Source organism: Microbispora corallina (genome assembly GCF_016863035.1).
Taxonomy (GTDB): Bacteria; Actinomycetota; Actinomycetes; order Streptosporangiales; family Streptosporangiaceae; genus Microbispora; species Microbispora corallina.
This window is the reverse complement of the sequence record NZ_BOOC01000007.1, coordinates 1-55631: the sequence shown is the minus strand read 5'-3', so window position 1 is coordinate 55631 and position 55631 is coordinate 1. Positions and strand designations below refer to the sequence as shown.

Annotated in this window: 53 protein-coding genes (1 of these 53 running past the window's edge); 28 read left to right on the top strand and 25 right to left on the bottom strand. The window is 73.3% G+C overall.

Going from position 1 to position 55631, the window contains the following annotated elements:
- Positions 1–1182, bottom strand: the 5' portion of a protein-coding gene (locus Mco01_RS11235; RefSeq protein ID WP_204056829.1) for an APC family permease. The gene continues 291 nt to the left of window position 1, outside the view; the window shows 1182 of its 1473 coding nt (coding positions 1–1182); it begins with the start codon at positions 1180–1182; the stop codon falls past the left edge of the window.
- A gap of 34 nt (positions 1183–1216) precedes the next feature.
- On the bottom strand, positions 1217–1858 hold the full coding sequence (locus Mco01_RS11230) for a GOLPH3/VPS74 family protein (protein WP_204056828.1): 642 nt from the start codon (positions 1856–1858) through the stop codon (positions 1217–1219).
- A 444-nt stretch (positions 1859–2302) separates the two neighbouring features.
- On the opposite strand from Mco01_RS11230, the gene Mco01_RS11225 reads away from it, so the two are divergent.
- Positions 2303–2875: a DUF6461 domain-containing protein gene (locus Mco01_RS11225; RefSeq protein WP_204056827.1), complete on the top strand. Its 573-nt coding sequence runs from the start codon at positions 2303–2305 to the stop codon at positions 2873–2875.
- A gap of 12 nt (positions 2876–2887) precedes the next feature.
- On the opposite strand, the gene Mco01_RS11220 is transcribed toward Mco01_RS11225, so the two are convergent.
- From Mco01_RS11220 to Mco01_RS11210, 3 genes are all read right to left on the bottom strand, one after another.
- Entirely contained in the window at positions 2888–3274 is a 387-nt protein-coding gene (locus tag Mco01_RS11220) for a barstar family protein (RefSeq protein WP_204056826.1), read from the bottom strand.
- An 8-nt stretch (positions 3275–3282) separates the two neighbouring features.
- On the bottom strand, positions 3283–3696 hold the full coding sequence (locus Mco01_RS11215) for a ribonuclease domain-containing protein (RefSeq protein WP_204056825.1): 414 nt from the start codon (positions 3694–3696) through the stop codon (positions 3283–3285).
- Between the two features lie 250 nt (positions 3697–3946).
- A complete protein-coding gene (locus Mco01_RS11210; RefSeq protein ID WP_204056824.1) occupies positions 3947–4690 on the bottom strand; it encodes an SDR family oxidoreductase in 744 nt (247 codons plus the stop codon).
- A 181-nt stretch (positions 4691–4871) separates the two neighbouring features.
- Here Mco01_RS11210 and Mco01_RS11205 point away from each other — a divergent pair, with 181 nt between their 5' ends.
- Entirely contained in the window at positions 4872–5822 is a 951-nt protein-coding gene (locus Mco01_RS11205; protein WP_204056823.1) for a LysR family transcriptional regulator, read from the top strand.
- A gap of 30 nt (positions 5823–5852) precedes the next feature.
- Here Mco01_RS11205 and Mco01_RS11200 read toward each other — a convergent pair whose 3' ends face one another.
- Complete coding sequence (locus Mco01_RS11200; protein WP_204056822.1) at positions 5853–6188, bottom strand: YnfA family protein; 336 nt, start codon at positions 6186–6188, stop codon at positions 5853–5855.
- A gap of 69 nt (positions 6189–6257) precedes the next feature.
- Entirely contained in the window at positions 6258–7028 is a 771-nt protein-coding gene (locus Mco01_RS11195) for a pirin family protein (protein ID WP_239103522.1), read from the bottom strand.
- 154 nt (positions 7029–7182) lie between these two features.
- Between Mco01_RS11195 and Mco01_RS11190 the strand changes: the two genes are divergently transcribed.
- Positions 7183–7698 (top strand): MarR family winged helix-turn-helix transcriptional regulator, encoded by a 516-nt coding sequence (locus Mco01_RS11190; RefSeq protein ID WP_204056821.1) that lies wholly within the window; start codon positions 7183–7185, stop codon positions 7696–7698.
- 22 nt (positions 7699–7720) lie between these two features.
- Here Mco01_RS11190 and Mco01_RS11185 read toward each other — a convergent pair whose 3' ends face one another.
- The gene (locus Mco01_RS11185; protein ID WP_204056820.1) at positions 7721–9046 is read right to left on the bottom strand and encodes an MFS transporter; all 1326 of its coding nucleotides are present in this window, start codon (positions 9044–9046) and stop codon (positions 7721–7723) included.
- Positions 9047–9220: 174 nt separating this feature from the next.
- Here Mco01_RS11185 and Mco01_RS11180 point away from each other — a divergent pair, with 174 nt between their 5' ends.
- The 3 genes from Mco01_RS11180 to Mco01_RS11170 all read left to right on the top strand — a co-directional run bounded on the left by Mco01_RS11180 (position 9221) and on the right by Mco01_RS11170 (position 11382).
- Positions 9221–9733: a VOC family protein gene (locus Mco01_RS11180; protein ID WP_204056819.1), complete on the top strand. Its 513-nt coding sequence runs from the start codon at positions 9221–9223 to the stop codon at positions 9731–9733.
- Between the two features lie 96 nt (positions 9734–9829).
- Positions 9830–10258: a Zn-ribbon domain-containing OB-fold protein gene (locus Mco01_RS11175; protein ID WP_204056818.1), complete on the top strand. Its 429-nt coding sequence runs from the start codon at positions 9830–9832 to the stop codon at positions 10256–10258.
- Positions 10255–11382, top strand: a complete 1128-nt coding sequence (locus Mco01_RS11170; RefSeq protein ID WP_204056817.1) for a thiolase C-terminal domain-containing protein — start codon at positions 10255–10257, stop codon at positions 11380–11382. The genes Mco01_RS11175 and Mco01_RS11170 overlap by 4 nt, the downstream gene beginning before the upstream one ends.
- Before the next feature lie 57 nt (positions 11383–11439).
- Here Mco01_RS11170 and Mco01_RS11165 read toward each other — a convergent pair whose 3' ends face one another.
- Together Mco01_RS11165 and Mco01_RS11160 are read right to left on the bottom strand one after the other, a co-directional pair.
- Complete coding sequence (locus Mco01_RS11165; protein WP_204056816.1) at positions 11440–13554, bottom strand: acetate--CoA ligase family protein; 2115 nt, start codon at positions 13552–13554, stop codon at positions 11440–11442.
- A gap of 1 nt (position 13555) precedes the next feature.
- Entirely contained in the window at positions 13556–14725 is a 1170-nt protein-coding gene (locus tag Mco01_RS11160; protein WP_204056815.1) for an acyl-CoA dehydrogenase family protein, read from the bottom strand.
- Between the two features lie 139 nt (positions 14726–14864).
- Here Mco01_RS11160 and Mco01_RS11155 point away from each other — a divergent pair, with 139 nt between their 5' ends.
- Positions 14865–15512, top strand: coding sequence for a TetR/AcrR family transcriptional regulator (locus tag Mco01_RS11155; protein ID WP_204056814.1), 648 nt, complete (start codon positions 14865–14867; stop codon positions 15510–15512).
- A 155-nt stretch (positions 15513–15667) separates the two neighbouring features.
- On the opposite strand, the gene Mco01_RS11150 is transcribed toward Mco01_RS11155, so the two are convergent.
- Together Mco01_RS11150 and Mco01_RS11145 are read right to left on the bottom strand one after the other, a co-directional pair.
- Complete coding sequence (locus Mco01_RS11150; protein WP_204056813.1) at positions 15668–16507, bottom strand: MaoC/PaaZ C-terminal domain-containing protein; 840 nt, start codon at positions 16505–16507, stop codon at positions 15668–15670.
- Between the two features lies 1 nt (position 16508).
- Positions 16509–17432 (bottom strand): SDR family oxidoreductase, encoded by a 924-nt coding sequence (locus tag Mco01_RS11145; protein ID WP_204056812.1) that lies wholly within the window; start codon positions 17430–17432, stop codon positions 16509–16511.
- Between the two features lie 119 nt (positions 17433–17551).
- Between Mco01_RS11145 and Mco01_RS11140 the strand changes: the two genes are divergently transcribed.
- Entirely contained in the window at positions 17552–18991 is a 1440-nt protein-coding gene (locus tag Mco01_RS11140; protein ID WP_239103521.1) for an MFS transporter, read from the top strand.
- Positions 18992–19009: 18 nt separating this feature from the next.
- Here Mco01_RS11140 and Mco01_RS11135 read toward each other — a convergent pair whose 3' ends face one another.
- Both Mco01_RS11135 and Mco01_RS11130 read right to left on the bottom strand, forming a co-directional pair.
- Positions 19010–20677: a cellulose binding domain-containing protein gene (locus tag Mco01_RS11135; protein WP_204056810.1), complete on the bottom strand. Its 1668-nt coding sequence runs from the start codon at positions 20675–20677 to the stop codon at positions 19010–19012.
- A 189-nt stretch (positions 20678–20866) separates the two neighbouring features.
- Complete coding sequence (locus tag Mco01_RS11130; RefSeq protein WP_204056809.1) at positions 20867–21574, bottom strand: RraA family protein; 708 nt, start codon at positions 21572–21574, stop codon at positions 20867–20869.
- A 116-nt stretch (positions 21575–21690) separates the two neighbouring features.
- On the opposite strand from Mco01_RS11130, the gene Mco01_RS11125 reads away from it, so the two are divergent.
- The 5 genes from Mco01_RS11125 to Mco01_RS11105 all read left to right on the top strand — a co-directional run bounded on the left by Mco01_RS11125 (position 21691) and on the right by Mco01_RS11105 (position 25968).
- Positions 21691–22458: a thioesterase family protein gene (locus Mco01_RS11125; protein ID WP_204056808.1), complete on the top strand. Its 768-nt coding sequence runs from the start codon at positions 21691–21693 to the stop codon at positions 22456–22458.
- Between the two features lie 46 nt (positions 22459–22504).
- Positions 22505–22945 (top strand): VOC family protein, encoded by a 441-nt coding sequence (locus Mco01_RS11120; protein ID WP_204056807.1) that lies wholly within the window; start codon positions 22505–22507, stop codon positions 22943–22945.
- The gene (locus tag Mco01_RS11115; RefSeq protein WP_307825570.1) at positions 22831–23226 is read left to right on the top strand and encodes a VOC family protein; all 396 of its coding nucleotides are present in this window, start codon (positions 22831–22833) and stop codon (positions 23224–23226) included. Before Mco01_RS11120 ends, Mco01_RS11115 begins: the two co-directional genes overlap by 115 nt.
- A 227-nt stretch (positions 23227–23453) precedes the next feature.
- The gene (locus Mco01_RS11110; RefSeq protein ID WP_204056805.1) at positions 23454–24773 is read left to right on the top strand and encodes an FAD-binding oxidoreductase; all 1320 of its coding nucleotides are present in this window, start codon (positions 23454–23456) and stop codon (positions 24771–24773) included.
- A gap of 85 nt (positions 24774–24858) precedes the next feature.
- Positions 24859–25968 (top strand): FUSC family protein, encoded by a 1110-nt coding sequence (locus Mco01_RS11105; protein WP_239103520.1) that lies wholly within the window; start codon positions 24859–24861, stop codon positions 25966–25968.
- Positions 25969–25987: 19 nt separating this feature from the next.
- Here Mco01_RS11105 and Mco01_RS11100 read toward each other — a convergent pair whose 3' ends face one another.
- Entirely contained in the window at positions 25988–26848 is an 861-nt protein-coding gene (locus tag Mco01_RS11100; RefSeq protein WP_204056804.1) for an aldo/keto reductase, read from the bottom strand.
- 174 nt (positions 26849–27022) lie between these two features.
- Here Mco01_RS11100 and Mco01_RS11095 point away from each other — a divergent pair, with 174 nt between their 5' ends.
- From Mco01_RS11095 to Mco01_RS11065, 7 genes are all read left to right on the top strand, one after another.
- Positions 27023–28222: an FAD-dependent monooxygenase gene (locus tag Mco01_RS11095; RefSeq protein WP_204056803.1), complete on the top strand. Its 1200-nt coding sequence runs from the start codon at positions 27023–27025 to the stop codon at positions 28220–28222.
- Positions 28223–28286: 64 nt separating this feature from the next.
- Positions 28287–28427 carry a hypothetical protein gene (locus tag Mco01_RS11090; protein WP_204056802.1) on the top strand — a complete coding sequence of 47 codons (141 nt, stop codon included), beginning with the start codon at positions 28287–28289 and terminating at the stop codon, positions 28425–28427.
- An 82-nt stretch (positions 28428–28509) separates the two neighbouring features.
- Positions 28510–29655: a carboxylate-amine ligase gene (locus tag Mco01_RS11085; RefSeq protein ID WP_239103519.1), complete on the top strand. Its 1146-nt coding sequence runs from the start codon at positions 28510–28512 to the stop codon at positions 29653–29655.
- Positions 29643–31430 carry an N-acetylglutaminylglutamine amidotransferase gene (locus Mco01_RS11080; protein WP_204056801.1) on the top strand — a complete coding sequence of 596 codons (1788 nt, stop codon included), beginning with the start codon at positions 29643–29645 and terminating at the stop codon, positions 31428–31430. The genes Mco01_RS11085 and Mco01_RS11080 overlap by 13 nt, the downstream gene beginning before the upstream one ends.
- Positions 31430–33220, top strand: a complete 1791-nt coding sequence (locus Mco01_RS11075; protein ID WP_204056800.1) for a S9 family peptidase — start codon at positions 31430–31432, stop codon at positions 33218–33220. The genes Mco01_RS11080 and Mco01_RS11075 overlap by 1 nt, the downstream gene beginning before the upstream one ends.
- A 103-nt stretch (positions 33221–33323) precedes the next feature.
- Positions 33324–34520, top strand: a complete 1197-nt coding sequence (locus Mco01_RS11070; protein WP_239103518.1) for a cytochrome P450 — start codon at positions 33324–33326, stop codon at positions 34518–34520.
- Positions 34520–35179 (top strand): TetR/AcrR family transcriptional regulator, encoded by a 660-nt coding sequence (locus Mco01_RS11065; RefSeq protein WP_204056799.1) that lies wholly within the window; start codon positions 34520–34522, stop codon positions 35177–35179. The genes Mco01_RS11070 and Mco01_RS11065 overlap by 1 nt, the downstream gene beginning before the upstream one ends.
- Here Mco01_RS11065 and Mco01_RS11060 read toward each other — a convergent pair.
- From Mco01_RS11060 to Mco01_RS11050, 3 genes are read right to left on the bottom strand one after another with little or no spacing between them, the layout of a single operon-like run.
- Entirely contained in the window at positions 35163–35999 is an 837-nt protein-coding gene (locus Mco01_RS11060; protein ID WP_204056798.1) for a transglutaminase family protein, read from the bottom strand. The genes Mco01_RS11065 and Mco01_RS11060 overlap by 17 nt on opposite strands.
- Positions 35984–36937 (bottom strand): alpha-E domain-containing protein, encoded by a 954-nt coding sequence (locus Mco01_RS11055; RefSeq protein ID WP_239103517.1) that lies wholly within the window; start codon positions 36935–36937, stop codon positions 35984–35986. Before Mco01_RS11055 ends, Mco01_RS11060 begins: the two co-directional genes overlap by 16 nt.
- A 37-nt stretch (positions 36938–36974) precedes the next feature.
- Positions 36975–38498, bottom strand: coding sequence for a circularly permuted type 2 ATP-grasp protein (locus Mco01_RS11050; protein ID WP_204056797.1), 1524 nt, complete (start codon positions 38496–38498; stop codon positions 36975–36977).
- Between the two features lie 168 nt (positions 38499–38666).
- Between Mco01_RS11050 and Mco01_RS11045 the strand changes: the two genes are divergently transcribed.
- Positions 38667–41057 carry a beta-galactosidase gene (locus Mco01_RS11045; RefSeq protein WP_204056796.1) on the top strand — a complete coding sequence of 797 codons (2391 nt, stop codon included), beginning with the start codon at positions 38667–38669 and terminating at the stop codon, positions 41055–41057.
- 3 nt (positions 41058–41060) lie between these two features.
- On the top strand, positions 41061–41567 hold the full coding sequence (locus Mco01_RS11040) for a beta galactosidase jelly roll domain-containing protein (protein WP_204056957.1): 507 nt from the start codon (positions 41061–41063) through the stop codon (positions 41565–41567).
- Positions 41568–41576: 9 nt separating this feature from the next.
- On the opposite strand, the gene Mco01_RS11035 is transcribed toward Mco01_RS11040, so the two are convergent.
- The 3 genes from Mco01_RS11035 to Mco01_RS11025 all read right to left on the bottom strand — a co-directional run bounded on the left by Mco01_RS11035 (position 41577) and on the right by Mco01_RS11025 (position 45476).
- On the bottom strand, positions 41577–43202 hold the full coding sequence (locus Mco01_RS11035) for a serine/threonine-protein kinase (RefSeq protein ID WP_204056795.1): 1626 nt from the start codon (positions 43200–43202) through the stop codon (positions 41577–41579).
- Between the two features lie 125 nt (positions 43203–43327).
- A complete protein-coding gene (locus Mco01_RS11030) occupies positions 43328–44488 on the bottom strand; it encodes a lactate 2-monooxygenase (protein WP_204056794.1) in 1161 nt (386 codons plus the stop codon).
- A gap of 40 nt (positions 44489–44528) precedes the next feature.
- Positions 44529–45476, bottom strand: a complete 948-nt coding sequence (locus Mco01_RS11025; protein ID WP_204056793.1) for an MBL fold metallo-hydrolase — start codon at positions 45474–45476, stop codon at positions 44529–44531.
- Positions 45477–45562: 86 nt separating this feature from the next.
- Between Mco01_RS11025 and Mco01_RS11020 the strand changes: the two genes are divergently transcribed.
- Both Mco01_RS11020 and Mco01_RS11015 read left to right on the top strand, forming a co-directional pair.
- Positions 45563–46720, top strand: a complete 1158-nt coding sequence (locus Mco01_RS11020; RefSeq protein ID WP_204056792.1) for a helix-turn-helix domain-containing protein — start codon at positions 45563–45565, stop codon at positions 46718–46720.
- A 307-nt stretch (positions 46721–47027) separates the two neighbouring features.
- Complete coding sequence (locus tag Mco01_RS11015; RefSeq protein ID WP_204056791.1) at positions 47028–47480, top strand: hypothetical protein; 453 nt, start codon at positions 47028–47030, stop codon at positions 47478–47480.
- A 108-nt stretch (positions 47481–47588) separates the two neighbouring features.
- Here the strand turns inward: Mco01_RS11015 and Mco01_RS11010 are convergent, their stop codons facing one another.
- Positions 47589–48824, bottom strand: a complete 1236-nt coding sequence (locus Mco01_RS11010; protein ID WP_239103516.1) for an acyl-CoA dehydrogenase family protein — start codon at positions 48822–48824, stop codon at positions 47589–47591.
- Positions 48825–48909: 85 nt separating this feature from the next.
- The gene (locus Mco01_RS11005; protein ID WP_239103515.1) at positions 48910–49890 is read right to left on the bottom strand and encodes an alpha/beta hydrolase; all 981 of its coding nucleotides are present in this window, start codon (positions 49888–49890) and stop codon (positions 48910–48912) included.
- A 248-nt stretch (positions 49891–50138) separates the two neighbouring features.
- Here Mco01_RS11005 and Mco01_RS11000 point away from each other — a divergent pair, with 248 nt between their 5' ends.
- Positions 50139–50612, top strand: a complete 474-nt coding sequence (locus Mco01_RS11000; protein ID WP_239103514.1) for a DUF6098 family protein — start codon at positions 50139–50141, stop codon at positions 50610–50612.
- A 19-nt stretch (positions 50613–50631) separates the two neighbouring features.
- Here Mco01_RS11000 and Mco01_RS10995 read toward each other — a convergent pair whose 3' ends face one another.
- Together Mco01_RS10995 and Mco01_RS10990 are read right to left on the bottom strand one after the other, a co-directional pair.
- Positions 50632–51792 (bottom strand): helix-turn-helix domain-containing protein, encoded by a 1161-nt coding sequence (locus Mco01_RS10995; RefSeq protein ID WP_204056790.1) that lies wholly within the window; start codon positions 51790–51792, stop codon positions 50632–50634.
- Entirely contained in the window at positions 51779–52564 is a 786-nt protein-coding gene (locus Mco01_RS10990; RefSeq protein ID WP_204056789.1) for a hypothetical protein, read from the bottom strand. Before Mco01_RS10990 ends, Mco01_RS10995 begins: the two co-directional genes overlap by 14 nt.
- Positions 52565–52726: 162 nt before the next feature.
- Here Mco01_RS10990 and Mco01_RS10985 point away from each other — a divergent pair, with 162 nt between their 5' ends.
- From Mco01_RS10985 to Mco01_RS10975, 3 genes are all read left to right on the top strand, one after another.
- Entirely contained in the window at positions 52727–53953 is a 1227-nt protein-coding gene (locus Mco01_RS10985) for an MFS transporter (protein WP_239103513.1), read from the top strand.
- A 166-nt stretch (positions 53954–54119) separates the two neighbouring features.
- On the top strand, positions 54120–54998 hold the full coding sequence (locus tag Mco01_RS10980) for an STAS domain-containing protein (RefSeq protein WP_204056788.1): 879 nt from the start codon (positions 54120–54122) through the stop codon (positions 54996–54998).
- A 109-nt stretch (positions 54999–55107) separates the two neighbouring features.
- Positions 55108–55631: HAMP domain-containing protein (locus tag Mco01_RS10975; protein ID WP_239103512.1), on the top strand; the 524-nt coding region annotated here is incomplete at its 3' end.

Sequence of the window (55631 nt, the reverse complement as noted above, 5' to 3'; positions counted from 1 at the left end):
CGCGATCGAGGTCGCGGCGAGCAGGGCCAGCAGCCCGAGGCCGCCGAAGGCGCCGAAGGTGAAGAACAGCTTCGTGACGGGATCGAGGCCGAGGACCGCGTAGACGACGATCACGATCAGTCCGAGCGCCGTCTGCAGCACCGATCCGGCCACCGGGGCGGCCGTGCGGGCCGAGGTGCGCCCGAACACCGAGGGCAGCACGTTCTCCCTGCCCAGGGCGAAGATGTAGCGGGCCGTGGTGTTGTGGAAGGCGATCATGCAGGCGATGCTGCTCGTCATGAACAGGACGGAGCCGAGCGTCGCGACCGTGGAGCCCAGGTGGTCGGCCGCCTGGGCGAAGACGAACCCGGTCCCCTGGTCGGTCGCCGCCTTGACGACGCCGTCCGGACCGGTCGGCACCGTCTGCGCCCACGCCGAGATCGCGTACAGGATCGCGATGATGGCGATGCCGAGGTAGGTGGCCACCGGCACGGTCCTGTTGCGGTCCTTGGACTCCTCGGCGAAGACCACCGACGACTCGAACCCGGCGAAGCCCGCGACGACCGTGGCCAGCGCGGCCCCCACGCCGGGCACGAACAGGGAGCCGGGGCTGAAGCCGGTGAAGCTGACGCCGCTCGGGGCCGCGTTGAACAGGTCGCCGAGGTCGAACAGCAGGACGACGGCGATCTCGCTGACCAGCAGGACCGAAAGGACCTTGCCGTTGACGTCCACCCGCAGCAGGCCCAGCACGCCGGTCAGCGCCCACGCCACCAGCGCGATCACCCACCACGCGGGCGACAGGCCGAACCAGTCGCGCAGCAGCGGCTCGGCCGCCGACCCGATGATGCCGTACAGGCCCAGTTGGAGGGCGTTGTAGGCGAGCAGCGCCACCCACGCGGTCGCCACCCCCGCCGTACGGCCGAGTCCCTGGGTCGCGTAGGCGTAGAAGGCGCCCGCGTTCACCACGTGCCGCGCCATCGTCACGTAGCCGACGGCGAAGAGCGCGAAGATCGCGCCCAGCAGCAGGAACGCGAACGGCACGCCGAGGACGCCGGTCACCGCGTACGCCGTGGGGACCGAGCCCGCGACGACCATCAGCGGCGCGGCGGCGGAGATGACGAAGAACACTACCGATGGGACGCCGAGCCGATCCTCGGCCAGGGCTGCGGACACGGCGCTGGGCCGTTGCTCTGTCAGTGACATACCGGGACTCCGTGAGAGGGGGGCGGGAAGGGGGTCAACGACGGCTGATGACGACTTCGCCGATGGCGACCTCGGTCTGGACGACGAGTCTCCGAAAGGGCACGGGGAGGATGGCGGTCGCGGCGGCCTGGAACTCGCGGTCGTGCTCCCACAGCGCCTGCTGGTCGCATCCGGTGGCCACGCAGAGCCCGTACAGGACGCAGTCCCTCAGCGCGGGCGGCCTGCGCCGCTGGATGGCGAGGGTGAGACGGGCGCGCGGCCAGGCGGCCGTGTTCGAGTCCACGGGGGCCGCCGGCTGCTGCTTCAACAGGGACCGTCCCGGCGGGTGGAGCAGGTTCGCGGCGATCATCCTGCTTCTGAGGTCGGCGTAGATCGTGCGGGCGAAGAACAGCAGCCAGGTGTGGAGGGGGTGCTGCGGCTCGGCGACGATCTGGTCCAGCACGTTCTGCGTGAGCGGCTCGCCGGTGGCGTCCGAGGCGAGGACATGGAGGCGGTCCTGGCCCGAGGCGAGCTCGACCGTGACGCGTTCGGCGAGCATCAGTTCACCCAGGACGGCGCCCGCCAGCCCGATGCTCGCGAGCCGGGGATGCAACCGCGGCTGACCCGTTCCGTTGTCGTGCATGACGAAGTACAGATCGTCGGCCAGCGACGGGCTCGAAAGATCACCTTCAGCCACGAACGGCGATGATATAGGCGAATTGTTAAATCTGTCATCGAGGAAAGACGGCAGTGCCCGATTACCAATGACCAGGCACGTACGGTCGCGACGCCCCTTACGGTTACTGCACTCCGCTATTTCGGGCAACCATTTCCAGGCGAGCACAGCGGAACACCTCGCGGAACGATCCAGGGCCGCGTGTGTTGCACGCCGATGCCGCCGCGGACCTGTTCCCGCCGGTACGGCCTGCCGTTCCGGCCGGCGTCCGACCTTACGGCGATTCGCCCGTGTTCGGCACGTTCCATGAATGGTTTTCGGCAGCCGAAACAACTCCTTAATGAGCGACACGAATAGCGGACGCGGCGGATCGCCCTTCGCCGCGCATCGGCGGGGACGCGGTTTTGTCGGAGGCGTCGGGCACGATCGTCCCTGCCGGTGCCCCCCACCCGAGAGGAGACGTCGATGAGCGGCGCGACGGCCGACGACTACGCCTGGTTCGACGAGCACGACGAGGGACTGGCGGTGGCTTTCTGCGTCACCTTCGTCGGCGGCCTGACGCCCCAGCAGGCCTTCGAACGGCTGGGAATCGCGGCCGTCGCGGACGTGGACGACCTCTACTTCGACGGAGCCATCGGGGCCGCCGAGGTGCACGGAGGCACGATCCTCGTCGAGCCCAACGGGTTCGCGTGCACGCTCGACGACGTCGCGAAGAGGCTCTCGGCCGGCGCCGTGACCGCGTCGGTCTTCCTGAACGTCAACGCCGACCAGCAGTTCGTCCACGCCGTGGACGGCCGGATCGTGACCCGTTTCGAGCCCGACTACCCCATGGACCGCGCGGGCGGCGACGAGGACCGCCTCCTGCCGCACATGGTCGAGCTCGGCATGCCCACGGAGGATGACGGCGACGAGGACGACGACTGGGGGGACCCGATCCACACGGCGTTCGCGCTGGCCGAGAGGGTGACCGGGGTGCGGATGACGCCGGATGCGCTCGACGAGCCCGTGCTCGTCGGCTCCACCCGCGGTCTGCTGTAGGGCGGCCGCCGGTCAGAGGTCGGAGAGGGCGTCCGACAGCCGTTCGCGGAGCGGGGATTCGTAGTCGGGGCTGGTGCAGAGGGTCACGGTCAGCCCGGAGTCGGCCGCCGCCGCGTCCAGGACGGCCAGCAGCGTGGCGAACTGCTCCGCGGGCTCCTCGATGAGCAGGTCCTCGGCGTGCCCTACGACCAGGGCGACGCCGCCCGCCCCGGTCGTGTCGCGCAGCGCGTCGGTGAGCGCGTCCCAGTTGCGGCCGAAGTAGTCCGGGAGGGCCAGGGCCCGCGCCACCTCCTCGAAGAAGGCGGCGCGGGTCCGGCAGGCGCGCCCGTCGACGACCGCCGGAGCCGGTCCGACGGACACGGTCAGCCACTGCGGGAGCGGTCGTTCGGCGGATGCCATGGGAGTCCTCAGAGCCTGTAGAAGTCGGTGTAGTGGTTCGGCGAGAACCAGACGGCGCCGGTGCCGCGGTTCACGACGATCCGGTAGGCGTCGCGGGCGGCGCCCTTCGCCCGGGAGTACACGTCGTACTCGTAGTAGGTGGCGCCGCTCGGAAGCTCGCCCTCGCGGTTGTAGAAGCGCCCGCCCGTGTAGTTGTACCTGCCGTCGGGCCAGGAGTACCAGCCGCTGCTGGTGGGGTAGCCCTTGGAGGCCCACACCGAGCTCGCGTAGCGGGCGTCGGAGCACCGGGAGATGGTGCAGGAGCTGTAGACCGAGGCGCCGGCGGGAGCGACGCCGACCAGGACGGTCATGGACGTGATGGCGGCGATCAGGACGGCCAGTCGGGCCGGCCAGGAAGGACGACGGCGGGGCGGAGTGTGCACGAAGCCTCCTTGCGGGGGATGCCAGGCGGACACCAGTAAGGATCACCGTCAGAACGGGTCAAATAAAGCCATAGATCGCCAAAGGTACGGTGAACTCTTCCGGCTCTGCCCCACAAGATCCCGGCTGAGCGGGGTTCTCCCGGCAGTCGCCGGGCCGGGACACGGGATCGGCCCAGGACGGCGGTCCGGGATCGCGATCTGATCGCCGGGCGCGCGCAGCCCGCGGCGGGCCGGTGTCGTGGCGGCATACCTACGCGCCGATCCCGGCTCCTCCGCTGATGACGATGTTCTGTCCGGTTACGTAGCCGGCGGCGTCCGAGGCGAGGAACGCCACGACTTCGGCGATCTCTTCGCTGGTTCCGAACCTTCCCAGGGGGACCCGGGAGACGATGACGTTGACCGCCTTTTCATGCGCTTCGGGCGGGAGTCCGGCTTTGGCCCAGATTCCTGTGTCGACGGCGCCGGGGCTGACGGCGTTGACCCGGATGCGCCGGGGCGCCAGTTCGAGGGCGAGGGACGGTACAAGGGACAGGAGAGCGCCCCTGGTGGCGGCGGTGACCGACCCGCCGGCCATTCCCCTGGTCGCGCCGATCCCGACGGTGAAGATGACCGAACCTCCGTCCCTGAGCAGGGGGAGGGTCTTCTGGAGGGTGAAGAACTGGCCCTTGAAATTGACCTCGACCAGGTCGTCGAAGGCGGCTTCGTCGAAAGCCCCTACCGGTAGCGACCGGATGATCCCGGCGTTGAGAAAAAGGACGTCCAAAGCGCCGAAGCGCTCCCGGATTTTCTCGGCGACGCGATCGGTGTCGGCCAGTGACCGGGCGTCCGCCCGCACCACGGCAATCTGGTCCGGAAGTGACTTCTCGGCCGCGGCGATGGTCTCGGGGTTCTGCCCGGTCACCATCACCCGGTATCCGCGCCGATGAAGCAGTTCGGCGGTGGCCTTGCCGATTCCGCTGGTTCCGCCGGTGATCAGGGCCGCAGGTGCGGGCATGGTGCACTCCCGTTCGGTACATCGATGTGAGGACCGGCCCGGATGCCGGGCCGCTGATCCCACCCTCCGGCCGCGGAGCGCTCCGGGTCCAATGAATGTTTCGTACCGAGTAATACGAGACGCGCATCACCGCACTTCACAGCAGTCGCTCGGGTATGCAGGCAGGTACTACGCTTCGGCCATGCCCGACTCGCGACCGCCTCCGGTGGACCTCGACCTGCGGCTGGTGCAGTGCTTCACTGTCCTTGCCGAGCACCGGCACTTCGGCCGGGCCGCCGAGGCCCTCCACGTCACCCAGCCGTCCCTGAGCCGCCAGATCCGCCGCCTCGAACAGCAGGTGGGCGCCCGCCTGCTCGACCGCACCACGCGAGGCACCGGCCTCACCGAGGCCGGTGAGGTCTTCCTTCCGCTCGCCAGGACGCTGCTGCGCTCCGCCGCCCAGGCCGTGGCGCGCACCCGGGCGGCCGCCCAGCCGACCCGGATCACCGTCGGGTACACCACGAACCTCATCGTCACCCCGGCCGTGCGGGAGCTGCGCCACCGGCACCCCGACGCCGAGGTGCGCGCCCTGCATCTCGCGTGGAACGAAGCGCGCGAAGCGCTGCTCGATCACCGCGTGGACGCGGTGGTGGCCCGGCTCCCGTTCCCGACCGGCGGCCTGCACGTAACGGTCCTCTACGACGAACCCCGGGTGCTCGTGGTGCCCCTCGGCCACCGCCTCGCCGGCAAGGACTCCGTCACCGTCGACGACATCGCCGGCGAACCCCTGCCACGGGTGCCCGACCCGGAGTGGAACGCCTTCTGGCGCATCGACCCCCGTCCCGACGGAAGCCCCGCACCCGACGGCCCTCTCGTCGAGTCCGTCGAGGACAAGGCCGAGCTCATCGCCGGCGGCCAGGCCGTCGGGATCATCCCGGCCGGCGAGCACGCCGGCCGGCTGCGCCCGGACCTCACCACCATCCCCCTGGAGGGCGTCGAGCCGAGCCAGGTCGTCCTGGCCACCCGAGCCGGCGACCGCAACCGCCTCGTGGCGGCCTTCCGGAGACTCGCCGGAACCCACCTCGGAGGCGCCGCCCCGCCACACCGACGAGCGCCGGGCCACGACGAGCCGAGGAACGGCCCATCCGCCTGACGCCGGCGTCGGCCCAGAACCGGGGGTCTGTCAGTGTCCGCGGGGCGCGTACATGATGACCGCGACCCCGGCGAGGCACACGAGGGCCCCGAGCACGTCGTACCGGTCGGGGCGGTAACCGTCCATCACCATCCCCCAGGCCAGCGAGCCGGCGACGAACACCCCGCCGTACGCCGCGAGGATGCGCCCGAAGTGCGGGTCCTGCTGCAGGGTCGCGACGAACCCGTACGCGCCGAGGGTGAGCACGCCAAACCCGATCCACGCCCAGCCGCGGTGCTCGCGCACACCCTGCCACACAAGCCACGCGCCCCCGATCTCGAGTACGGCGGCCAGGACGAACAACACGACGGAACGCACGACGGTCATGCAGGCGAGGCTATTGGTCGAGGACCCAAAGCCGGATCGGGCCGTGAAAGGCTGCCGCGGGAAGTGTGCTCAGGCGGCGATGGTGGCGTGCATCTCCCAGACGAGGATCTCGGCGGGCTCGGTGGCGGTGACCCGCTGCCCGCCGGTGGCGGTGAAGCGGACGGCGTCGCCGGTGTTCAGCGGGCCGGCTCCTTCGAGGGTCACCGCGCCGCGCGGCACGAACAGGTGGAGGAACGGCGCCTCCGGCAGTTCGACGCTCTCACCGGCCTGCAGGCGGGCGGCGTGGAGCGCGGCGTACCTGTTCTTGATCCGGACGGCCGAGACGCCGTCGTGCTTGGCCATGCCGCTCGCCACGGGCACCAGGCCGCCGGCCAGGAGGTCGCCCTCGATCTCGAGCTGCTCGTAGCCCGGTGTGATCCCGGCCTCGTCCGGGACGACCCACATCTGCACGAAGTGAACGGGCTCGTCGTGCTCCCCGCCCCCCTGCAGCCGCCAGGAGTCGTTCTTCTCGGAGTGCAGGATGCCGGTGCCCGCGCTCATCCGCTGGGCGAGGCCCGGGTAGATGACGCCGGAGTGGCCGGTCGAGTCCTGGTGCACCAGAGATCCCCGCATGACCCAGGTCACGATCTCCATGTCCCGGTGGGGGTGGGTGTCGAACCCGGTGCCGGGCCGGACGATGTCGTCGTTGTTGACGAGCAGGACGCCGTGGTGGGTGTTGCGCGGGTCGTGGTGCCCGCCGAAGGAGAACGAGTGCTTGGAGTCCAGCCAGGCGATCCTGGTGGTGAAGCGGTCCTCGGCACGGCGGACGTCCACCTTCGGGGCCGGCATCGTGGCGGTCATGGCACTCCCCTTCGTCGAGATCGGTCGCCTCCGGGACGGACCCGGCGGCGCCTCTGGTAGATGACCCATCATCTACGCGCCTCCACAACATAGATGATGCGTCATGCATTCCGCCATATCCATGATGTGTCATCGAAGGACGTAGGCTCGGGACATGAGCACTCCCCGGTGGCTCGACGAGGACGAGCAGCGAGCCTGGCGGGCCTACATGCGGATGCAGGGCCGGCTGACGGCCCACCTCAACCGCCGGCTGCAGGCCGACTCCGGCCTGTCCCTCGCCGACTACGAGGTGCTCGTGCTGCTGACCGACGTGCCGGACGGGCGGCTGCGGCCGTTCGAGATCCAGCGCGGCCTCGACTGGGAGCAGAGCCGCCTGTCCCACCACCTGAGCCGGATGCAGCGCCGGGGCCTGATCGCCCGGGAGGAGTGCGCCGAGGACGGCCGGGGCGCGCTGGTCGTGCTGACCGACGAGGGCCGCCGCGCGATCGGCGCGGCGGCTCCCGGTCATGTGGAGACGGTACGGCGGGTGGTCTTCGACGGCCTCTCCGAGGAGGAGGTCACGGCGCTCGAACGGCTGTCGTCGCGGGTGCTCGACCGGATCGAGACAACCGGCACCCCGGATCCCCCGGCGGCCGGCCGGGAGTCCCGCGACCACGGGCGGGACGGCTGACGGCCGCCCGGAACGGCACCCGTCATTCGGCCTCGGCCATGGCGACGGGGGCGGCCCGGCCCACCGAGCCGGTCCGCTCGCGCCGCCAGGGCCCCTGGAAGAGGAAGACGGCGGGGGCGAACAGGACGAGGCAGACGAGGCTGACGATCAGCCACACCTGCCAGCTCGTGGCCTCGACCACCTGCGGGATGACCAGCAGCCCGATCACGGCGATGGCCTTGGTGAGAAACCCGAACAGCCCCCACGCCGTGCCCTGCAGGCGCGGGTCCACGTCCTCGGCGTCCTCGGAGTAGTTGGCCATCCAGGGCGCGTACGCCACGCCGAGCGAGCCGCCGAGCAGGGCGCCGGTGATCATGAGCGTGCCCGTGGAGACGCTCTCCTGGCCGAGGCAGTACGCGAGGTAGGCGGTGATGACCACGGCGGCGACCGTCCCGCCGAGCGCGAACGGCTTGCGCAGGCCGGTGCGGTCCGAGACGCGCCCGGCGGCGATCACGGTGATCAGGTTCAGGCTCCAGAAGACCGCCATGATCGTCGACGCCTCGGCGGTGGAGATCCCGAGGGCGCCCACGAGCATCGTCTGGCCGAACAGGGAGAGCGTGATGTAGAGCACGAGCCACAGCGAGATGCCGACCACGTGGGCCCAGATCGTGCGGCGGGCGAACAGCGCGGAGACCCGGGCGGGCCGGGTCAGGTCGACGACGCGGGCCGCCCGGCGCTCGGTGAGCTGGATCCGGGCTCGCAGCTCCGGCGACAGGTCGGCGATGTTGAGGGCGATGACGATCGAGATGACCAGCGAGAAGCAGCCCATGATGACGAACTGCGACCGCCACGACTCGTGGAAGATCGGCAGCGTCCAGCCGGCGACGGCCGCGGCGAGGAAGTTCGCCCCCACGGGACCCCACGTCCAGAAGCCGAAGGCCTGCGCGCGGCCCACCCGGGGCGAGAAGTCGCGCACGAGGGGCGCGGTGCTCGCCATCGCCACGCCGTCGACGAACGCCAGCAGGATCCGGGCGATCAGCAGGTCGCGCGGGCTGTGCACGAGCGTCATGACGAAGCAGCAGACGGCCGTGAGCATCATCAGCGGGACCAGCAGGCGGACCCTGCCCACCTGGTCGGTGAGCCTGCCCCCGACGGCCGAGGCGAGGGCGCCCGAGACGGCGGCCACCCCGGAGACCGCGCCGTACGTCGCCAGGGACATGTGGAGGTCCTTCAGGAGCAGGGGGACCACAGGGGCGATCTGCGCCTCGTAGGAGCCGATGAGGATGGCCAGCACGGCCATCGTGAGGATCTTCATGCGGCGGGCACCGGTCGGGTACTCGTCCAGTTCGCGTACGTAGGACAGGCTCATCGAACGCCTTTCTCCTCAGTCCCCCCGCCGGGCAGTCGAGTTCTAGAAGTTAGCTCTAGAATTCATTTCCACGAATGCTCCGCTCTCTCACCGTCCACGTCAAGAGGTCGTGAGCAGGTCCCACGGCCCGGCCGGTCGTTAGAATGACGTTCTAGGATTACGACGAGGAGTGCCGTGGACATCACCCAGGAGCTCGCCGGACTGGACGCCGCCTTCGACCACACGGCCGTCGCCGCGCCCCGCATCAGGGACCTGCTGCCCATCTACCTGGACCTGCTGGGAGGGGTGTACGTGAGCGGGGGCGACAACACGGCCAACGGCTACCGCACGCTGCAGCTCCGGTACGCGAACGGAAGCAAGATCGAGCTGATGGAGCCGCTCGCGGGGTCGTCCTTCTTCGACAGCTTCTTCGAGCTCACCAGGGGCAGGGGCGGCGTCCACCACCTCAACTTCCACGTGTCCGACATCCACGCGGCCGTGGACCTGCTGCGCGAACGGGGCTACCGGCTGTTCGGCCTCAACCTGGCCGAGCCGCGGTGGCGCGAGGTGTTCCTCCACCCGAAGGAGGCGCACGGCGTGCTGATCCAGCTGGCCCAGCCGGGCCCGCGCAACCCCGAGCCGCTGCCGTCGCTGGCGGACCTGCTGGCCGGGCACGGCCGGCGCGGCACCGGCGTCCCCAGCCCCTGACCCCGGGCAACCGTTCGAGGGCGGTCGCGTCTCGCCAAACTCTAGATTCGAGTTCTAGAATCTAGCTCTAAAAGCTGCCGCGCCGGAGGAGAACGCATGGCCGCCCCGTCGAAGCCCATACCGAAACCCACCCCGGACACCCAGCCGTTCTGGGACGGCACGGCCGCGGGCGAGCTCCGCGTCCAGCGCTGCCGCGCGTGCTCGCGGCACTACTTCTATCCCCGGCCTGGGTGCCCCCACTGCGGGTCGGGCGACGTCGAATGGGTGACGGCGAGCGGCCGGGCGACGCTGTACTCATACGTGATCAGTCACCGTCCCGCGCCCGGGTTCGAGGACGACGGGCCGTACGCCATCGCCGTCGTGGAGCTGGAGGAGGGCGTGCGGATGATGACCAACATCGTCGGCACCGAGATCACGCCGGAGAACCTGCCGCTCGACATGGGCCTGCGGGTGGTCTTCGAACGCCGCGGGGACGTGCACGTCCCGCTGTTCCAGCCCGAGGAGCCCGAGGAGGCCGCCCGATGACCGTCGTGATCGCCGGAGCGGCCGAGACGGACGAGGTCGGCAGACTGCCCCACCTCTCCACGACCCAGCTCCACCTGGAGGCCGCCCGCAACGCGCTCGCCGACGCCGGGATGACCAAGGACGACATCGACGGCGTCGCGACCGTGGGGGTCCCCGGGCCCGTCCAGATCGCCCACGCCCTCGGCATCACCCCGTCGTGGCTCGACGGCACCGGCGTCGGCGGCTCGTCGTTCCTCTTCCACGTGCGGCACGCCGCGGCGGCCGTCCGCGCCGGGCTGTGCACCACCGTCCTGATCACGCACGGCGAGTCGGGCCGGTCCCGCGTCGGCGCGGCCCGCCCCGCGCTCGGCCCCGACAGCCTCGCCGGCCAGTTCGAGCTGCCGTACGGTGTCCTGGGGCCGGCCACGATGTTCACGCTGACCGCGCTGCGCTACATGAAGGAGACCGGCCTCACCCACGAGCAGCTCGCCGAGGTCGCCGTCGCCCAGCGGCGCTGGGCCCACCGCAACCCGCGGGCGATGTACCGGGACCTCGTCACGGTCGAGGACGTCCTCGACTCCCGGATGGTCGCCTACCCCTTCCACCTGCTGGAGTGCTGCCTCGTCACCGACGGGGGCGGGGCGCTGATCGTCACCTCCGAGGAGCGCGCCCGCCGGTCGCCGGTGTACCTGCTCGGGTCCGGCGAGTCGGCCGAGTCGCCGATCATCTCCCAGATGGCCGACTTCACCACCTCGCGGGCCTTCCGGGTGTCGGGAGAGGCGGCCTTCGCCGAGGCGGGGATCTCACACGACGACGTCGACCACCTGATGATCTACGACGCCTTCGCCCACGTCCCGCTCTACGGGCTGGAGGACCTCGGCTTCGTGAAGCGCGGCGAGGCCGGCCCCTTCGTCGCCGAGGGGCACACGTCCCCCGGCGGCCGCCTGCCCATGAACACCAACGGCGGCGGGCTGTCCTACACCCACACGGGGATGTACGGGATGTTCGCCATTCAGGAGTCGGTGCGGCAGCTCCGCGGGGAGGCCGCGGCGCAGGTGCCGGGCGCCGAGGTGAGCGTCGTGCTCGGCAACGGGGGGATGTTCGCCTCGGCCGCCACCCTCGTCCTGTCCAATCACCGGCCCTGACCCACGCGGAACGCCCCGGGGTCGTACGGCCCCGGGGCGACGTGGACGTCAGGCTGGTCAGGCACGCCAGGTGATCAAGGCATCCAGCGCCTCCACGCGGGATCCGGCCACCAGCAGAGGGTTGATCTCCAAAGACTCCAGACGGTCGCCGAGGCTCTCGGCGACCGCGGCGACGCGGGCCACCACGTCGGCGACCGCGTCCAGATCGGCCGGTTCGGTGCCCCGGGCGCCCTCGAGGAGACGGCGGCCGCGCAGCTCGCCGAGGGCCCGGCGGACCTCAGCCGCGTCCACCGGCAGGACGCGCAGCGCGGTGTCGCGCAGCACCTCGACCCAGACCCCGCCCAGGCCGACGGCGAGGGTGAGGCCCCAGGCGGGGTCCCGCACGACGCCGACGAGCAGCTCGACGCCGCCGCTCCGCTGGGGCTGGACCAGCGCGCCGCCCGCGGCCGTCCCGGCGGACTCCAGGGCGCCCATGACGGCCCGGAAGGCCGCCCGGACGTCCTCGGGCCCCCGCAGGCCGAGCCGTACGCCGCCGATGTCGCTCTTGTGCCCCAGCCCCTCGGCCGCGGCCTTGAGGACCACCGGGTACCCGAACTCGCCGGCCGCGGCCACGGCGGACTCCTCGTCGTCCACGAGCCGGGACGGCACCACGGGAAGCCCGGCCGACGAGAGCAGGGCCGCGGCGCGGTGCTCGGCCCAGACGCCGCTCGCCCCCTCGACGTCCGCCTCCGTGGGCACGGGCGCCGCGGCGGGCTCCGGTCCGGCGGCGCGGGCGAGCGCCTCCCGGTGCCACCGCGACCACCGCACCGCCGCGCCGATGGCGTGCATCCCGTGCTCGATGCCGCCCGCGACGTACGGGAAGCCGGTCCTCTCCTGGACGGTCCGGCCGAACTCGGTGACGTCGGTCAGCACGTTGCTCACCACGACGACGGGCACGGGGGACTCGGCGATGCGCCTGGCGCTGGCCGTGAACAGGGCGAAGGTCGGCTCCGGGTCGGGCGGGGCGAGGCGCGGCGGCTCCGACAGCAGCATGACCGCGTCGACACCCGGGTCGGCGGTCACCGCCTCCAGCGCCCGCCCCAGCAACGTCCTGTCGATCAGGATGTACCCGGTGACGTCGAGCGGGTTCTGCACGGTCCCGAAGGACGGCACGATCGTCTCCAGCCGGGCGACCGTCTCCGGGGCGAACTGCGGCAGTTCGAGCCCCTCGTCCTCGGCCCGGTCGGCGATGATCTCCGATGCGCCGCCCGAGGGCGTGACCACCCCGATCCGCGGCCCGGGCAGCGGACCCGACGCGGCCAGCAGCCCGGCCGTGATGATGAGGTCCTCCAGCGAGCGCACCCGGACGATCCCGAGCTGGCGGAAGGCGGCGTCGATGACGGCGTCGTCGCCCACGAGCGCCCCTGTGTGGGCCTGGGCGGTCCGCGAGGCCAGCCCGCTGCGCCCGATCTTCAGCGCCACGATGGGCTTGCCCGCGAGCAGCGCCCTGCGCGCCACCCGGGAGAACTCGGCGGGGTCGCGGACCGACTCCAGGAACAGGGCGATGGCCCGGGTGGCCGGGTCGTCCACCAGGTGGTCGACGACGTCGGTGACCGTGACGAGCGACTCGTTGCCCATCGAGGTCAGCAGGCTGACGCCGACGTTGCGGGCCTGTGCGAAGCCGAGGACGGAGCTGGCCAGGGCGCCGCTCTGCAGCACCACGCCCACCGACCCGCGCAGCAGCGGCGAGGGGATGGGCAGGCCGTACGGGGTGATCCCGGCGGCGGCGTTGATGAAGCCGTTGCCGTTCGGCCCGAGCACGGTCAGGTGGTTCTCCCGGGCGAACTCGACGACCTCCCGCTCCAGCTCCGCGCCCTCCGGGCCGGCCTCGGCGAAGCCGGCCGTGAGGATGACGTACCCGGTGATGCCCAGCTTGGCCCCCTCGCGGAGCACGGACAGCACCGCGGCGGTGGGAACCATCACGTACGCCAGGTCGACCGTGCCGGGGATGTCGGACAGGCTCCGGTACGCCGGTTCGCCGTGCACCACCCCGCCGCGCGGGTTCACCAGGTGGACGGGGCCGGAGAAGCCGTGCGTGCGCAGGTTCGCCAGCGTGCTGATCGACCAGCCCGACTTGTCGGTCGCGCCCACCAGCGCGATGGAACGCGGGTTGAACAGCGTGTCGAGCGACATCTCACTCCCCGATGGTGCCGAGACGGGCGTGACCCCTGAGCAGGTTGCGGGCGATCGTGCGCCGCTGGATCTCGTCGGTGCCCTCGAAGATGCGCAGCAGCCGGAGCTCCCGGTACCAGCGCTCGATCGGGAGCTCCTTGGTGTAGCCCATCCCCCCGTGGATCTGCAGCACGCGGTCGACGACCTGGTTGGCCATGACCGCGCCGTTCAGCTTCGCGATCGACGAGGCGTGCCGGGCGTCCATGCCCTGCTGCACGCGCCAGGCGGCGTGGAGCGTCAGCCACTTGGCCGCCTCGATCTCCACCTGCGAGTCGGCGATCATCCACTGGATGGCCTGGTACTCGGCGATGGGCCGGCCCATCGACGTGCGGATCTTGGCGTAGTCGACGGCCATCTGGAGCATCCGCTCGGCCGAGCCGACGGCCCTGGCGGGGATCATGTACCGGCCCTGGCCGATCCACTGCATGGCGAGGTCGAACCCCTTGCCCAGTTCGCCGAGGATGTTCGCCTCGGGCACCCGGACGTCCTCGAACACCAGCGAGGCCGGGCCCCACTGCCCCATCGTCGGGATCGGCTCGGACTTCCAGCCCATGTCGCGGTCGACGAGGAAGCAGGTGACGCCGCCGTTCGCCCCCTTCTCGGGGTCGGTGACGGCGAACACCATGACGAAGTCGGCCTCGTTGCCGCCGGTGATGAAGGTCTTCTCGCCGTTGACGACCCACTCGGCGCCGTCCTTGACCGCCCGGGTCCGGATGTTGCGCGCGTCGGACCCGGCGCCGGGCTCGGTGATGGCGAAGCAGGACCGGCGCTCGCCCTCGATGGTGGGGATGAGGTAGCGCCGCTTCTGCTCCTCGTTCCCGCCGTAGAGGATGTTGTCGGCCGAGCCGCCGAAGCTGAACGGCACGAAGGTGCGCCCCACCTCCATGGCGATGATCGCCGACATGACGGGCCCGAGGGCCGCCCCGCCGTACTCCTCGGGGGTGTTGATCCCCCAGAAGCCCATCTTCTTCGCCTTGAGCCGCAGGTCCCGCAGGATCTCGGGGTCGAGAGCGGGGCGGCCGGCGCGCTCGTTGCGCAGCACCTCGGCTTCGAACGGCATGACCTCCCTCTCGACGAAGGAGCGGATGGTGTCGCGGATCTGCCGTTCCTCCGGGCTGAGGGAGAAATCCATACCGCACTCTTTTCTAGAATGAGCCTCTAGTATTTCGGCTTCCAGCCTGGGCGTCCGTGACGGCGCTGTCAACCCTGTTGCCGAACACAATTCTAGAATTTGAAGGATTAGGATGAGGGGCGTCGACCCGAGGAGCGAGATGGCACGCAAGGCAGGCGGGAGGGGCGGATCCTGGGAGTGGAGCCGCACCGCCGAGACCCGCAGGAGCATGCTCCAGGCGGCTCGCGAGGTCTTCTCCGAGCACGGCTTCGCCGACGCCAACGTGTCCGACGTCGTCGAGCGCGCCGGCTCCAGTGTGGGAAGCCTCTACCACCACTTCGGCGGCAAGACGGAGCTGTTCCTCGCCCTGTGGGAGGAGCACCAGGCCGCGCACGAGGAGGCCGCCGCCTCGACCGTCGCCGCCGCCAGGCAGGCGGGCGTCAAGGACCCGGTCGAGCTGTTCATCGCCGGGGCGAAGGCCTTCCTCGAAGGGTCCTGGAAGCGCCGCGACCTGGTCCGCCTGTTCATGGACGGCCACGGCCCGCCGGGGTTCGAGCTCATGCGCCGCACCCGGGGCAGGGCGTGGGTGCGGCAGAACGCCGTGCTGCTGGGGGCGGGCAGCACCCCGGCCGACCGCCTCATGGTCTCGGTGCTCACCAGCGTGATCGGCGAGGCGGGCCGCGAGGTCGCCACCAGCGAGACCGAGGAGGAGGCCCGGGAGGTCGTCGACGCGGCGGTCGAGCTCATCCGCCGCTTCGGCGCCCCCTGGCCGGCCGCCTCGTCGTCCCCGGACGGCGCCAACGCCTGAGCCCCGCCGACAGCCCTGCCAGGACGGCCGCGCCTGAGCCGACCGACCCGGCCCGGCCGCGACGCCCATGCTGGGGCCCGACCCGGACCCGCCGCGACGCTGACGCCCGATGCCTCCGGCTGCGCCGCCTCACCGTCCCGATGACCGCGCGGGCGTCACGCGGGGCGGACGGTGGCCCTGCCCCGGTCGATGACCACGGTCCCGTCGTCCTTCGCCGTCCTGAACAGGACGGACGGCCCGTCCACCCAGATCGACACCGTCAGCGACTCGCCCGGAAGCACCGGGCGGCTGAACCGGCCCGACATCGCCACGAGCCGGGCGGGGTCGGAGCCCGCCACCGCGTGCAGGAGCGCCCGTCCGGTCACGCCGTACGTGCACAGGCCGTGCAGGATGGGCCGGTCGAAGCCCGCCCGCGCGGCGAACGCGGGGTCGGAGTGGAGCGGGTTGCGGTCGCCGGACAGCCGGTAGAGCAGCGCCTGGTCGGGATGCGTGGGGTAGGTGACCTTGTGGTCGGGCGGCCCCTGCGGCTCGGCCCACTCGTCGCGCGGACCGCGGCCGCCGCCGAAGCCGCCCTCGCCGCGGATGAAGACCGCGCTGCGGGAGGTCACCATCGGCTCGCCCGTCTCGGCGTCGACGGCGCGGGCCTCACTGGTCACGAGCGCGCCCGACCCCTTGTCGTGGATGCCGGTCACCGTCGAGGTGGTCCTGACCCTGCCCTCGGGCGGGATCTCGCGGTGCGCCTCGAAGCTCTGCTCGGCGTGCACCAGCATGGCCGGGTCGAAGTCCCCCAGGCGGCGGCCGGTCGGGGCCTGGGCGACCAGCACCGCGAAGGTGGGCAGCACGCGCTGCCGGAGCCCGGCGCTGTTCTCGGTGGTGAAGGCGAGCTCGGCGGTTCCGGCTCCGACGCCCAGCGCGTACAGCAGCGTGTCCTTCGACGTCCACGACCGCTCGTACGGCGGGCTCTCCAGGCCGATCACGCCGTGGTGGAGGGGCATGTCAGTCCTCCCCGTTCGGGATCCGGCCGCTGGTGAGGGCGTTCGGCGCGGCCTTGTCCACCAGGGCGGGGACGACCTCGCCCAGCTCGGCCGGGTCCCATCGGGCGCCCTTGTCGACGCCGGGGCCGGCGTGCCAGCCCTCGGCCACGCTGATCATGCCGCCGCGCACGTTGAACACCCGTCCGGTGATGCCCCGGGACTGCGCGCTGCCCAGCCACACGACCAGCGGCGCGATGTTGTCCGGCGCCGAGGGGTCGAACCCGTCCTCCGCCGACGGGCGGCGGCCCGGGACGAGGTTCTCCGTCATCCGGGTGAGCGCGGCCGGGGCGACGGCGTTGACCGTCACGCCGTACCGGGCGAGCTCCTTGGCCGCGATGATCGTCAGCGCGGCGATGCCGGCCTTGGCGGCGCCGTAGTTGGCCTGGCCGGCGTTGCCGTAGATGCCGGACGACGACGTGGTGTTGACGACGCGCGCGTCGACCGGCTCGCCGTCCTTCGCCCGGCCCCGCCAGTACGCGGCCGCGTGCCGCAGCGGGGCGAACGTGCCGCGCAGGTGCACGCCGATCACGGCGTCCCACTCCTCCGGCGTCATGTTCACGATCATGCGGTCGCGCAGGATGCCCGCGTTGTTGACCAGGACGTGCAGGTCGCCGAAGCGCTCGATCGCGGTCCTGACCAGCCGCCCGGCGCCCTCGAAGTCGGAGACGTCCTCCCCGTCGACGACGGCCTCGCCGCCCATCGCCCTGATCTCCTCGACGACCTCTCCGGCCGCCCCGGTGGAGGAGCCCGTGCCGTCGACCTCGGCGCCGAGGTCGTTGACCACGACCCTGGCGCCCTGGCGCGCGAACTCCAGGGCATGCCCGCGCCCGATGCCCCGCGCCGCTCCGGTGACGATCACCACGCGGCCTTCCATGATCCCGCCCATGCGCGCTCCCTTGACCCGACCTCGATGTGAATACGATTCTAGTATTGAAGTCTAAAAATTGACAGGGAGGGGCCGGTCATGATCCAGCTCGCCGGGCGATGACGACCACGTCGGGAACGGTGACGACACAGATCGGCGAGCGGGAACGGCTCCGCCACGCCTGGCGGACGCTGTCGGTGGTGAGCATGGCGAGCGTGCTCACCGCGCTCGGCGGCAGCGCGCTCAACGTCGCCCTCCCCCAGGTCGTACGGCAGACGCACGCGAGCGCCGACGCGGCGAGCTGGATCCTGCTCGCCTTCCAGCTCACGACCACCGTGCTCATGGTGGTGTTCGGGCGGCTCGCCGACCTGTTCGGGCGGCGCGCCATGTACCTGGGCGGGCTGGCCACCTACACCGCGGCCAGCCTGCTCGCCGGGTTCGCACCGGACGCGTGGCTCATCGTGGGGCTCCGGGTGGTCCAGGCCGCCGGCGGCGCGATGCTCCTCACCAACAGCGCGGCGCTGGTCACCGACGCCTTCCCGAGGTCGCGGCTCGGTGAGGGCATGGGCGTCTACACCGCCTCGTTCTCCATCGCCCAGCTCGCCGGGCCCACGCTCGGCGGCCTGTTCAGCGAGCACCTCGGCTGGCGCTGGGTGTTCTGGTACAACGTGCCGATCGGCGTCGCCTGCCTGGTCTGGGGGGCGGTCGCGCTGCACCCCGGCCGCCCGGCCGTTCAGGACAAGGGGCTCGACCTGCCCGGCAACGCGCTCATCCTGGCCTGCCTCGGCGGCCTGCTGCTCGCGCTGTCGGAGGTCACCAGGCTCGGCTGGGACCACCCGCTGGTGGTCTCGGGCCTCGCCGTCTTCGCCGTGACGCTCCCGCTCTTCGCCGTACGGGAGCTGCGCGCCCGCCATCCGGTCGTGGACCTGCGCATGTTCCGCGACGCGCCGTTCGCGCTCGGCACGCTCGCGTCCTTCCTCAACTCGGTCGCCCGGGTCGGGGTGGTGTTCCTCGTGTCGCTGTTCTTCCAGGCGGTGCACGGCGAGGACCCGGTGCGGGCGGCGCTGAAGGTGCTCCCGCTGTCCGTCGCCGCCATGGGCGCGTCGGTGGCGTCCGGCTTCCTGCAGCGCCGGCTGAGCGCGCGGACCGCCGCCATGATCGGCACCTCGCTGACCACGGCGGGCCTGCTCGCCCTCCTCGCCGTGGTCTCCCCGGACGCCTCGTACGTCCCGATCTCGGCCGCCCTCGTGCTGGTGGGGGTGGGCTCGGGGCTGTTCCTCCCGTCCAACACCACGGCGATCCTGCACGGGCTGCCCTCGAACCGGCTGGGGATCGTCAACGCCATGCGGCTCATGCTCCAGAACACCGGCGTCGTGGTCGGCACGGCCCTGGTCCTGTCGATCATCACGATGCCGCTGCCGGCCGCGCTGCACGAGTACGTCTTCGCCGGCACGCTCTCGCACGTCTCGCCGGCCGGGGTCGCGCAGCTCGTGACGGGCTACCGGTGGGCACTCGGGTGCATGACCGCCATCTCCGCCCTGGCCGTGCTCACCTGCGTGACGCGGAGGCGGGCGGGCTGACCCCGCCCGCCCGCCGGGTCACCGGCGCACGCAGGGGGCGCCGTTGAGCGTGAACGCCGCAGGGGCCGGGTTGGAGCCGCTGTAGCTCGCCTGGAAGCCGACGCTCACCGTGCCGCCGTCGGCCCCGATCACGCCGTTCCAGCTCGCGTTCTTCACCGTGACCTGGGAGCCCGACTGCGTGGCGACGCCGTTCCAGGCGTTGGTGATCTTCTGGTTGCCGGCGAAGGCGAACGCCAGGGTCCAGCCGTCGACCGGGCCGCCCAGGCCGTTGGCGATCGTCAGGTCCGCGGTGAACCCGCTCCCCCAGTCGTTGGTCCGGTACGTCACCGTGCACGGCGGGGACGTCGGGCTGAGCGACGGACTCGGACTCGGGCTGGGCGACGGGCTCGGACTGCGGGTCGGCGACGGCGAAGGGGACGGCGACGGGCTGGGACTCCGCGTCGGCGAGGGCGAGGGGCTGGGGCTGCGGGTCGGCGAGGGGGACGGGCTCGGGGTGCCGCCGCTCTTGGCCGCCATCCGGGCCGAGTGGGCGCGGAACACGGCCAGCGCCGGGTCGCCGCTCTTCACGCTGTGCTGGTCACCCCCGGCGTTCCTGTCGGGGTACCACCAGAACGCCGACCCGTCGCCGTCCCTCGCCTCGAAGTCGGCGTAGAGCTGGGTCCACCAGGTGACCCGGTCGGCGTTCCCCTCGGTGTTGAACTCGCCCATGAAGAACGGCTTGCCGACCACGTCGTGGGAGTCGGAGATCCACCGGCCGATGAGCGTCTTGGTCTGGTCGAGCGTGAGGTTGGCCCAGCCGGCGTTCGGATAGGGGTGGGCCGAGGTGAAGTCGACGTACGGCGACTGGTGGATGTAGACGAACGGGTTGCCCTCGTCGCCGCCGAAGCCGTACCGGGACTCGTGGCCCTCCATGCCGGTGCCGAGCAGGTGGTTGGGGTCGATGCCCTTGACGTACGCCCCCATCTCGTCGACCCATTTGCGCAGCGTGGCGCCGCTCTTGTTCTCGTCGGCGCTGACGTCCTGGTAGCGCGGCTCGTTCATGAGCTCCCAGGCGAAGATGGCCGGCTCGTCCTTGTACTTGACGCCGCTGTAGTGGTTGGTCCGGTTGAGGGCGTAGCTGACGTAGTTCTTGTACTGGGTGAAGCAGCCCGGGCACTTCGTCTTGTCGAAGAAGACGGCGCGGCCGGGGTGCCCGCCGCTCAGCCCCTCCCACGCGAGCCGGGTGTCGATGCCGCCGTACGCCTCCCAGTAGTTCTCGAACACCGGGATGAGCCGGATGTCGTGCGCCTTGGCCGACTCGATGACGTAGTCGAACAGGGCGAACTGCTGGTCGTTGTACACGCCCTTCGCGGGCTCGAAGCCGTGCCAGCTCTCGTGGCTGAACATCCACAGCCGCAATACGCTCACCTTGTCGGCCTGCAACTCGGCCATGTGGGCGTCGATGCGCGCCTTGTCCATGTACTGCGTCTCGGTGTCCCCATAGCTGCCGCCGTAGGTGAACACGTCGTAGGTGTTGGCCCCGGCGAAGTAGTACGTCCTGCCGTTCAGGCAGAAGTGCACGCCGCAGCGTTGGACGAAGCCCGAGATCGCCGCCTGCGCGGCCGAGTGGGACAGCGCCACCGTGCCGGCCGCGAGGGCCAGGACCAGCGACACCAGCAGATGGACCGGCCGGAAGCGTCGTCTCATGGGACTTCCTCATCGCGCGGCGGCGTACGGGAGCGGTTCGCACGAAATACGCCGCGCGCCCCCTCCCGCAACCACCCCCGCCGCCGACGCGTTCTGCGCCCGCTCCGACCTGCGTGAAGGCGGTCGCGAGCGGGGACGGCCGGTGAAAGTTACACCCGCGCTTTACCGGTCAAGCCGCGCGGGAACGGGTCACTCCTCGATGGCCCCGCCCACCGCGCGCAGGTGGTCGCGGAAGGTGAGGGACGGCTCCTGCCGCCTCCGTTCGAGATAGGCGCCGAACCCGACCTGGCCGCGCAGCGTGTCGCCCTCGCGGATCCGCTCGGCTTGGCGGCGCTCGGTGTCGCGGATCGCCTCCGCCCGCGTGAGCACCTCCTCGGCGCGGTCGGCCGGCACGAAGAGCACGCCGTCGTCGTCGCCCAGCACCAGATCCCCGGCGCTCACGGCCCAGTCACCCACGACGGCGGACTCCAGGGCGTCGGGCCCCTGGGGGTCCAGACGGAGCGGTCCGGTGGGGAGCGCGCCGAGGCTGAAGACCGGCAGCCCGATCGCCAGGATGTCGGCGGTGTCGCGGTGGAGGCCCCAGATCACCACGCCCTCCAGGCCGGCGGCGCGCGCCTCCAGGACGACCAGGTCGCCGACGCACGCCTCGTCGAGGCGTCCGCCGTTGTCGACCACGAGCACGTCCCCCGGCGCCGACCCCTCGAACGCCTCCAGGAAGACGTCGACGCTGCCGGCGTGCCGCGCCGGGCACACCCGGCCCGCCACCCGGCCGCCCGTCACCACCGGCCGTACGCCCGCCGGAGCGCAGCGCACCGGGACCCCGCAGCGGATGCACCCGTCCGCCACGTGCGCCGTCGTCAGGCCCGCGAACCGCTTCCGGAGCTCCCCGTGATCCATGCCGTGCCACCTCTCCCTCGACTCCTCCGCGCGTGCGACGTCGCGCGCGTCGCCGACACCGAGGCTCGCACGAAGGGATCCGTCCGGCAGCGGGAGGGCCTCTAGAATGATGTTCTATGGCGATGTACGTCCCCCTCGGCCCGGGGTGCTACCGGGCGACCGAGCACACCCAGGGCCCCTGGGATCCCCGGCAGCAGCACATGGGACCGGTGACCGCGCTCATCGCGCACGAGCTCGACCGCGCTCCCGGCCTGCCGCCGGCGAAGCTCGCCGTGGAGATCCTCGCCCCCGTTCCGGTCGGCGACCTGGAGGTCCGTACCGAGATCATCAGGGACGGCCGGCGCGTCCGGTGTGAGGGCGCGACCGTGACCGCCGGCGGCCGGGAGGTGGTCCGGGCCACGGCCTGGCGGATCAGGGAGGACGCGACGCCGGCCACCGGCGTCTCGCCCGTGCCCGCGCCGGTCCCGCCGCCCGGGCAGGGCGACGGCTCGTGGCTGTCGCGCGGGTTCGGGTACGGCAGAGCCGTGGACTGGCGCTTCGTCAAGGGCGGCCCGGACGAGACCGGGCCCGCCCTGGTCTGGGGGCGCTGCCGCGTCCCGCTGGTGGAGGGCGAGGAGATCACGCCGCTGGAGCGGCTGGCGGTCTTCGCCGACAGCGGCAACGGCGTGAGCGGCGCGCTCGACTTCGAGACGCACCTGTTCGTCAACGTGGACCTCACGATCTCGCTGTTCCGGGCGCCCGCCGGCGAATGGTTCTGCCTGGACGCGAGCACGACGATCGGGCCCTCCGGCCGGGGGCTGACCCGCTCGACGCTGTTCGACGAGGACGGGGAGGTGGGCGCGGCGTCCCAGACCCTGTTCGTCGCCCCGCGGTCCACAGGCTGAGCCGGGCCTTCGCCGCGGCCGCGGGCGCTCGGGTAGCTTGCCGTCCATGGTGCGTTGGATCTGGGTGTTCGTCGACCGGCCGCGGGAGCGCTTCGAGGAGAGCGCGGCGTTCTGGACGGCGGTCACCGGCGCCCGGCTGTCGGCCCGCCGGGGGGACGACCGGGAGTTCGCGACGCTGCTGCCGCCGGAGGGCGACGCGTGCGTGAAGCTCCAGGGGGTCCGGGAGGGGGACGGGGCCCATCTCGACCTGGAGGTCGACGACGTCCGCGCGGCCGTGGCGGGCGCCCTCGACGCGGGCGCCGCCGTCGTCGCGGACCACGGGGAGTGGGCGGTCCTGCGCTCCCCCGGCGGCCAGGCGTTCTGCCTCGGGCCGTGGTCGGGAGCCGTTCGGCGGCCGTCCCCCGTGGAGGGGAGCCGGCTCGACCAGATCTGCCTCGACGTCCGCCCGCCGCGTACGACGACGAGGTCGCGTTCTGGACGGCGGTGACCGGATGGCCGGCCCTCACGGGCGCGTATCCCGAGTTCAGGGTGCTCAGGGGGCCCGGCATGCCGGCGCGCGTCCTGCTCCAGCGGCTCGGGGACGAACGGCCCGCCTCGGCCCACGTCGACGTCGCCTGCGCCGACCCGGAGGCCGCCCGCGTGCGGCACGAGGCCCACGGGGCGAAGCGGGTGGCCGGCGGGCCGTCCTGGATCGTCATGCGCGACCCGGCCGGCGGCCTCTACTGCCTCACCCACCGCGACCCCGTGACCGGCTCCCGGCCTTCCTAGGACTCCCGGCCGGCCGCCGAGCCAAGAGCCCACCGCGACCCCGTGACCGGCTCCCGGCCCTCCTGACGAGCCCCGGCGCCGCGGGGCCGGGTGCTCCCGACGGCCTCACCCGGCGCGATCTCCTGCAGATTTTCTCCCGGGAGCTGTCGAGAATCGGCGGGCCTCTCCGACCTTTCTGTGAACGCCGCCCCCGGCGGCGCCCGACACGGACTGGAAGGACTCGAACCATGACGCTCGACCACGCACCCGCCCTGACCGGTGAGGTCGTCCAGCCGGGCGACGACGCTTACGCAGGGCTCCGCGGGACCCTCGTCCGAGTCGGCAGCCCCGCCTATGTCGTGCGCTGCCGCGACGCCGCCGAGGTCGCTGCGGCGGTCCGGTTCGCCCGGCGGGAGGGGCTGACGCTGTCGGTGCGCAGCGGCGGCCACAGCACGGCCGGTTTCGGCACCAACGACGGCGGCCTGGTCGTCGACGTCTCCCCCATCGACGGCGTCGAGGTGATCGGCGGCCCGGACGACCTCGTGCGGATCGGCACCGGCGCCCGATGGGGCGAGGTGGCCCGGGCCCTCGCGCCGTACGGGCTCGTCCTGTCCTCCGGCGACACCGCCTCCGTGGGGGTGGGCGGGCTGCTGCTGGGCGGCGGGATCGGCTGGCTGGTCCGCAAACACGGCCTCGCGCTCGACCACCTGGTGGCCGCCGAGGTGGTCACGGCCGACGGGCGGGTCCTGCGCGCGTCGGCCGACGAGAACGCCGACCTGTTCTGGGCCGTGCGCGGAGGCGGCGGCAACTTCGGGGTGGTCACCTCGTTCGAGGTGTCCGCGCGGCGCCAGGGCGACGTCACGGTCGCCCGCGTCGCCTACCCGGCGAGCGAGGCGGCACAGGTGCTCCGGGCCTGGCGCGACGTCGTGCGTTCCGTGGGCGACGACCTCACCTCCACGGCCCACCTGTTCCCCGCGTTCGGCGACGACGCCCCGGCCACCCTCATGATCACCTCCTGCTACGCGGGGGACGACCCAGCGGCGGTCGAGCCGCTCACCCGTCTCGGCACGGCGCTGAGCAAGGACGTCGCCACCGTGCCGTACGCCGAGGTGCTGGAGGAGATTTCGGAGCTGCCGCCGGGATGGCGGCCGATCGTGCGCAACCGGTTCGCCCGGTCGCTCGACGACGCGCTGATCGACACGGTGACGGCCCACGCAGGCGACGTACCCATGACGGTCTTCGAGATCCGGATGATCGGCGGCGCGATGAACCGCGTCCCGTCCGACGCGACCGCCTTCGCCCACCGCGACGCCGAGATCATGCTGACCACGGTCGTCCTCGGCGGGCCGGCGGAGCACGCCCCGATCCTCGGCGACTTCGAGGCGCTGTGGCGCAGGCTCGCGCCGCACACCTCCGGCGCGTACGTCAACTTCCTCAGCGACATCGCCCCCGGCGACCTCGCCGCCGTCTACCCGGCCGGCACCTACGAGCGGCTCGTCGCCGTCAAGCGCGCCTACGACCCCGGCAACGTCTTCGACCAGAACCTCAACGTCTCGCCGGACGCCTGAGAAGGGACCTCCGTCTCTGGTCATGGCGGCCCCGATAATGGACACTCGACACGTAAAGCCAGAAAGGAGCACTCGCGTCGAGGTCATGAGGTGGCGTAAGGGCTGGGGACGCGAGGAGTTCCACACGAGACGGCGGCGGCTGGCCGCCATGGCCCCCACGATCGCCCAGTGCGCGATCGGCGCGGCCCTCGCCTGGCTGGTGGCGCGGCACGCCCTGGGGCACCCCCGCCCGTTCTTCGCCCCCATCGCTGTTGTGATCTGCATCGGCGTGTCGCTCGGGCAGCGGCTGCGCCGCCTGGGGGAGCTCGTGGCGGGCGTCAGCCTCGGCGTCGGCGTCGGTGACCTGCTCGTCTCCCGGATCGGCTCCGGCGCGTGGCAGATCGCGCTCGTCGTCGCCCTGGCCCTGGCGGCGGCGGTGATCCTCGACACGGGCTCGCTGATCCTGATCCAGGCCGGCTCGTCGGCCGTCCTCGTCGCGACCCTGCTGCCGCCCACGGGCAGCGGCGGCTTCGACCGCATGATCGACGCGCTCACCGGAGGGCTCGTGGGCATCGCGATGGTCGCCCTGCTGCCTCCGGACCCGCTCGCCCTCGCCCGGCAGCACGCCGCGGCGATCTTCGACGCGCTGGCCGGGGCGCTGGAGGCCACGGCCGAGGCGATCGAGAGCAGCGACCCCGCCCACGCCGCCGACGCCCTGGAGTCGGTCCGGGGCAGCCAGGGGTCGGTCGAGGCGTTCCAGCAGGCGCTCGAGACCGGACGGGAGGTGGCGGCCATCTCACCCCTGCGCTGGCGCCGCCGCCGCTCGCTCGACCGCTACCTGTCCGCCGGCACGCCGCTCGACCACGCCCTGCGGAACGCGCGGGTGCTGGCCCGCCGCACCCTGGCGGCCCTCCGGGACGGCGAGCGGATCCCGCCGGAGGTGGTCGAGGGGCTGCGCCTCATGACGGGCGCGGTGCGGCTGCTGGAGGAGGAGCTCGCCGGGACGCGGCCTCCGGGCGAGTCCCGGCGGGTGGCGCTGGCCGCCGCGGAGGCCGTGGGCCCCGTCCTGACCGGCGGCGCGGGCCTGTCCACCCACGTGGTGGCCGCCCAGGTGCGGTCGATGAGCGTCGACTTCCTCCGGGCCACCGGAACGGACACCGCCGCCGCCACGGCCGCCCTGCCCCCGGTCTCGGCGGCCGGGACCCCCGACGCCTGAACGCGCACGCTCCGGTCGGTCAGGCGGCGTCGAGGCGGGCGAGTTCCTCGGCCGAGAGCTCCAGGTCCACGGCCTTGACCGAGTCGCGGATCGTCTCCGGACGCGAGGAGCCCGGAATGGGGATCACGACGGGCGCCTTGGCCAGCATCCAGGCCAGGCACACCTGCTGCGGGCTGACCCCGTGGTCGCGGGCCACCTCCGCGAACGGCGCGAACCGCGAGCCCAGCTCGCCCGCCTGGGAGATGCCGCCCAGCGGGCTCCACGGCAGGAACGCGACGTCCATCTCCGCGCACAGCTCCAGCTCCGGCTCGCTGGAGCGGAAGGCCGGCGAGAACTGGTTCTGCACGCTCACCAGGCGGCCGCCGAGGATCTCGTTCGCCTGCCTGATCTGGTCGGGATTCGCGTTGGAGATGCCCGCGAACCGGATCTTTCCGGCGTCCAGCAGGTCGCGGATCGCTCCGACCGACTCGCCGTACGGCACCCGGGGGTCGGGCCGGTGGAACTGGTAGAGCCCGATGGCGTCCACGCCCAGCCGCTTGAGCGACTCCTCGCACGCCTCCTTGAGGTGCTCGGGTGAGCCGTCGAGCGTCCAGGAGCCGTCGCCGGGCCGCAGGTGGCCGCCCTTGGTCGCCACCAGGACGTCCGAGGCGTCCCCGCCGTAGCTCGCGAGCGCCCGCGCGATGAGCGATTCGTTGTGGCCGACCTCGTCGGCGTGAAGGTGGTAGGCGTCCGCCGTGTCGATCAGCGTCACCCCGGCGTCCAGGGCCGCGTGGATCGTCGCGATGGACCGCTGCTCGTCGGGCCGCCCCTCGATGGACATCGGCATCCCCCCGAGGCCGATCGCCCCGACCTGCACGTCGCCGATACGCCGCGTCCGCATGAGTTCCTCCCGCTTACAGGACATAGTTCGGTGTCCATCCTCGGCGCTACCCCTTCAGCCCGTCCAACACCACCTGGTGATCGGCGCCAGCACGGTTCGTGATGGTTCCTATAGTTGACATCGACTATTCAGGAATGGATAGTCAAAAGCAACCAAGACGAAGGGGACAAGAACATGGCTGCTGTCAGAACGGCTCTGGTCATCGGCGGCGGGATCGCCGGCCCCGTCACGGCGCTCGCCCTGCGCCGGGCCGGCATCGAGGCGACCGTCCACGAGGCGTACACGGGGACGGCGGACGGCGTGGGCGGCCAGCTCACGATCGCCCCGAACGGGCTCGCCGCGCTCGCGGCCATCGGAGCCGACGAGCCCGTACGGGCGGCCGGGCAGCCGATGGACCGCACGGTCATGGCCGACGGCCGGGGCAGGCCGATCGGGGAGTTCCCCGGCCTGCCGGGCCTGCCGTCCAGCCGCGCGATGTGGCGGTCGGACCTCTACCGCGTGCTCCGCGACCACGCCACGGCGCACGGCGTCCCGATCGAGCACGGCAGGCGGCTCGTCGGCGTCGACGAGGACGCGGACGGCGTCACCGCGCGCTTCGCGGACGGCGGCACGGCCAGGGCCGACGTGCTCGTGGGGGCGGACGGGGTCGCCTCGACCGTGCGCACGCTGATCGACCCCGCGGCTCCCGCGCCCCGCCACGTGCCACTGCTGAACTTCGCGGGGGCCGCCGACGTCGCCGTGCCCGCCAAGCCCGGCACGGCGTACTTCACCTTCGGACGGCGCGGGTTCCTCGGCTACTGGCTCGAGCCCGGCGGCCGGACGTCCTGGTTCGGCAACCTGCCGCACCGTGAGCCCATGACGATCGCCGAGGCCCGCCGGGTGCCGCCGGCGGAGTGGCTGCGCCGCCTGCGCGAGGCCTACGAGGACGACGTGCCGGCACGCGACCTGCTGCGGCACACCCCGCCCGAGCGGCTGGCCGCCCTCGGGACGCTGCAGATCATGCCGAGCGTCCCCCGTTGGCACCGCGGCCGCATGGTGCTCGTCGGCGACTCGGCGCACGCGCCGTCCCCGAGCTCGGGCCAGGGGGCGTCCCTCGCCATGGAGAGCGCGGTCGAGCTGGCCCGGTGCCTGCGCGACCTCCCCGACGCGCCCTCGGCGTTCGCGGCCTACGAGCGGCTGCGCCGGGCCCGGGTGGAGAAGGTCGCGGCCCGGGCCGCCAGGACCAACGCGGGCAAGACGATGGGGCCCGCGGCCGTCGCGATGATGCGCCTGCTGATGCCGCTGGCGACGCGGACGCTCCTCACGCCGGAGCGGACGCTCGGCGCCGAGCAGCGCCACCGGGTCGACTGGGACTCCCCCGTGGCCGTGCCCTGACATGCGGACGGATGCACGTATGGTGAACGCGTCCACCCCGCTCGACCCCCGGAGGACGACCCCCATGAGCACGCACGTCCACGTCCGCCTCGCCGACGACCTGGCCGTCACCGAGGACGGCGACCTCGTCGAGCGGTACCGCTGCGGGTGCGGCGCCACCTGGACCCGCGTCCACCGCGCCGAGGAGGGCCGTCCGGAAGGCTGACCGGCGACCCGAGGTGCGAAAGCCGACTTTTGGGGCAGAGGGCCAAAAATCCCACTAGCGGCGCACGTGATGGAGCGGCCAGATGACGGACCTCGGGGAAGCGATGGCGGTCGGCGTCGAGGAGGAGTTCCACATCGTCGACCTGAGCACCCGGCAGCTCGTCCCTCGTGCCGGCGTCCTGCTCGAACAGTTACCCGCCGACCGCTACAGCCAGGAGCTCCAGCGTTCGGTGGTGGAGGCCAACAGCCGGCCGTTCGCCCGGCTGGAGGACCTCGCGGCGGACCTTCGCGCGCTGCGCCGGGGGGTGATCGAGGCCGCGGACGGCCTCGGCCTCGGCGTCGTGGCCGCCGGGACGGTGCCGCTGGTCGACCCCGAGACGATGAAGATCTCCCCGGATCCCCGGTACGAGCAGATGCTGGGCGACTACCAGGCGCTCGCCCGGGAGCAGCTGATCTGCGGGACACAGGTGCACGCCGAGGTGCGGGACCGGGACCTGGCGGTGGCCGTGGCGCACCGCCTCGCCCCCTGGCTGCCCCCGCTGCTCGCGCTCAGCTGCAGCTCGCCGTACTGGATGGGGTCCGACACCGGCTACGCCAGTTACCGGTCGCTCGTGTGGCAGCGCTGGCCCACCGCGGGCCCGCTCGGCCGGTTCGCGTCCGCCGCCGAGTACGACGCGCTGGTCGACGAGCTGGTCGGCTCGGGAGTGATCGGCGACCCCGGCATGCTCTACTTCGACGTCCGGCCGTCCGCCCACGTGCCGACCCTGGAGCTGCGGGTGTGCGACGCCTGCCCCCGGGTCGGCGACATCGTGCTGATCACCGGGCTGTTCCGCGCGCTCGTCGCCCGGGAGATCGAGGCCGTGGCGGGCGGACGGGGACCGGAGATCCGGCTCGAGATGGTACGGGCCGCCTCGTGGCGGGCGGCGCGGTCGGGCCTGGAGGGGAACCTCGTCGACCCGGTCGACGGCGTGCCGCGGCCGGCCGCGGCGGTGGTGCGCGGCCTGCTGGACGGCCTGCGGCCGTACCTGGAGCGGTACGGCGACTGGGAGCTCGTCTCCGCCCTCGCCGGCGAGGCGCTGGCCGGCGGCGGCGCGGCCGCCCGCCAGCGCGAGGCGTTCAGCCACGGCGGGCGGTTGACCGACGTCGTGGACCTGCTCCTCGCGGAGACGCGCGACGCGGACCCGCTCACCGGCACGCGGCGTCCGAGGGGTAGGACATGTGCGGACTGAGCGGGGAGATCCGCTTCGACGGGCGCGCCGCGGACATCGGGGCGGTGGGCCGGATGACCGACGCGATGCACGACCGCGGCCCGGACGGGTCGGGGCTGTGGTTGCAGGGGCCGGTCGCCCTCGGCCACCGCCGGCTGAAGATCATCGACCTGAGCGACAAGGCGGCGCAGCCGATGGTGGACGGCTCGCTCGGCCTGGCCGCGGTCTTCAACGGCTGCCTGTACAACTACCGCGAGCTGCGCGAGGACCTGCGGGCGGACGGGTACCGCTTCTTCTCCGACTCCGACACCGAGGTGCTGGTCAAGGCGTTCCACCGCTGGGGTGCCGGCTGTGTGGAGCGCTTCAAGGGCATGTTCGCCTTCGCCGTCGTCGACCAGGCGACGGGCCGGCTCACCCTCGGCCGCGACCGGCTCGGCATCAAGCCCCTGTACGTCTCGGGCGACGGCGCCCGGCTGCGGTTCGCCTCGACGCTGCCCGCGCTGCTGGCGGGCGGCGGGGTGCGCACCGACATCGACCCGGTCGCCCTGCACCACTACATGACCTTCCACTCGCTGGTGCCGGGCGAGCGCACGATCCTCGCGGGGGTCCGCAGGCTGCCCCCGGCCACCGTCCGCACGGTGGAGCCCGACGGCACGACCGCCGACCACCGCTACTGGCGGCCCGAGTTCACCCGCTCGGCCCTGCCGGAGTACGCCGGGCTGGGCCCGGACGAGTGGCGGGAGGCCGTCCTCGACCGGCTGCGGGCCGCCGTGCGCCGCCGGATGGTGGCGGACGTGCCGGTCGGCGTGCTGCTGTCCGGCGGGCTCGACTCCAGCGTGATCGTGGCGCTGCTGGCCGAGCAGGGCCAGGAGGACCTGTCGACGTTCAGCATCGGGTTCCACCCGGCGGGCGGCGAGCCGGGTGACGAGTTCCGCTACTCCGACCTGGTGGCCGAGCGCTTCGGCACCGACCACCACCGCATCCTCATCGAGGACACCCGGCTGCTTTCGGGTCTGGAGGACGCGGTGCGGGCGATGAGCGAGCCGATGGTGAGCCACGACTGCGTGGCCTTCCACCTGCTGTCGGCGGAGGTGGCCAGGCACGTGAAGGTCGTCCAGTCCGGCCAGGGCGCCGACGAGGTGTTCGCGGGCTACTCGTGGTTCCCGCCGCTCGCGGGCGTGGCGCGGCACGACGCCTTCGCGACGTACGCCGGGGAGTTCTTCGACCGGCCGCACGAGGCGCTGGCCGGCATCGTCGCGCCGGAGTACCTGATCGACGACGACGCCAGCGGCGACTTCGTGCGCCGCCACCTCGCCCGGCCGGGGGCCGACACCGCGCTCGACGCGGTGCTGCGCCTGGAGACCGAGGTCATGCTGGTCGACGACCCGGTCAAGCGGGTGGACAACATGACCATGGCGCACGGCCTGGAGGCGCGCACGCCGTTCCTCGACCACGAGCTGGTGGAGCTGGCCGCCGCCTGCCCGCCGGAGCTGAAGCTGGCCTCCGGCGGCAAGGGCGTGCTCAAGGAGGCGAGCCGCGCCCTGCTGCCCGCCGAGATCGTCGACCGGCCGAAGGGCTACTTCCCGGTGCCCGCGATCCGCCACATCGACGGGCCGTTCCTCGACCTGGTCCGCGACGCGCTCACCGCGCCGGCGGCCCGGTCCCGCGGGCTGTTCGACAAGGCGTACGTCGACGAGGTGCTGGAGTCCCCCGGCGCCCACCGGACCACGACGGGCGTCGACGTGCTGTGGCAGCTCGGCCTCCTGGAGCTGTGGCTGCAGGCGCAAGGAGTCTGATGGCGGAGATCCTCGGCGCACCTCTCTCTCCCACCGAGGACATCGGTCTCACCGCCTGGACCTGCCGGTCCCCGGCCCTCGCGCCGGACGGGAGCGCCGTGGCGTACGTCTGCGACAGGGACGGCGTGCCGCGGATCTGGGTCCGGCCGCTGGAGGGGGACCTGGACGCGTGGCCGGTCGCCACGGGGCCGGAGCCGGTCGACGAGGTGAGCTGGTCGCCTACGGGCGGCCGGCTCGCCGTGCGCGTCGTGCCGGGCGGCGGCGAGCACACGCAGGTCTGGACGGTCCGCCCGGACGGCGGCGACCTGCGCCCACTGGCGACCCCCGCCGGCGGCTCCGCCTGGTTCGTCCGGTGGACCGGCCGCGGCGACGTCCTGCTCGTGGCGGAGGTCTCCGCCACCGGGCTCACCGAGGCGCTGCTGGTGGACGCCGCGACCGGCGGCCGCGAGGTGGTCGCCGCCGGGCCGCTCATGCACCCGGAGGCCGTGAGCCGCGACCACGCCCGGGTGCTGCTGCGCCGCGGCCCCCGCGGGGTGCGCCGGATGTACCTCGCCGACCTGGGCCCGGGCGGCGGCGAGCGGCCGCTGCTCCCCGCGGCCCCCGGCTCGACCGACTACGGCGTCCTGTCCCCGGACGGGACGACGGCCTATCTGCTGACCGACGCCGGGCGCGACCGCGCCGCCCTCGTGGCCGTGCGCGGCGACGGCGAGCCGGAGGTCCTGGCGGAGCGGCCGGACGCCGAGCTGGACCTGGTCGCCCTCGGCGCCGACGGCGCCCGCGCGGTGCTCGTGTGGAACACCGGCGGCCGGTCGGAGCTTGAGCTCCTCGACACGGCGAGCCGGACGGCCCGTCCCCTGCCGCCTCCCCCGGCCGAGGTGGTGACGTCGATCAGGATCTCGCTCGACGGCACGGCGGCCGTCCTGGCGGCCGAGGGACCGGCGCAGGCCTCCCACGTGGTGCTGTGCGACCTGGAGACCGGACGGCACCGGCGGGTGGCGGGCGCCCCGCCGCTGACCGGCTCGGCGGCCGCCGAGCCGATCGCCTTCCCCGCCCGCGACGGGCTCGAACTGACCGGCTGGCTCCACCGGCCGCCGGGGGCCAGCGGGCCGGCGCCGTACGTCGTCTTCCTGCACGGCGGGCCGGAGGACCAGGAGCGGCCCATGTTCAACCCGCTCTACCAGGCCCTCCTGGCCTCCGGGATCGGGGTGTTCGCCCCCAACGTCCGGGGGTCGAGCGGCTTCGGCCGGGCCTTCCGGAGCGCCGACGACCGCGCGCTGCGGTTCCGTGCGATCGACGACGTGGCCGACTGCGCCGCCCTGCTCATCCGGCTGGGCCTCGCCGACCCGGGCCGCCTCGGCTGCATGGGCTGGTCGTACGGCGGCTACCTCACGCTGGCCGCGCTGGTGACCCATCCCGGCCTGTTCAGGACCGGCGTGGACGTGTGCGGGATGGCCGACTTCGCCACGTTCTACGCCCGTACGGAGCCGTGGATCGCCGCGGCGGCCGTCAGCGAGTACGGCCATCCGGAGGCCGACCGCGACCTGCTGCGCGCCCTGTCCCCCCTGCACGCCTTCGACCGGCTGACCGCCCCGCTGCTGGTCGTCCACGGCGCCCGGGACACCAACGTCCCGGTGTACGAGGCCGAGCAGACGGTGGCGGCGGCCCGCCGGCACGGCGTGCCCTGCGAGCTGCTGCTGTTCGAGGACGAGGGCCACGAGATCCGGCGTCCGGCGAACCGGGCCGTCTTCGTGCGCCGGGTCGCCGGCTGGCTGGCCGGGCACCTCACCTGACCGCCGCCGGAGCGGTTGATCGTTCGCCCCTCCCGTCCGACGAAGCGATAGGTTACTATCGTTTCGTCAGGCACGTCCGACACCGGGTCAACCGGGAGGTTGCGTGAGCGAGACCACGGCGCCACCGATCTACATGCGGCGGCGGGAGTTCGACCCCGATCCCGAGCTCGCCCGGCTGCGGGACGAGGGCGGGGTCACGAGGACCAAGACGTTCCTGGGCGTGGACGTCTGGGTGGTGTCGCGGTACGCCGACGTCCGCGAGGTGCTGAGCGACCCCCAGCGGTTCCCCATCGCCGGGCCGCTCGCGTTCCGCGGCCCGGCCGCGCCGCCGATGAGCGACGCCGAGCTCGCCTACCTGCGGGCCGGCAACCTGCTCTCCTGGGACCCGCCCGAGCACACCCGCCTGCGCCGGATGCTGACCGGGGAGTTCACCGTCCGCCGGATGCGACGCCTGGAGCCGCGCATCCGCGAGATCGTCGACGACCACCTCGACGCGATGGAGCGCCAGGGCCCGCCCGCCGACCTCGTGACGTCGTTCGCGCTGCCGATCCCCTCGCTGGTCATCTGCGAGCTGCTCGGCGTGCCGTACGAGGACAGGGACGGCTTCCAGCACCGCACGCGGCGGATGCTGGACCTGTCGGTGCCGCTCGACGAGCGCCGGGCGGTCCAGCTGGAGTCCCGGGCGTACATGGAGGAGCTGGTCGGCCGGAAGCGGGCGGAGCCGGACGACGCGCTCCTCGGCATGCTGGTGCGCGAGCACGGCGACGAGCTGACCGACGCCGAGCTCAGCGGGATCGGCACCCTGCTGCTGCTCGCCGGCCACGAGACCACCTCGAACATGCTCGCCCTCGGCACGCTCGCCCTGCTGCGCAACCCCGGTCAGCTCAAGCTCATGCGCGACGAGCCGGAGCGGGTGGACGGCGCGGTGGAGGAGATGCTCCGCTGGCTCAGCATCGTGCACAGCGGCACCGCGAAGATCACCACGACCGAGGTGACGATCGGCGGGCAGCGGATCGGGCCGGGCGAGGTCGTGGTGTGCGCGCTGCCGGCCGCCAACCGCGACCCCAACCTGGTGACCGACCCGGAGACCCTCGACCTGACCAGGGACGCGGCCGGCCATGTCGCCTTCGGGCACGGCGTCCACCACTGCCTGGGCGCGCCGCTCGCCCGGATGGAGATGCGGATCGCGTTCCCCGCGCTGCTGCGGCGCTTCCCCACGCTCAGGACCACCGGCGCCGAGCCCGACTTCCGCTCCTTCACCATCGTCTACGGCCTGGCCGCCCTGCCCGTGGAGTGGTAGTGCGCCCCGCCGACGGGCCGCGGACGGAGGCGCCGTGCGGACGCGCGGACGCGCGGCGCAACTCCGACCGCATCGTGCGGGCGGCGATCGAGGCGTTCGAGGACGCCGGGATCGCCGTCCCGCTGGAGGAGATCGCGCGGCGCGCCGGGGTCGGGATCGCCACGGTCTACCGCCGGTTCGGCGACCGGGACGGCCTCGTCCGCACGGCCTTCCAGACGTACTTCGCCGAGGAGGTCGAGCCGCTCGCGCTCGCCGCGCCGGAGGAGCGCGACCCGTTCCGCGGCCTGGTCCGGGCGCTGACGGCCGCCGTCGACACGCTGGCCGCGCACCGCGTGCTGCTCGCGGCCGCCAAGGAGTCGGGCGCGCTGAGCGTGGACATCGCCGAGCGCTTCATGGGTCCTCTCGGCGAGGTGCTGGCGGCTGCGCAACGCGCCGGTCAGGTGCGCGGCGACCTCGTCGTGCGCGACCTGGCCGCCATCGTCGTGATGGCGCTGGCCACCGCGCGGGGCGGCGACCCGGGCCGCGACGACCGGCGCCGCTACCTCGCGCTGCTGCTCGCCGGCACCCGCCCCTCCGCCCAGCCGCTGCCCCGCCTCACCCGGCCGCTCGCCGTGGACCCGGCAGCGGGGCGCGCATCGCCCGTCAGGCGAGGCGGGTGACCTCGACGCTCACCTCCTGGTGGCCGGTGGGCGGTCCCTGGTACACACCCTTGATCGGCGGCACGTCGGCGTAGTCGCGGCCCCGGGCCACCACGACGTACCCCTCGCCCGCCCTCGTCCTGTTGGTGGGGTCGAGGGGGTTCCACTCGCCCGTCCAGTACTCGACCCACGCGTGGCTCTGCCCGACCACCGGCTCGCCGACGGCCGCGTCCCGCTGCGGGTGGAGGTAGCCCGACACGTACCGGGCGGGGATGCCGGCCGCCCGCAGCAGCGCCACCGTGAGGTGGGCCATGTCCTGGCAGACGCCCTTGCCGTGCTCCCAGGCCTCCTGCGCGCTCGTGCTCACCCCGGTCGCCCCCGGGACGTACGCGACCTCCTCGTTGACGCCCCACGCGATGGCCTCGGCCGCCTCGTGCGGGTCGCGTCCGGCCGCCCGCTCCCGCGCCCCGCCCGCCAGCTCCTCCGAGATCGTCGTGTACGGCGTGGACCGCCGCATCTCCGCCACCGGCCCGTCGACCGTGCGCAGCTCGTCCCAGCCGAGCGGAGGGGCGAGGGGCGGCGGCGGGGACGTCTCCACCCGGCTGACCGCCTCGATCGTGAGCGACCCGTGCGGCTTCGGCACGTCGAAGACGCTCACCAGCGTCCCCCAGTGGTCCGTGTACGACCAGACGGGCGTGGCGGGCCGGACGAGGAGCCGCCGGTCCAGGGTGGTCTGGAAGCGGTCGTCGAGGGGGGACATCCGCACCTCGTTGAACGACGCCGCGGCCGAGCCGTCGTAGTCGAAGCGGGTGACATGGACGATCTTCACACGCCAGCCCACGAGGAGCCTCCTCTCACCCAGCCGGCGGGGGCGGTGTGCTGGAAGAACCGGTCGGTGATCGCGAGCGTGGCGGCCTCGCCCGCCTCCTGGAGCGCGGCCAGCAGCCCGGGCAGCTGCTCCGGCAGCGAGGCGGTGTCGGCGTACTCCAGCGTCATCCGCACGCGGCCGATCGCGGCCCGCGCGGCGTCGGCCATCCCCGCCCGGCCGTGGTGGGGGGCCAGCTCCGCGAGGCACTGCTCGGCCGTGGCCAGCGCGTGCATGACCGACCGGGGAAACAGCCGGTCCAGCAGCAGGAACTCCAGCACCTTGCTCCGGTCGCCCCGGTGGGTCCGGGTGAACGACTCGTCGGCCCCGCACGCCTCCAGCAGCAGCCGCCACGTCGGGGAGGCCGGCGAGGGCGGCCCGGAGACGGACGCGTGGTAGACGGCAAGCAGCCGCGAGGTCATGTCGGCCCGCTCCAGGCTGCGGCCGAGCACGATGAACCGCCAGCCGTCGTCCCTGCTCATCGTCCCGTCGGCCAGGCCGAAGAACATCGCCGACCGCTCGCGGACGTACCGCAGATAGTGGTGCGGGCCCAGCCGTTCGGCCGCGGCGCGCATCGCGGGCAGCTCGTTCCACGTGACGTTGAGGCACTCCCACGTCTCGCTGGAGATGATCTCCCGCACGCCCCGCGCGTTCTCCCTGGCCGCGCGGACGCAGCCGGAGATCGAGCCGGGGTCGGTTGCGTCGTACGCCAGGCGCCCGACCATGGTCTCGGCCGTCTGCGGCCCGGCGCCTTTGTGCCCGAGGATCGCGAACACGGCCGTGCCGTCCTCCTCGCCCGCCAGCGCCCGCCGCAGCGCCACATCGAGGAGGCGGGCGATGTCGTCGGCTCGCTCGACGTACCGGCCGATCCAGTACAACGTCTCGGCGATCCGGCTGAGCAGTTCCCTCGTCATCGCGCCCCTCCCGTCGCTGCCCGGCTGCTGCTTCGCGTCACTGCTGCTCGGCGTCCCAGGCCGCGCTGCGGCTCGGCTCCCAGTGCGCCGGGGGCGCGGCCCCGGCGAGCGCGGGGGCCGGCCCGGGCCGGGCCGGCTCGTCGGGCAGCACCCAGGTGTCCTTCGAGCCGCCGCCCTGGCTGGAGTTGACCACCAGCTCGCCCTCGGGCAGGGCGACGCGGGTGAGCCCGCCGGGCAGCAGCCACACGTCGTCCCCGTCGTTCACGGCGAACGGCCGCAGGTCGATGTGGCGCGGCCGCGGCCGGTCGCCGATGAGGCTGGGCGAGGTCGACAGCGCCACCGGGCGCTGCGCCACCCATCCCCGCGGGTCGGCCCGCACGGCCTCGGCCAGCGACGCCAGCGTCTCCTCCGGCGCCCGGGGGCCGATCACGATGCCTTTGCCGCCGGCGCCGTCCACCGGCTTCAGCACGAGCGCGCCGAGGTTGCCCAGCGCCCACTCCAGCGTGTCGGGGTCCTCCAGCCGGTACGACTCCACGTTGGCGATCAGGGGCTCCTCGCCCAGGTAGTACTTCATGAGGTCGGGGACGTAGGTGTAGATGAGCTTGTCGTCGGCCACGCCGTTGCCGACCGCGTTGGCGATCGTCACGTTGCCCGAGCGGGCCGAGTTGAGCAGCCCCGGGCAGCCGAGCGTGGAGTCCCAGCGGAAGTGCAGCGGGTCGAGGTACTCGTCGTCCACCCTCCGGTAGATGACGTGGACGGGCCGCTTGCCGTGCGTGGTGACCATGTAGACGCGGTTGTTCTCGCAGACCAGGTCGCGGCCCTCGACCAGTTCCACGCCCATCAGGCGGGCCAGCAGGGCGTGCTCGAAGTACGCGGCGTTGTAGACGCCGGGCGTGAGGACGACCACGGTCGGGTCGGTCACGTGGTCGGGGGCGGCCTTGCGCAGGGCGCCCAGCAGCCGGCCCGGGTACTCGTCCACCGGCCGCACCCGCTGCTCGGCGAACAGCGCGGGCAGCGTCCGGCTCATCGCCAGCCGGTTCTCCAGGACGTAGCTCACCCCGCTCGGAGTGCGGACGTTGTCCTCCAGCACCCGGAAGTCGCCGTTCTCGTCCCTGATGATGTCGATGCCGGCGATGTGCACCCGCACCCGCGCCGGGATGCCGTCCGCCGCGCGGTGGAAGTGGGGCGAGGAGTGCAGCAGCCGCCAGGGCACCACGCCGTCGTGGAAGACCTGCCGCGTGCCGTACACGTCGTCGAGGAACGCCTCCAGTGTGCGCACGCGCTGCCGTACGGCCCGGGCGATCAGGTCCCATTCGGCCGCGTCGAGCACGCGCGGGATGAGGTCGAGGGGGAACGGGCGCTCCTCGCCGGCGTAGTCGAAGGTCACACCCCTGTCGGTGAACACCCGGGCGAGCTGGTCGGCCCGGTAGCGCAGCTCGTCGGCCCCGAGAGGTTGCAGGGCGGCGAACAGGCCCTGGTAGGCGGGGCGGGGCACACCCGGCCTCTCGAACATCTCATCCCACGCGTCGGCCAGGGCATATGAATCGAATATGTCGGCCATGTACGGAGCGTAGGAACCATATGTTTCGGGCGATGCGGAGCTTTGTATCAAGTCCGTGGCCCGACTCTTCCGCTTCCCCCGTTTGGATTGACGTTTGTTGGGTTGGTAGTCAAACTAATCGCAAGATCGATCGAGGCTCCCCGTTCTCCTGACGACCGGAAGGCCGAGATGAAGCCCAAGGCGCTGGCCGCCCTGCTCGCGGCGTCGCTCCTGCTCCTGCCCCTTGAAGGAGGGGCCAGGGCGGACGCCGCCCCCGAGGTCTCCTACGACCACTACTCCTTGAAGATCGACGGGCGGCGGGTGCTCGTCCAGTCCGCCGAGGTCCACTACTTCCGCCTGCCGAGCCCCGACCTGTGGCGTGATGTCCTGGAGAAGCTCAAGGCGGGGGGCTTCAACGCGATCTCGGTGTATTTCGACTGGGCCTACCACTCCCCCAAGCCAGGCGTGTACGACTTCACGGGCGTCCGGGACGTGGACCGGTTCCTCCGGACGGCGGAGCGGGCCGGGCTGTACGTCATCGCCCGCCCGGGGCCGTACATCAACGCGGAGACCACCGGCGGCGGCTTCCCGGCGTGGCTGAAGAACGTCCCCGGCCGGGCCCGCACGAGCGCGCCCGGCTACACCGAGGCCTACCGCGACTGGCTCCACCACATCGACCCGATCATCGCCCGGCACCAGGTCGGCCACGGCGGCTCGGTGATCCTCTACAACGCGGAGAACGAGTACGCCGTCAGCACCGACGCCGCGTACATGCAGGACATCCAGGACCAGGCCCGCGCGGACGGCATCGACGTGCCGATCACGACGAACGACTGCTGCGACGCGGGAAGCTGGAGTTCGACCTGGGCCACCGGGCCCGGGGCCGTCCAGGTCCCCGGCGTCGACGACTATCCGCAGTCCTTCGACTGCGCCAACGCGGAGACGACCTGGGGCCCCTGGGGCGAGGGCGTCACCGAGCGGCTGCGCGACGACAGCCCGGCCTTCGCCGCGGAGTACCAGGGCGGCGCGATCGACTCCGGCGACGCCGGCTACGACAGGTGCCGCGAGCTCACCGGGCCCGCGTTCATGAAGTTCTTCTACAAGTCGAACCTCCTCGTCAGCGGCGCGACGCTGTTCAACTACTACATGGGGTACGGCGGCACCAACTGGGGCTGGCTGGCCCAGCCCAACGACGTCTACAGCTCCTACGACTACGGCGCCGCCATCACGGAGGCGCGTCAGCTCACCCCCAAGTACGACGAGTTCAAGCGGCAGGGCTACTTCCTGCAGGCCGTCGCCCCGCTCACGATGACCGACCCGGCCACGGCCCCGGTCACGGACGACGCCGCAGTACAGGCGCCGGCGCGGGCCAACCCCGAGACGCACACCCAGTTCGCGCTGGTACGGCACGCCGACCGCGCCGCCACGACCACCGACACCGCGACGCTGACCTGGACGCTGCCCGACGGGACCTACTCCCTGCCGGTCCAGGTGGCGGGCCACGACGCCCATGTGCTGGTCGGCGGCTACGACCTCGGCGGCCAGCGCCTGGCCGCGTCCAGCTCCGAGATCCTGACGCACGCGTACATCGGCGGACGCGACGTCGCCGTCCTGTACGGGACCGAGGGCTCCCCGGGCGCAACGATTCTGCGCTACGCCTCCCGCCCGCAGGTCCGCGTCCTGTCCGGCGACGTTCGCTTCTCCTACTCGCCTGGCGGTGACCTACGCCTGGAGTACACGCACAGCGGCCTGGCCCGAGTGCTGGTCTCGGGCGGCGGGCGGCGCCCGCTGCTGCTCCTGCTCGGCACCGACGCGACCGCCGCGCAGTTCTGGCGCGCCGACTCCGCCGGCGGGCCGGTGCTGGTCCGCGGCACCTCGCTCGTCCGCTCCGCCGAGGTGAGCGGCGGCACGGTGCGGCTGGCCGCGGACACCGCGAAGGCCGGCGAAGTCGAGGTGTTCGGTCCGGCCGGCGCCGCCCGGCTCGTCGTCGGCGGTGCCGGCGTCCCGGTGAGCCGCACCCCGAGCGGATCCCTGCTCGGGCGGGTCCCCGGTCCCCGCGAGGTCCACCTGCCCGCGCTCGTCGGGTGGCGTGCCCACGCCGAGTCGCCGGAGGCGGCCCCCGGCTTCGACGACTCGGCGTGGAAGGCGGCCGACAGGACCACGACCGAGAGCCCGCTCAAGCCCGCGGCCCCGCCCGTCCTGTACGCCGACGACTACGGGTTCCACTACGGCGACGTGTGGTACCGGGGGCGCTTCACGGCGACCGGCGCCGAGACCGGCGTGTCGCTCAACGCGATCACCGGCAAGCGGGGGAACTACCTGGTGTGGCTGAACGGCCGCTACCTCGGCGCGGCCGCCGGAGGCGTGGAGGCCGACGCCGACGGCCCCAACCCGGCGCCCGGCCCGGGGCACTTCGCCGTCCCCTCCGGCCTGCTGAAGCCTGGGCAGACCGCCACGATCGCCGTGCTCGTGCAGAACATGGGCCACAACGACGACTGGACCGCCGACGACAACCGGTTCAAGCAGCCCCGCGGGCTCGTCGCCGCCTCGGTCGACGGGTCCACCGCCCCGATCTCGTAGAGGATCCGGGGCGCCAAGGGCGGCGAGGACCTGACGGACGTCGCCCGGGGCCCGCTCAACACGGGCGGCCTGTACGGCGAGCGCACCGGGTGGCACCTGCCCGGCTACCCCGACCGCTCCTGGCCGGCGGTCGGCTCCCCGGCGGAGCGGCCGCTCGCACCGGGGGTGACGTGGTACCGCACCGGCTTCCGGCTCGACCTGCCCAAGGGCCAGGACACGCCGGCCGGGCTTCGCTTCGGCGGCGACGTCCCTCCGGCGTACCGGGTGGTGATCTACCTCAACGGATGGAACATCGGGCAGTACGGCGGCGACATCGGCCCGCAGAAGGAGTTCCCGCTGCCCGCGGGGCTCCTGCGCGAGCATGGCGACAACACGCTCGCGCTCGCCGTCACCGCCAAGGAGCAGACCGGGGCCGGGCCCGGTCCGGTGAGCCTGTTCGCCTACTCCACCGTGAGGGGAGGGGTTCCGGTGTCCGGCGTCCCGGCGCCGGGCTACGACCCGCGTCGCTGACCCGCACGGTCAGCGGTAGGCGTAGCAGTAGTTCGACTTCCCCTTGAACCGGTGGAAGGCCTGGGGGTCGTGGTAACGCCAGCGGCACCCGGCGTCCCTGCGGCTCTGCGTCAGGTACATGGTGTCGCCCTTCCGCTTGACACAGTAGGCCCCCGGCGCCGGCGACTCCCGGTACTCGACCCACTCCCAGCCGAGCGAGACGCAGTAGGCCGTGAAGTGGCCCGGGCCGAGCTCCACCAGGCGCCTGGCCGGGGACGGCGTGGGCGTCCCGGGCCGGGAGGTCGGCCGTACGGCGTGGGCCGGGGCGGTCGTGGGCGGCCTGTGCGGAGTCGGCCCGGCTGCCGTCGGCCCGCCTCCCGCCGGCTCCGTCCTCGGGGGCGCGGGGGCCGAGGTGGCCGGGACCGGCGTGAGATCCCCTCCCCCGCGTGACGGCGACGGCGTGAGAGGCGGCGAGTCCTCCGCCGTGGCGGTGGGCGTGCCGCCGGCCGCGGTCGCCGTGCCGTCCGCCGCCCTGCCGTCCGCCGCTGTGTGTGCGGTGCCGGCGGCGGTCCCTCCGGCCGAGGCGTGCCAGGACGGCCACAGCGCGAGCGCGACGACCGCCGTGACGGCCGCGGCCGCGGCGACGGCGGCCACCGCGGCCCGCGCCCGGCGGCGGCGCCCGCCGGGAACGGTCCCGGCGCCCGCGACCCCCACCCCCGGCGGACCGTCGCCCGGCGCGCCACCCGGCGCGACCCCCGCGGCACCCGCGGCACCCGCACCCGCCGGGACGCTCGCGGGCGGCTCCGGCGGGTCCGGAGCCGGGACGGCGGGGTGGGCGGCCGGGTCGCTCCGGAGGCGTACCAGCCGGTCGAGGAGGTCCCGGGCCGCAGGACGGCGGGCCGGGTCCTTGTCGAGGCACTCCGCCAGCAGGTCCCGCAGCGGGGGCTCGACGCCGTCGAGGTCGGGCTCCTGGTTGAGGATCCGGTGGATGATCGCGGGGATCGCGTCCGAGCCGAACGGCGGGCGGCCCGTTGCGGCGAAGGCGACGGTGGAGGCCCAGGCGAAGACGTCCAGGGCGAAGCCGAGCTCCCCGGCCACGAGCTGCTCCGGCGCCATGTAGGCGGGGGTGCCGACGACCTGGCTGGTCATCGTGCTCGTCCCGGCGAGGGCCCGGGCGATCCCGAAGTCGATGACCCGAGGGCCGTCCGGGCCGATCAGCACGTTGTGCGGCTTGAAGTCGCGGTGCACGACCCCCGCGTCGTGCAGGGCGACCAGCGCGGTGGCCGTGCCGATGGCGAGCCGTTCGAGGGCGCTGCCCGAGCGCGGCCCCTCCGCCGCCACCACCTGGTGGAGCGCCGGGCCCGGGACGTACTCGCTCACGATGTACGGCCGGCCGCCCTCCATCCCGGACTCCAGCACCTGGGCCGTGCAGAATCGGGCGACGCGGCGGGCGAGGTCCGCCTCGCGGGCGAAGTCGTCGCGGGCCGCCCGGTCCTGGCCGAGCCGGGCGTGGAAGAGCTTGACGGCCACGAGGCCGCCCGCCTCCGACTCGCCCAGGTAGACGATGCCCTGGCCGCCCTCGCCGATGCGTCCGGTGATGCGGTGGGATCCCAGGCGGACGGGGTCGCCCGGCTCCAGCGGCTGGGGCTCCGGCATGACTCTCCGGGGGGTCGGGGGCACGTGTCAGCACTCCCAGTATCCCCGCCGAAGATCGGTGACGGGCTCAGGTTCGGGGATCCCGGTGGTCCAAGCGGACCGTGACGGTGCGGGAATCCGCGTGGTCAGGCCCGGACGAGCAGGTCCGGGTGGAGGTCGGCGGGGCCGGAGCAGCCCGACAGGGCGAGCGTGAGGTCGGTCTCGGCCAGCAGGCACCGGATGACGTGCTCCACGCCCGCCTGGCCGTCCAGGCCCAGGCCGTACGCGTACGGGCGGCCGAGGAGCACGGCGCGCGCGCCCAGCGCGAGCGCCTTGACCACGTCGTCGCCGGTGCGGATGCCGCTGTCGAACAGCACGGTGAGCCGGTCGCCCACCGCCTCGGCGACGCCGGGGAGGGCGTCGGCCGCGCCGATCGAGCCGTTGACCTGGCGGCCGCCGTGGTTGGACACCACGACGCCGTCCATCCCCGCGTCCGCGGCCCGGCGGGCGTCGTCGGGGTGCAGCACGCCCTTCAGCACGATCGGGCCGTCCCACTGCTCGCGCAGCTCGGCCAGGTCGGGCCAGGTCTTCCCCGGGTCGCCGAAGTTCGCGCTGAAGTGGAGGACGGCCGCGTTCATGTCCTCGTGGACGGGACGGGCGAGACCGGCCTGGAACGCCGGGTCGGTGAAGTAGTTGGCCGTGCCCACGCCGTACAGGAAGGGCAGGTACGCCTGGTCGAGGTCGCGCGGCCGCCAGGCCAGCATCGGCGTGTCGAGGGTCACGACGAGCACGCCGAACCCGGCGGCCTTCGCCCGGGACAGGAAGCTGCGCGTCACCTCGCGGTCCCGGCCCCAGTAGAGCTGGAACCACCGCTCGGCGTCCCCCATGGCCGCCGCGACCTCCTCCATCGGCGTGCTCGACGCCGAGGAGAGGATGAACGGCACACCGCGCGCCGCGGCGGCCCGGGCCGCCGCCTTCTCGGCCTCCGGGTGCATGATCGACAGCACGCCGATGGGCGCCAGCGCGAGCGGCGCGGGCAGTTCGCGGCCCAGCACCTCCACCGACAGGTCGCGCCGGGAGACGTCGCGCAGCATCCGGGGCACGATCCGCCACCGGTCCAGGGCCTCGCGGTTGGCCCGCTCGGTCGCGCCGCTGCCCGCGCTGCCCGCGACGTAGCCGACCGGGCCCGGACCGAGCCGCCGCTCGGCCATCTCCCCCAGCCGGGTCAGGTCGGCGGGCAGCCGGGGCACCGCGCCCGTCAGGCCGTTCAGGTAGATCTCGTACTGGAAGTCCGACCAGTTCGCCATGTGCTCGCGCCTCCCGACCCGGAGTGTAGGGCCGTGGAGATCAGCCGTTCCGCTCGGACTCCCACCTGGCCATCAGGCCGAACAGCTCCAGCTGGTTCGCCTCGGGCAGCGCGGGGTCGAGGTGGCGGTACTCGGCGTACGTGGTCACCACGACCCGCTCGGCCAGCGGGAGCCGGGCGAAACGGTCGAGGTCCATCTCGAACGCGGCCTGCTCCCAGGTCTTGCCCGCCGCGTGCGCCTCACGCGCCCGGTCGCCGACGTGCCGCAGGTACGCCTGCACCTCGCGGACGCCCTCGACCGTCGTCACCGGCCCGTGCCCCGGGACGATCACCTCGGGCTCCAGGGCGATCATGGCCTCGCAGGCGTCGATCCAACTGCGGGCCGGCCCGGTCCACATGAGCGGCGTGCCGCCGACGAACAGCAGGTCGCCCGAGAACAGCACGTTCACCTCGGGCACGTGGACGGCGACGTCGCCGGCCGTGTGCGCGGGGCCGAGGGGCAGCAGGCGCACCTGCCGGCCCCCGACGTCGAGGGTGGTGGCGGCGAGCACAGGGGTGTCCGGCGTCCGCAGCGGCACACCGTCGAAGGCGAACGGCCCGAAGGCCCGGCGGGCGTAGTCGTTGAGCAGCGGCCCGAAGTCGAGCGCGAGCAGCGCCGAGATCACCTCCGGCGACTCGTGGTGCGCGCGCTCGGCCACCTCCGGCGCGCCGTGGATCCGCACGGCGGCGTCGAGCAGCGCGTTGCCGAAGCAGTGGTCGCCGTTGCCGTGCGTGTTGACCGCGTCGGTGATCGGGTGCGCGTCCGTGACCGGCTTCATCGCGGCGAGCATCTCGCCGGTGAGCGCCAGGTCGAACAGCGTGTCGACGAGCAGGCTCGCCCCCTGCCCGGCGACCAGGCCCGCGTTGCTCCAGCCCCATCCGCCGTCGGGCTGCAGCCAGGCCCACACGCCGTCCGCGATCTCGTGCAGGCCTCGGGTGTACGGGGTCATCGTGTCCTCTCCCTGGTGTGACGTGGTCGTGCGCGGCCGCCGGCCGGCGAGGGGCACGGTATCGGACACGGGTTTACATTGAGTTGATGCAGGGTCTTCTGCTCCGCCTGTCCGGGCTCGACGCCGACGCGGAGAGCGCCGTGCGCGTGATCGCCTACTTCGACTCCCTCGTCCGCGACCACGTGACCGTACGGGGCATGGCGCAGGCCACGGCCCGCCTGGCGCAGTGCCCGGCCGGTTTCGCCGACGGGTCGGGCGGCTTCGTGCGGGCGCTGGCCGACGGCTCTGTGGAGTACCCGTCCGCGCCCCCGGCGAACGGCGCCGCCCGCCCCCTGCCGTCCGGCGGCCGCGTGTGGCTGGAGCGGGAGGGCCGGGCACACGGGCTCGACGAGATCGTGCTGGAGCGGTTCGCCGAGGCGGCGGCGGTGGCCGTGGAACGGGCCGCGGGGCCGGCCGTGAACGACCCCGCACTCGTGGAGCTCGTCCTGGCCGAGGGGGCCGGGGAGACCGAGCGGGCCCGGGCGCTGCGGCTGATGGGCTTCCCCGCGGCGGCGCCGGTCCGGGTGCTCGCGGTGTCCGGTCCGGCCGCCGGGCTCGTGGCCTGGCTGCGCGCCGCGGGCCGCCACGTCCGCGAGACCCCCATGGACGTCCCGGGCGGCACCGTGACCGCCGTCCTCGCCGACGCCGCCGAACGCTCGGCCCGCGGCGAGCCGGCCGCGGGGACCGGCGGGGCGGGAGACCGCGGAACCGGTGCCGCGGCACCCGGGACGCCTGCGCGGGCCGGGCTCGCGCCGTCCATGTCGTGGGTGGACGAGGTGCCGCCGGGGACGCTGGTGGGGGTCGGGTCGGCGGTCGCCGGGCTCGCGGCGCCCGAGTCGTGGGCGGCCGCGCGGACGGCGCTGCGCTTCGCCGCCCCCGAGGAGCCCGTCGTCCACTGGGCCGGCCTGGGCGCGCTCGCGCTGTTCGCGGCCCACGTGCCGGTGGAGGAGGTCGCCGCGCTCCCCGACGTGCGCGCCCTGCGCGCGCTGGAGCAGCGGCCGCACGGGCGCGAACTGGTCGCGGCGCTGGAGGCGCTGTGCGCCGAGGGCACCGTACGGCGGGCCGCGGCGGCCGCCCACCTGCACCACAGCTCGCTCGCCGCGCGCGTCGCCCGGGTGGAGGCGGCCCTGGGCTTCTCCCTCGCCGAGCCCGGCGGCCGCCTGCGCGCCCACCTGGCGCTGCGCCTGCTGCGCCTCACCCGCTGAGCCGTCTTCGCGGAGTTTCCTTTTGAATATTTCAGCCGGCCGGGTGCCGGTCGAAATGGCATGTCACTTCTGCGGGCCTGCGTTTCCCATTTATTTTCCGATGTGGATTCCGCAAACGTCGCGGTCGTCCAGGCCCCGCCCGATAAATCTTGCGGGTCACGGATTCGATCGCCGGGAGCCGCCGCTCTTTTCTCATCCCCGGCCGGCCCGACGTTTTGGCCCTGCCGAAAACGGAGGCCATTGACGGTCACCCTGCCGGATGCTGAATTCGTTGTGGCTGATAGTGAAGGCGAGAGAAGGGATGCCCATGTTCGCTGTGAAATCAGCCCGGCGGGCGCTGGCGCTGGGTTCAGCGCTCGTCGCCACCGGGGCGTTCGGCCTGGTGGCCGCGCCGCAACCCGCCATGGCCGGCACCACCGTCCTGAACGCCACCGTGGACTGCCTGAACGTCAACTACAGCGGGAGCACCAGTGACTGGTATCCCTATCAGGTATCGGTTTACGCCAGCCCCGGCGGCTCGGTCAGCTTCAGCCCGTACGCCATCCCGGCCACACATGCCTACGGAATCACCGCGACGCTGCCCAGCGGGACCACATCCGTCACCGTCTACGCCCTGTGCAGTTCGGGGCACCAATGGGACCTGTCCGGCTACGGCGGGGTCAGCGTCCCCTCCGGCGCGACCAGCGTGAGCCTCACCCTGAACTGCAGTACTCAGCCGGTCTATCCCGGCCCCTGGCTCACCAGCTGCTCGTCGAGCTAGTGCCGGTGCGGCCGCCTGATCTCGGGCAGGCCGACAAGGCGGGCGCGGATCGATCCGCTGCCACTCGCCCCGGACGGGAGGCGCCGTCCGGGGCGGGTCATCGAAAACTCAGAGGGGCAGGCCGCCCGTGGCGGAGCTCGTGGAGCCGGTCGAGCGGTAGGCCTCGATCGTCCGCTCGGCGATCCGCATCTGGTGGATCTCGTCGGCCCCGTCGGCGAACCGGGCCCACCGGGCGTGCTGGAACATGCCGGCCAGCGGGGTGTCGGTCGAGTAGCCGAGCGCGCCGTGCACCTGGATCGCCCGGTCGACGATCCGGTTGAGGCTGCCCGCCACGAAGTGCTTGGCCATGGACACCTCGGTGCGGAAGTCCTCCCCCCTGTCGATCTTGGAAGCGGCGTGCAGGACCATCAGCTTGCACTGGTACAGCTCCATGGCCGAGTCGGCGATCATCCACTGCACGCCCTGCTTCTCGGCGAGCAGCGAGCCGTGGCTGTACCGGTTGAGCGCGCGGTCGACCATCATGTCGAGGGCGTGCTCGGCCTGGGAGATCCAGCGCATGCAGTGGGCGAGCCGGGCCGGGCCGAGCCGGTACTGCCCCAGCCGGTGGCCGTTGCCCCGCCCGCCGAGGATCTGGCCGTCCGGCACCCGCAGGCCGCTGATGACGATCTCGCTGTGGCCCGTCGAGCCGTGCATGGTCTCGACCTCGCGGACGTCGTTCCAGCCCTCCTGCGGCAGGTCGACCAGGAAGGCCGTCGTCGCGCCGCGCGCGCCCTCGGGGACGTCGTCCTCGGTCCGGGCGATGAGGATGGCGAACGTCGCCCGGCGGGCGTTCGAGATGAACCACTTGTGGCCGTCGATCACCCACTCGTCCCCGTCCCGTACGGCGCGGGTGCGGATCAGGGTCGGGTCGGAGCCGGCCACCTCCGGCTCGGTCATCGCGAAGCACGAGGTCGCGACGCCCTCGGTCAGCGGCCGCAGGTACCGCTCCCGCTGCTCGTCCGTGCCCCAGTGCAGCAGCGTGTGCATGTTGCCCTCGTCGGGGGCGGCGCAGTTGAGGATCCACGGGCCCAGGCGGGTCTTGGCCGCCTCGGCCTGCACCATCGCGAGCTCCACGTGGCCGAGGCCCATCCCGCCCCACTCCTTGGGCATGTGGGGCAGCCACAGTCCCTCGGCGCGCGCCGTGCGGCGCAGCCCGAAGATCGTGCGCAGGTACTCCTCGCGCGGCGCCTCCCGCTCGCCCTCGAACTCCTCCACGGCGGGGATCACGGTCTCCCGGATGAAGGCGCGCACGCGCGCCCGGATCTCCTCGTGCTCGGGTGCGAGGGTGAAATCGATGGCCATCATGCCCCCTTAGGTGCGGTTCGCACCCATTGTGTGGGCAAACGGGCCGCCGTACCAGAACATTCGTCGGTACGGCGGTCCGGTCCCTTCACTTCACGAGCGCCCGGCGCAGCGCGGCGACCTGAGCGTCAGAGGCCCTTCTGCTGATCGTCGCGCCGGGAACCATCCCCGCGAAGCCGTGGAAGGCGCCCGGCCACAGGTGGAACTCGGTCGACACACCGGCCTGGGCGAGCCGGAGGGCGTACTCCACGCACTCGTCCCGGAAGACCTCGAGCTCGCCCACGTCGACGAAGGCGGGCGGCAGTCCGGACAGGTCGCCCGCCCGGGCGGGGGCCGCGTAGATCGGCACGTCCTCGCCCCCGGCCGCGTCGCCGAGCAGCGCGGACCACCCGAACAGGTTGGCCGCCCGGTCCCACACGACGGCCTGCGCGAACTCCCGGCTCGACGGCGTGGTGTTCCGGTCGTCGAGCATCGGGCAGACCAGCAGCTGGAAGGCGAGGGCCGGGCCGCCGCGGTCGCGGGCGAGCAGGGCGGTCCCGGCCGCGAGGCCGCCTCCCGCGCTGGCTCCCCCGATCGCGATCCTGGCGGGGTCGACGCCGAGGTCGTCCGCGTTCCGCGCGGTCCACACGAGCCCGGCGTAGCAGTCCTCGACCGGCGCGGGGTGCGGGTGCTCGGGCGCGAGCCGGTAGTCGACGGAGACGACCACGCAGCCGATCTCCAGCACGTTCGCGGCCATCCGGGCGTCGTCGATCTCGGGGCTGCCGATGATCATTCCGCCGCCGTGGATCCAGTAGAGCGCGGGCAGCGGGCCGTCCTGCGTCTCCGGCCGGTAGATCCGCACCCGGACGGCCGGCGCGCCCTCCGGGCCGGGCACCTTCCTGTCCTCGACCGTGACGCCGGCGGGGAACGCGGGGGCCATCGCCGCCAGGGCCGCGTTCATCTGGGCGCGCATCTCCGGCAGGTCCCCGAAGGTGACCGTCGACAGGTCGCCCGTCATCAGGCCGCCCTGTTCGACGGCCGCCCTCAGCTCGGGGTCCAGGTTCGGATGCTGGCTGGGGCTCTGCGCCACCTCGGCCTCCTCGATGTCGTCCGTTCGGGCTGCTTCCGATCCTGCGTCGCCGCAGGTCACCCGGCAACCGCGAGATGGCGCGAATGGCCCGGCCCGCACCCGCCGGATGGCGGCCCCGCCGCGGTTTGCCTCTCCCCCGCCAGGGGAGGGTGGCCCTCACGGACGGGCGCTCCCGGTGGTGAGACCAGGTCCCGGGACCGGCCCGTACGTCCGTCCAGGAGGCGAGGGAGCGAGGAAAGGGGGCGCCGATGAGCGGCCCGAGGCAGCGGCTGGAGGACGGGCCCGCGGACGGACGGGAGGCCGGCCGCGACCTGCCGGTCGTACGGAGCCTGGACGAGCTGACCGAGCTGGTGGCCCGGCGGCCCGGGCTCTACCTGCGGTACTCGAAGGGGCCGGAGGCCGACGCCGGCCGCCCGAGCGTCGACTACGAGAGCGGGCACCGGCTCCCCGGGCTGTCGGCGACCGTCCTCGACGCGGAGCCGTGGTGGACCAGCCCGCTGCGCGACTGGGTGGCCCGGCAGGTGTGCAAGTACACCCACCTCGGCGAGGAGCCCGACCGCCACGCCTGGGTCTTGGCCGGGCGGGTGGCCGGCCGGGGCCCGGACCACGAGCCGCTGATCGCCGACGTCGAGCCGGTGGCCCGGCTCCACGAGAGCGTGATCGAGCAGTCGCGCGAGCACTACGAGAAGGCCTTCGACTCCGGCCGCGACTCCACCGGCTGACCCGGGCGGACACCCCGCCTCAGGGGACGATGCGGAGCGCGGGACGGGGGTCGGGCATCCCCAGCAGCTCGCGGACGCGTGCGGCCGGCCAGGCCAACTGCGCGGCGAGCGCCGCCATGGTCAGCCCGGTCTCGGCCACCGCCAGGTCGAACGCCTCCCGGAGCAGGACGGGCTGCTCCCCCGGATAGCCGCTGATCGGCTCGGGGGCGAATCCCGGCTGGCCGCGCAGCTCGCCCAGGCGCTGGTAGGCCCGGCCGGCGGCGGAGTCGGAGATCAGGCCGACCTCCCGGCAGCGGTAGAGCAGGGAGTCGACGGACACCCCCCACACGTCGCGCAGCCGGGCCAGCCGGCGCAGGTCGAGCCGTCCCGGCAGCTCGGGCAGGATGCTGTCGCGCGGGGTGAGCAGCTCGGCCGCGAACGCGTCGGCCTCCCGCTCCTGCTGGGAGTCCCCCGACGCGATGTCGCCGTGCAGGACCAGGTGGCCCAGCTCGTGCGCGGCCGTGAAGCGGTAGCGGTGGATGTCGTCGAACCGGTTTGCGGTGAGCACCACGACGGGACGGGGCAGCTGGGAGGTGGAGAAGGCGTCGACCGTCGCCGCGTCCTCGTCGGCGGGCGGGAACACCACGATGATCCCGTGGGCCTCCATGTGGCGGACGATGTGCGCGAGCGGGCCGGCGCCGACGCCCCAGAGGCGGCGCAGCGCGCGGGCGGCCTGCGCCGGCTCGCGCGGCAGATCGACACCGGGATGGGCCTCCCCGCCGGAGAACCCCGGCAGGTCGACGCGGGGCAGCCGCACCCGCCGTTCCAGGGCGTGGGCCAGCTCCCAGACCTGCTCGGCGAACGCGACGGCCTTGGCCCGCTGGTAGGCGCGGGTCGAGCGCAGGCTGCGGAAGTGCGCCATCGACCCGTCGAGCTTGCCGTGCGGACGGCCGGCGAGGAAGAACGCCGGCGGCACGGCCAGGGCCCGCGCCAGCCGCGGGATCAGCTCCGGCCTCGGCCGGGTCGCCCCGGTCTCGTACTGCCCGACCGCGGTCGGCGTGACGCCGATCCTGGCCGCCAGGTCCTTCTTGGCCAGGCCGGCCAGGTGGCGGGCCTGGGTCAGCCGGGCCGGGTCGAAAGCGTCGCTGACGGCCTGCGGCCCGGGCGTCCCTGGCCGGGCGGGCGGCTCAGGCGCGCTCATCGCCCGCCGCGACCGCCGTCCCCTCCGCCGCCTCGTCCGGGACCCGCGAGGTGTGCGGGCGCAGGCCCAGCTCGGGCGGCGCGCCGTCGTCGAACCGGCCGCCGCCGGCGCCGACCTCGGCGAGATACGCGCCCGCCGCCAGGGCGAGCGGGATCTGCTCGTGGTGCAGCCAGCGGAGCCTGCCGAAGTCGTCGAGCAGCTCGGCCTCACCCCAGTAGAGCCGCAGCAGCCCGGCGTGGGCGTTCCCCGCGTACGCGACCGGGACGAGGCGGGTGTCGCCGGGAAGCCGGACCAGGGCCGGGCGCAGGCGGTCGAGGTCGTCGCGCTCCTCGATCGACAGGTCGAGCTCCTCCTGGAGATAGGAGGCGGCCGGGCCGAACCGGGTGAACAGCTCCCGGACCAGGGCCGAGATCCGGCCGTCGCCCACCCGCGCCTCCGTGATCGGAGTGGTGTCGTCCTCGGCGTACCGGAACGGGAGCAGCAGGTTGCCGTCGAGGATCACCAGGTGGTGCGGCGAGCCGTACGGCCTGACCATGCGGAATCCGGGCTCGTCGCGGAACGCCTCGACCAGCGCCTCGTAGCGGCGGGTCATGAGGGTGTGGCCGAACGGGAACCGCTTGTCGCTGCGCGACCACCGCTGGGCGTCCTGGGCGTTGCCCACGGCCTCGGCGAGCGCGGCCACGAGGCGGCGGCGCACGGACTCGGCGCGGTGGCCGAAGCGCTCGACGGCCCAGCCCGGCCGAGGCGACCCCGTCCCGGTTCCCTCACCCATCGGCGGCCCTCCCGCTTCCGTCCGGGGACGCGGCCACCCCCGGGCACTTCATTTCCGGGCATCCTACTCCCGGTCGTGCTGGAGTTGATGTTGCCCGCCTGGGCGCGCCGCACGCTTGATAAAGTCTGGAATCCGTCAAATCGGTTCCAATAGGGAGAAAACGTGGCGGCGCGGCAGGCGTCCCCGGGTCGCCGGACGATCCTCTTTCTGGCGGTGGCCTGCGCGGTGAGCGTGGCCAACGTCTACTTCCCCCAGGCCATCAGCCCGCTCATCGCCTCCGGCCTGCGGGTGCCGCCCGACGAGGCGGCGCTGGTGGTGACGGCCATCCAGATCGGGTACGCCGCCGGGATCTTCCTGCTGGTCCCGCTGGGCGACCGGCTGCCGCACCGCCCGCTGATCGTCACGCTGCTCGCGCTCACCGGCCTCGGGCTGCTGGCGGCGAGCGCCGCGCCCACGCTGCCCGTCCTCGTCGCCGCGAGCGCCGCCGTGGGCGTCACGACCGTGGTCCCGCAGGTGATCATCCCCATGGCCGCCGGACTGGTGCCGCCGGAGCGCCGGGGGGCCGTGACCGGCACGCTGCTGAGCGGTCTGATCGCCGGCATCCTGCTGGCGCGCACGTTCTCCGGCACGGTCGGGCAGTGGCTGGGCTGGCGCGCGCCCTACGTCGTCGCGGCGGCGGTCGTGCTGGCGCTCACCGCGGTCGCGGCCGTCGCGGTGCCGGTCACGACCCCGGCATCGCGGCAGCCGTACCCGTCGCTGCTGGCCGCGTCGGTGCTGCTGCTGCGCACCGAGCCCGCACTGCGCCGCTCCTGCCTCTACCAGGCCACGATCTTCGCCGGCTTCTCCGCCGCCTGGACCTGCGTCGCCCTCCTCCTGACCGGCCCGCGGTACGGCCTGGGGGCGCAGGCGGTGGGCCTGCTCGCCCTGATCGGCGCCGGCAGCGTGGTCTGCGCCCCCGCCGCGGGGCGCCGCTCCGACCGCCACGGGCCCGACCAGGTCAACCTGTGGTGCGCGGTCGGCGCGGTGGCCGCGGCGGCCGTCCTCCTCGCGGGCGTGGCGGGCGGCCCGGCCGGCCTGGTCGCGCTCGCGGCGGGCATGCTCCTGCTCGACGTCGCCACCCAGGCCGGGCAGGTGGCCAACCAGGCGCGGATCTTCGCGCTGCGCCCCGAGGCCCGCAGCCGGATGAACACGGCGTACATGACCTGCGCCTTCCTCGGCGGCAGCGCCGGCTCATGGCTCGGGGTGCGGGCCTACACGGTGCTCGGGTGGCCCGGCGTCTGCGCGCTGGTGGCCGTGCTCGCCGTGACCGCCCTCGCCCGGCACCTGCTCCACGCGCCGTCGGCGGGCCGTGCGGACCCCGCAGGAGACCGGAGCCCCGGCACCCCCTGAACGGCCGCCGGGGCGGTCACCGGCCGCCTCCTCCCCGCACGGTCTGATCCTGGTCATGAGCGTGCCGTGGCCGCCGTCGCACCCTGTCGCGGGCCGGGGCCGTCGTCTAGGGTGAGAGGACCAGCGGGGGTTCCCGCGCCTCCGCGATCGTCGAAGGACGGCGATCATGGACCTGAACGTCAGCGTCACGCTGTTCCGCCCCGCCGACCACCTCGCGGTCATCCGGGTCAGCGGCGATCTCGACTACACGACGGCGGATCGGCTCGCCGCCCGGCTCCACGCCCTGCATTCGTCGTGGGCCCGGCACCTCGTGGTGGACGCCTCCGGGCTGACGTTCTGCGACGTCGCGGGTGGCCGGCTGCTGGTCGCCACCTGCGCGGCGCTGACGGAGCGGGGAGGAAGCCTGTCCGTGGCGGCGGCGCCCCCGGTGCTCCGGAGGCTGCTCACTCTGGCGTGGCCCGGCCGGATCACGCTGTGCGCCACCCCGGAGGAGGCGGTCCGGCGGGCGACCAGGACCGGAACGCCAGGAGGGTCCGCCGCCGCGAGCGGGGTCGTCGTCACGAAGCCGGCCGTGCCGGACCCGGAGCCCCCGGGCCCGCCCTGCCCGCCGCCGGCCCCGCTGCCCGGCCCCGCCGCGCCGCCCCTCCTGGGAGCCGAGACGCCGTACGCCGGGCCGGAGCGGCACCGGGGCGCCGGGCCGTACGAGGCGGTCGCGCGGGAGGAGTGGCGGCCGGTCGGCGCGGGCGGCCGGGCCGATCCCCCGCCGCCGGGCATGCCCGTCCCGCGGGACGCGGCCGAATGGGCCGCCCGCCCCCTGCTGGCGCGGGCGAGAAGGCTCCAGCGGGAGGCCGCCGACCTGGTCGAGGGACTGCGGGAGCAGATGGACGCCTGCCTGCACCTGTCGGAGATGCACCACAACCCGGCCCGCCTCCACAGCGGCGTCGACGTCCTTCATCCGGAAGGCCCGCGCACCGCCGCGCGCGCCCGCCTCGCGAAGGCGGCGGGCTTCCGCAGGTTGATCGGTTCGTCCTCGCCGAACGCCTGATCAGCCGGGCCCTCGCCCGCCGTCCACACCGGCGGCGCGGGGGGCGACGGCGCCCGCCGCGGTTTATATGCTTTCTCTTCCTGGCCCTGAAGCGAACGTGAGGGTGTGCATGGTCGAGAGGGCGGGCACGGTCAAGCGCAGGTCGGCGCGGTCCGCTGCCAACGGTGACTCTGAACTTGATCTCCGGCAGCTGCTGGCCGGTCTCACGGCGGTGCGCGACGGCGACTTCGGCACCCGGCTGCCCGAAGAGGGCGACGGGCTGCTGAAGGAGATCGCCACCGTCTTCAACGGCATGGTGGACCAGCTCTCACTGTTCACCTCCGAGGTGACCCGCGTCGCCCGCGAGGTCGGCACCGAGGGCCAGCTCGGCGGCCAGGCCGAGGTGCCCGGCGTGTCGGGCACCTGGAAGGACCTCACCGACTCGGTGAACGCGATGGCCGGCAACCTGACCAGTCAGGTGCGGTCCATCGCCGAGGTCACCACGGCCGTGGCGCAGGGCGATCTGTCGCAGAAGATCACGGTGGACGCCCGGGGCGAGATCCTGGAGCTGAAGAACACCGTCAACACCATGGTCGACCAGCTCTCCTCCTTCGCCGACGAGGTCACCCGCGTCGCCCGAGAAGTCGGCACCGA

Bases quoted from the DNA above. Each gene is read 5' to 3' on its own strand.
- Mco01_RS11025 (WP_204056793.1), bottom strand. From the start codon at position 45,476: ATGACCCCGTACACCCGAGGCCTGCACGAGATCGCGGACGGCGTGTGG.
- Mco01_RS11125 (WP_204056808.1), top strand. From the start codon at position 21,691: ATGGCGATGTACGTCCCCCTCGGCCCGGGGTGCTACCGGGCGACCGAG.
- Mco01_RS11035 (WP_204056795.1), bottom strand. From the start codon at position 43,202: ATGCCGGAGCCCCAGCCGCTGGAGCCGGGCGACCCCGTCCGCCTGGGA.
- Mco01_RS11045 (WP_204056796.1), top strand. From the start codon at position 38,667: ATGAAGCCCAAGGCGCTGGCCGCCCTGCTCGCGGCGTCGCTCCTGCTC.
- Mco01_RS11130 (WP_204056809.1), bottom strand. From the start codon at position 21,574: ATGGATCACGGGGAGCTCCGGAAGCGGTTCGCGGGCCTGACGACGGCG.
- Mco01_RS11015 (WP_204056791.1), top strand. From the start codon at position 47,028: ATGTTCGCTGTGAAATCAGCCCGGCGGGCGCTGGCGCTGGGTTCAGCG.
- Mco01_RS11190 (WP_204056821.1), top strand. From the start codon at position 7,183: ATGAGCACTCCCCGGTGGCTCGACGAGGACGAGCAGCGAGCCTGGCGG.
- Mco01_RS11105 (WP_239103520.1), top strand. From the start codon at position 24,859: ATGAGGTGGCGTAAGGGCTGGGGACGCGAGGAGTTCCACACGAGACGG.
- Mco01_RS11030 (WP_204056794.1), bottom strand. From the start codon at position 44,488: ATGGCGAACTGGTCGGACTTCCAGTACGAGATCTACCTGAACGGCCTG.
- Mco01_RS10990 (WP_204056789.1), bottom strand. From the start codon at position 52,564: ATGGGTGAGGGAACCGGGACGGGGTCGCCTCGGCCGGGCTGGGCCGTC.
- Mco01_RS11175 (WP_204056818.1), top strand. From the start codon at position 9,830: ATGGCCGCCCCGTCGAAGCCCATACCGAAACCCACCCCGGACACCCAG.
- Mco01_RS11055 (WP_239103517.1), bottom strand. From the start codon at position 36,937: ATGACGAGGGAACTGCTCAGCCGGATCGCCGAGACGTTGTACTGGATC.
- Mco01_RS11010 (WP_239103516.1), bottom strand. From the start codon at position 48,824: ATGATGGCCATCGATTTCACCCTCGCACCCGAGCACGAGGAGATCCGG.
- Mco01_RS11000 (WP_239103514.1), top strand. From the start codon at position 50,139: ATGAGCGGCCCGAGGCAGCGGCTGGAGGACGGGCCCGCGGACGGACGG.
- Mco01_RS10980 (WP_204056788.1), top strand. From the start codon at position 54,120: ATGGACCTGAACGTCAGCGTCACGCTGTTCCGCCCCGCCGACCACCTC.
- Mco01_RS11185 (WP_204056820.1), bottom strand. From the start codon at position 9,046: ATGAGCCTGTCCTACGTACGCGAACTGGACGAGTACCCGACCGGTGCC.
- Mco01_RS11080 (WP_204056801.1), top strand. From the start codon at position 29,643: ATGTGCGGACTGAGCGGGGAGATCCGCTTCGACGGGCGCGCCGCGGAC.
- Mco01_RS11090 (WP_204056802.1), top strand. From the start codon at position 28,287: ATGAGCACGCACGTCCACGTCCGCCTCGCCGACGACCTGGCCGTCACC.
- Mco01_RS11210 (WP_204056824.1), bottom strand. From the start codon at position 4,690: ATGCCCGCACCTGCGGCCCTGATCACCGGCGGAACCAGCGGAATCGGC.
- Mco01_RS11145 (WP_204056812.1), bottom strand. From the start codon at position 17,432: ATGGGCGGGATCATGGAAGGCCGCGTGGTGATCGTCACCGGAGCGGCG.
- Mco01_RS11195 (WP_239103522.1), bottom strand. From the start codon at position 7,028: ATGACCGCCACGATGCCGGCCCCGAAGGTGGACGTCCGCCGTGCCGAG.
- Mco01_RS11160 (WP_204056815.1), bottom strand. From the start codon at position 14,725: ATGGATTTCTCCCTCAGCCCGGAGGAACGGCAGATCCGCGACACCATC.
- Mco01_RS11095 (WP_204056803.1), top strand. From the start codon at position 27,023: ATGGCTGCTGTCAGAACGGCTCTGGTCATCGGCGGCGGGATCGCCGGC.
- Mco01_RS11110 (WP_204056805.1), top strand. From the start codon at position 23,454: ATGACGCTCGACCACGCACCCGCCCTGACCGGTGAGGTCGTCCAGCCG.
- Mco01_RS11165 (WP_204056816.1), bottom strand. From the start codon at position 13,554: ATGTCGCTCGACACGCTGTTCAACCCGCGTTCCATCGCGCTGGTGGGC.
- Mco01_RS11120 (WP_204056807.1), top strand. From the start codon at position 22,505: ATGGTGCGTTGGATCTGGGTGTTCGTCGACCGGCCGCGGGAGCGCTTC.
- Mco01_RS11050 (WP_204056797.1), bottom strand. From the start codon at position 38,498: ATGGCCGACATATTCGATTCATATGCCCTGGCCGACGCGTGGGATGAG.
- Mco01_RS11205 (WP_204056823.1), top strand. From the start codon at position 4,872: ATGCCCGACTCGCGACCGCCTCCGGTGGACCTCGACCTGCGGCTGGTG.
- Mco01_RS11220 (WP_204056826.1), bottom strand. From the start codon at position 3,274: ATGGCATCCGCCGAACGACCGCTCCCGCAGTGGCTGACCGTGTCCGTC.
- Mco01_RS11155 (WP_204056814.1), top strand. From the start codon at position 14,865: ATGGCACGCAAGGCAGGCGGGAGGGGCGGATCCTGGGAGTGGAGCCGC.
- Mco01_RS11135 (WP_204056810.1), bottom strand. From the start codon at position 20,677: ATGAGACGACGCTTCCGGCCGGTCCATCTGCTGGTGTCGCTGGTCCTG.
- Mco01_RS11075 (WP_204056800.1), top strand. From the start codon at position 31,430: ATGGCGGAGATCCTCGGCGCACCTCTCTCTCCCACCGAGGACATCGGT.
- Mco01_RS11170 (WP_204056817.1), top strand. From the start codon at position 10,255: ATGACCGTCGTGATCGCCGGAGCGGCCGAGACGGACGAGGTCGGCAGA.
- Mco01_RS11100 (WP_204056804.1), bottom strand. From the start codon at position 26,848: ATGCGGACGCGGCGTATCGGCGACGTGCAGGTCGGGGCGATCGGCCTC.
- Mco01_RS11200 (WP_204056822.1), bottom strand. From the start codon at position 6,188: ATGACCGTCGTGCGTTCCGTCGTGTTGTTCGTCCTGGCCGCCGTACTC.
- Mco01_RS10995 (WP_204056790.1), bottom strand. From the start codon at position 51,792: ATGAGCGCGCCTGAGCCGCCCGCCCGGCCAGGGACGCCCGGGCCGCAG.
- Mco01_RS11020 (WP_204056792.1), top strand. From the start codon at position 45,563: ATGCAGGGTCTTCTGCTCCGCCTGTCCGGGCTCGACGCCGACGCGGAG.
- Mco01_RS11225 (WP_204056827.1), top strand. From the start codon at position 2,303: ATGAGCGGCGCGACGGCCGACGACTACGCCTGGTTCGACGAGCACGAC.
- Mco01_RS11085 (WP_239103519.1), top strand. From the start codon at position 28,510: ATGACGGACCTCGGGGAAGCGATGGCGGTCGGCGTCGAGGAGGAGTTC.
- Mco01_RS11150 (WP_204056813.1), bottom strand. From the start codon at position 16,507: ATGCCCCTCCACCACGGCGTGATCGGCCTGGAGAGCCCGCCGTACGAG.